Genomic DNA, 57127 nt, shown 5'->3' on the forward strand with positions numbered 1-57127 from the left:
GAATCGGGGGGGAGGGGGAAGGCCGCCCCCCGCTCAGGCCACCTTGACGTTGATACGCCGCGGCTGCGCGTGCGCGGCCTTGGGGATGCGCAGCTTGAGCACGCCCTGGGCCAGCTCGGCCGTCACGTTCTCGGTGTCCAGCTCCTTGCTGAGGCTGAAGACGCGGTGAAAACGCCCCAGGCCCACCTCGGTGTGGCTGGACTGCAGGCCTTCGGGCGCGGCCAGGGCGGAGTCGGCCTCAATGGTCAGGGTGTCGGCCTCGACCTGCAGCTTGAGGTTCTCCTTGGGCACGCCGGGAAGGTCGGCATACAGGGTGATGCCGGTGCTGTCTTCGATCACGTCTACGGGCGGCGTGAGCGTGGCATTGGCATAACGCGCGGGCTGCCGGCCTCGCTGTTGCGACTGCCGCGCGAGCTCGGTGGACGGGTCGTCGTTCTGCAGGGCTGCGTTGCCGTAGCCGTTGCCGGCGGGGTTGGTGGTGTTGGTCGTGCTGGTAGTGCTTTGGGTGGATTTGCTGCCGAACATGGTTGGCCTCCTTTCCTTGTTTGCCAATCTGTGTCTTTAGTGGATGGTGATGCGGCGCGGTTGTGCGGCCGCGCGGCGCCGGATGCTGATGTGGACCAGGCCGTCCTTGAAGCTGGCCTCGACGGCGTCGGGGTCGGCATCTTCGGGCAGGCTGATCACGCGACGGAAGCTGCCGGCAAAACGCTCGTTGATGTGCAGCGTGGACTGCGCGCCGGCCTCGGGCAGCTCGGACTTGCGCTCGCCGGCGATGGTGAGCATGCCGCGCTCCAGGTCAATTTCCAGGGTTTTGGGGTCTACGCCGGGGGCGAAGGCATAGACCTCCACCGTCTGCGGCGTGCCGCCTATATTGAGGGCGGGAAAGCCGCCGCGGCCGAAGCCGCGTATGTTGGGAGACAGATCAAGCGCCTGCTGAATCTCGCGTTGCAGGCGGTCCATCTCCCCGAACATGTCGTAGGGAAACAGGGATCGAAACATGGCGATTACCTCCATTCAGGTTGAACATGGTCATGAATGGCGCCGGACCGGCGGCTCGGCGCCCGGATGGAGGAATTAGGAATTCGCCTGCGAATTTCAAGAGGGGCAAAAGCGCGTTTGCGTTTGCTGGCCTTTGAGGCGGTTTGTTGCGGATGTGCGGCGGATTTTTTAAGACTTTTTTCGCAAATCGGCGGGGCGGGTTGCCGCTTTCCCCCGCCCGGTGAAATGCCCCACGCTGGGTGATGCCAACGAACTCTTAAACCCAGCATGAGCCGCGGGACAGGCTTTGCCAGACCGCAGGCGGGCGGCCCCCTCGGGGGGCAGCGCATTACACGAAGTGAAAAGCGTGGGGGCGTTATTTTCGGCTGATGACTACCGCGCCACCTACGCCTTTGGCGTCGGAGTTATTGCCGCGCAGCAGGTTGCTGCTGCCTATGGTCAGGGTGTAGTTGTCGGCGTTGTAGATGCCTGTGCCCTGCAGGTAGACCGGGTTGCTGCCGTTGACGATCACGGTGTTGCCTTGCACGGTGATGGCTGCGTCCTGCTGCACGCGTTTGGCGATGCCTTCGGTGTTGACAAAAGCCAGCACCAGCACGCCGCGGTAGCTGCCGTTGCCGGTGCTCTGGGTCACGCGCAGGCTGCCGTTGGCGGTGTAGCCGGTCGGCGAGACGTAGTCCACCAGCCATTCGCCCAGCATGGCGAAGCCGCCGGCGGCTGGCCTGGGGTTGTTGTTATTGCTGTTGCTGCTGCCCTGGGGAGTGGGCGCTGCCTCGACCGAGGTCTTGGTGGCATCACAGCCCCAGGAGCGCACCTTGCAGCTGGAGCCGCCTCTTTCGCGGCATTCAGACATGGCGCGAGCCTGGGCGTTGGAACTGTTGGCGGCCGTGCCCCAGCCGTAGGCGTTGGAGCCCTTGGCCTGGTCGGCGGCATAGGCGCCGCATTGGCCGCCGCCAAAGCGCAGCACGACCGCGCAGTCGCTGCCGCATTCGCGCATGGCGCGGGCGTCGGCTTGGTCTACGCTGGGGTGGTTAAAAGAGAAGCCGTATTTTTCGCCCTGCAGCGAATCGATGGCCAGCGAGCCCGCGGCCAGGGCCTGGCCGCCCGCGAACAGAACAAACATGCCCAGCGCCAACCGGGCGACGAGCGCCTTCAATCCCAAAGTCATCATGGTTCTTTCCCTCCAAGGAAATGGTGTTGTCATCGCCGCGCGGGTGGGGCCTGCGCTGGCGTTTGTAGTCCTTTAGTAGACAGGGAAATTATGAGGGGAATTGGGGCTTGGGAGGCGGGGTTTTCCCTTGCGTTTTGGTTTTGCTCCTTCTCCCTCTGGGAGAAGGCGGGGATGAGGGCTGGCGGCGGTTGATGGTCTGCTGGGATTGTTTGAAGGCCGCTGGCCCTCACCCCAACCCTCTCCCAGGGGGAGAGGGAGTAAGACACAAGCTAACCTCCAAACAGCTCCGTCATGAACTGCGTGGACTTCAAGCCCGTGCCGGTCAGCAGCACCACCGTGGTTTCATTCGCCTGGATGGCGCCCGCGCTGTGCAAGACCTCCAGCGCCGCGGCGGCCGAGGAGCTGGTGGGCTCGGCATACAGGCCCATGCCGGCCAGGCGGCGCACGGCGGCGGCGATCTGCTCTTCGGTCAAGGCCACGGTGCCGCCGCCCGATTCGCGAATCGCCTTGAGCAGCTCCGACAGGCGTATCGGCCGCTTGATGGCCGTGCCTTCGGCGATGGTGGGTTTGACGGCGCGCTCCACGGGGCCGTCGCTGCCGGCCTTGAAGCTCGCGTCTATGGGCGAGCAATTGAGTGGCTGGGCCGCGAAGAGTTTGGGCAGCTTGCTGATCTGGCCCGAAGCCAGCAGCTCGCTGAAGCCGATATGGCAGCCCAGCACATTGCTGCCGGCACCGGCCGGGATGATGATGTTGTCGGGCGCCTTGAAGCCCAGGTCTTCCCAGAGTTCATAGGCGATGGACTTGGTGCCCTGCAAAAAGAAGGGATGCCAGTTGTGGCTGGCGTAGAAGATGTTTTCGGACTGGCGTATCGCCTCGTACTCGGACTCTTCGCGCGGGCCTTCGACCAGCTGCACCTCGGCGCCGAAAGCGCGTATCTGCGCGACCTTGGGTAAGGGCGTGTAGCTGGGTGCGAGGATCTTGACTTGGATGCCGGCCGCCGCGCCCGCAGCCGCGATCGCCGCGCCGCCATTGCCCGAGCTGTCTTCGAGGATGTGGTCTATGCCCAGCTGCTTGAGGAAGGACACCATCACGCTGGCGCCGCGGTCCTTGAAGCTGCTGGTGGGGTTGAACCATTCGAGCTTGAACAGGGGCGAGAGCCCGCCCCAGGATTTTTCGACCAGGGGCGTGCAGCCTTCGCCCATGCTGGCGCGGCTGTCTATGGCCAGCGGCAGGGCGGCGCGGTAGCGCCAGAGCGAGCGCTCGCGGGTGTCGATGTCGTCACGGCTGATGCCGGGCAGCGCGCTCAGCATCAGCGGGTTGCCGTCGTCGGAGCGCCAGCGGCGGTCGGTCAGGGGGTAATGTTTGCCGGTGCGGGGGTCGATGTAGTGGGCTTGCATGGGGCTTTCGGGGACTTCAGGTGTTTGTCCATGTTTTAGAAAATATATCCAATATTGGATAAATCGTCAAATATCCTCCCAAAGCAGGGGCGCTGGGATACGATCAAAGCCAGACAATTTGTCTGAATTCTGAAAACCACCGCCATGCCCAAAGCACCCCCCCAGCCCGCCAGCAAGCCCAGCAACAAGCACCTGCTCGCCGAGCTGAAAAACATTGCCGAAGGCCTGGGCAAGACCTTTGCGCCATTTTGCGAGGTGGTGGTGCACGACCTCACGCACCCAAAGAACGCCATCCTGGCGATTGAAAACAATTTAAGCGGCCGGCGCGTGGGCCAGCCCGCGACCGAGCTGGGCCTGGCGCGCATCCAGGACCCGGACTACCCGGCGGTGATCGCCAACTACGCCAACCAGTTCGCCGACGGCCGCAAGGTCAAGAGCACCTCGGTGGGCATACGCAATGAAGAGGGCGACTATGTGGCCGCCATCTGCCTCAATGTGGATCTGACCCTGTTCAACGGCTTCCAGGCCGCGATGGGGCAGTTCACCGCGATTGAAAGCAGCGCGGTGACCGAGACCCTGGACGCGGCGAATGCCGACCGCATCCAGCAATGCATAGACGAATTCGCCGCCGCGCGCGCGACGACCGCGCGCTCGCTGCGGCCGGCGGACCGCAAGCAGCTGGTGCAGGACCTGAAGAAGGCCGGCTACCTGGAGATACGCCGCGGCGCGGAGATCGCGGCCGCGCACATGGGGGTGTCGCGGGCGACGGTGTATAGCGACGCGAAGTAGGGGGTCGGCAGCCGCTGGTTTATCCGCAGATTACGCAGATTTACACAGATTAAAGAGAAGAATTGACTCCCGACTTGTCTATCCCCATAGATGGTCACACGACTTTGCATAGTGACATCCCGATGTCTTCATCTGCGTAAATCTGCGTAATCTGTGGATGAATTTCTTGATCCGCAGATTACGCAGATTTGCGCAGATTGAAAACAAGAGATATCTGTGGACATGGCTGCACCAGGCAGCCCTTGGGGGGGACAGAGGCAAAACCCTTACAAATGAATCCGCCAAAAGCGCGCAGCCAGGCGCGCTTGACCCGATGATGATGGTCGCGGCAGCAGCCGGACAACACCACGGAGGACGAGATGCAAAACACCATCACCACAGGCCTGGGCCTGCTCACGGCGGCCGCCTTGCTGGCCGGCTGCGGCAGCGGCGCGGGCGAACCCAAGAACACCAAGCCGGCCTACCTGGGCCCCATCAGCGTCGGTGTGTACGACGGCGGCAATGACGACCTGCTGACCGCGGGTCTGGGCAAGACCGGGCTGGGCGGCGCGGCGCCGCAACCGGTGGACCCTTTGAAGCCGACGCCGGCCGAGCTGCGGCGCATCGCGATCTACAACAACTACCGCGCGATTCTCGACATCTCGCCGGCCGGCGGCTACGGCACGCTCTACGGCCCGAATGTGGACGCGCGCGGCGTGGCCACCACCGGCGAAGGCAAGATTCCCGGCACCGAATACATCGCTTACTCGGACGACGGCAGCGGCCGCCACAACGTGACCATGATGGTGCAGGTGCCGGCCAGCTTCAACCCGGCCAGCGCCTGCATCGTCACCGGCACCTCCAGCGGCTCGCGCGGCGTTTACGGCGCGATTGGCTCATCCGGCGAATGGGGCTTGAAGAACGGCTGCGCCGTGGCCTATACCGACAAGGGCACCGGCAGCGGCATGCACGACCTGCAGAACAACACGGTGCATCTGCAGAACGGCCTGCGCGCCGATGCGGTGGCGGCCGGCATCACCTCCAACTTCACGGCCGCCATCAGCCCGGCCGAGCGCACGGCCTTCAACGCGGCCACGCCCAACCGCTTTGCCGTCAAGCATGCGCACTCGCAGCAGAACTCCGAAAAAGACTGGGGCCGCTTTACCTTGCAGGCGGTGGAGTTTGCCTACTATGTGCTCAACGAACGTTATGGCGCGCAGGCGCGCGACGGCGTCTCGCGCCTGCGGACGCTGACACCGGCCAACACGATTGTGATTGCCTCCAGCGTGTCCAACGGCGCGGGCGCGGCGCTGGCCGCGGCCGAGCAGGACACGCGCGGGCTGATCAGCGGCGTGGCGGTCGGCGAGCCGCAGGTGCAGCTGGTGCCCGACAACCGCCTCAGCGTGCGGCGCGGCAACGTCACGCTGGCCGGCACCGGCCGGCCGCTGTACGACTACACCACGCTGGCCAATCTGCTGCAGCCCTGTGCCGCGCTGCTCTCGCCGGCGACCAATGTGTTTAACACCATCAACCCGGCGATTGCCGCGAACCGCTGCGCCGCGCTCAAGGCCCAGGGCATCGTCAACGGCAACACCACTGCCGAGCAGGCGGCCGGCGCCATGGCGGTGCTGCAGGCCGCGGGCTGGCAGCCTGAAAGCAACGACCTGCAGGCCTCGCACTATTCATTCGCCACGCTACCGGTGGCGTTGACCTACGCCAATGCCTATGGCCGTTTCGGCGTGCAGGACAACCTCTGCGGCTACAGCTTCGCCGCCACGGCCCCGGCCACCTCGCCCACACCCAATGTGCCGGTACCGGTGTCCCCCGCCGCGCTGGCGACCTCCTTCGGCACCGGCAACGGCGTGCCGCCCACGGCAGGCGTCAGCATCGTCAACAACCTCAGCGTCGGCGGCCCGCTGCTCGATGCCGCCTCGGTATCGGCCGGCAATGTTCAGGACTACAACAGCCAGGGCGCACTGTGCCTGCGCGCCCTGGTGGCCGGCAACAGCCCCGCAAGCTTGCGCGTGCGCGAAGGCATACAGCAAGTGCTGCGCACCGCCAACCTGCAAGGCAAGCCGGCCCTCATCGTGCACGGCCGCTCCGACACCCTGGTGCCGGTGGCACTGACCTCAAGGCCGTATTTCGGCCTCAACAAAATGGTCGAAGGCCAGGCCAGCAAGCTCTCCTACATCGAGGTCACCAACGCCCAGCACTTCGACGCCTTCCTGGGGTTTCCGGGTTATGGCGCGCGCCTGGTGCCGCTGCACCGCTACTTCATCCAGGCCATGGACATGATGTATGCCCACCTCAAGACCGGCGCGCCGCTGCCCGGCAGCCAGGTGGTGCGGACTGTGCCGCGGGGGCAGACCGGCACTGTTGCCAATCCGATTACGTTGGCCAACGTACCGCCTATTCAGTTGGTGCCGGGTGTCGGCGACCGGATCACGTTTGCGAATAATGTTGTGACGGTAGCGGATTGAGGTTTGGCTGTGCCGGCGGGGTTCTTGTTGCTCCGGCGGTGCTGGCTCTTCTTAGTTCAGCTGGCCGGGGGTAGCCCGGCGGCTACTCACTTTTCTTTTGCTTCGCCAAAAGAAAAGTAAGCAAAAGAAAAGGCGACCCTGGTGTCTGCGTCCCTGCGCTTCGCTACGGGCAGCCTGTGGTGCTCGGTCCAGACGGGGTCAAAAACAACTCGCTTCGCTCAGACACGTTTTTGCCCTGATCCGTCTGGACCTGCGCTCCTCGGCGCAGACACAAGGGGCCCGAGATACCAAACAGCCGAAGACAAAATTCGAATACTTGAAACAACAAGGACACGCCACGGCGTGTCCTTGTTTGTATTGGAGTTCGGTATTGGTTTTGGTATTTCGGACTTCCCCGTCCTGGCTGGGCCGAGGAGCGCAGAGACAAGCGGACCAGGGCAAAAACGTGTTTGAGCGAAGCGAGTTGTTTTTGACCCCGCTTGGCTCGAGCACCGCAGGTTGCCCGCAGCGAAGCGGAGGGACCCAGACTGCGGGTCGCCTTTCTTTTGGGTACTTTTCTTTGGCGAAGCAAAGAAAAGTGCCTCGCCCGCCGGGGCGAGACCCGGCCAGCTGAACTAAAAAAAGGAAGGAGGAAGATGAGGAGGCAGAAGCGTGCAAAGCCGGAGCAAGACCCGGCTCTTATTGCGTCGGGGGCAAAACCCCATCAAGACTATCCGCATGCCGCTGACAAAACCTCACCAGCTTCTCCACATCATGCGACTTGTCAAAAATCTCATCAGCGCCTAACTCACGGCAACGAATCATGAGATTCTCCTGGTTGTGGCTGGTCAGCACCACGACCTTCTGGCTGGGTTTGCGGTGCTGGCAGTCCTTGAGCACGCCAAAGCCCGAACCTTCGGTCAGGAAGAGGTCCACGATGGCCAGATCCCAGTCCTGGTGAGAGCCTAACCACTGTCGTGCGCCGGTTTCGGAATCGGCGTGGCCGACAAATCGCAGCGGCGCGATTTCTTCCATGGCTTCCACCAAGGTGTTGCGTATGTCCGGCTTGTCTTCGACAAGAAACGCGTTGATCAGCATGGAGCCCCCGAAGTTAATCCATGAACTTAGCCGCCACTCCGCGCAGGGCCTGTGGTCGGCCACCTTGGGGATGTGTAGGCGAGGACCCACTTTAGGACAACAGCCGCTTTTTAGCCGTAACTACGGGTAACGCGGAGGTAAAAACCGGAAACCAGCCGCCGACCGGTCGCCCGGCGGCGACCAGTGGCGATTTGTAAATTTCAATGGTGGTGGCCGTGCTCGCCGTGGACGTGGCGGTGGGCGATTTCCTCTTCGGAGGCGGCGCGCACGTCGGTCACCTTGAGGGTAAAACGCAGGGCCTTGCCGGCCAGCGGGTGGTTGCCGTCCAGCATGACGGTATCGCCCTTGATCTTGGTGACGTTGAAGACATGGCGGCGGCCGTCTTCGCCGCGGCCCTCGAGCTGACCGCCGACCTTGACCCCGGGCGGGAACTGCGTGCGCGGGATGGTCTGCACCAGGCTCTCGTCGCGCAGGCCAAAGGCGTCCTGCGGCTCCAGCGCCAGCACGGTCTGGAAGCCCGGTTCCTTGCCGTCCAGCGCTTCTTCGATCTTGGGCAGGGTGTTGCCGTAGCCGCCGTGCAGGTAAACCATGGGCGCGTTGCTTTGCTCAACCAGCTTGCCCTGGGCGTCCGCCACCTTGTAGCTAAGTGTGACGGCGGTGTCTTTTGCGATTTTCATGGTGTGTTTCCGGGTCTCCGGGATGCATGTCCCGTACATAAAAGCGCTGATTTTCGCCCAGGAACGCGGGCGCCGGCGCGGCGGCCGGCATTGGGCCTGGGGCGGGCTGGTTAAAGTGGTTGAAAGCCGCCGCAAAAGCCCCAAGTGCTTTTTCCCGCCTCTTCAACCGCCCCGCTCCGCCATGAACCCCCTGGACACCGTCACCATTGAACTATTGCCCGCCGGCGCCACGCCGCGCCAGCTGTTTGTGCTGCTGCACGACGCGGGCGGCTCGGCCGCCGACATGCTGGAGCTTGGCAACCTGCTGGGCGGTGCTTTTGCCGAGGCCGCCGTGCTGATCCCCGAAGGCCTGACGGGCCCGCACGCCGATGCCGCCGGCGCCGCGGCGGCCGGGCTGGATGATGCGGCGGCCCTGGCCGCGCGCGTGGAAGCACTGGCCGCTTATCTGCGTGCGCAGCAGCAGCGCTTTGAAGTGCTGCAGTCGGACACCGCGCTGGCCGGCTTTGGCGCTGGCGCCAGCCTGGCGCTGGCGCTGAGCGACGCGCACGACGGCCTGGCGGGCCGCCTGCTGTCTTTTGGCGGTGGCTACCAGGTCTGGCCGGCCCGCGCGCCCGCGCTGACCACCCTGCATTTGCTGCACGGCCAGAACGACGAGATCGTGCCGCTGGCGCGCACGCGCAGCGATTTTGACCACCTGATGGAGCTGGGCGCCGACGCAACCCTGGACGTGGCCCGCTCGCTGGGCCATGAGCTGCATCCGGCGCTGATGGACCAGGCGGTGACGCGCTTGCAGACCTGTGTGCCGCTAAGGGCGTGGAAGGCTGTCTAAGCGTTTTACTGACAAGCCTGCAATGGCTTGCCTGCCAGCTGCGGCTTGAGCGCTTCCAGCTTGGCCTTGATCGCCGCGTCGGCGGCCGGCAGTTTGAGCAGCTGGCCGCGCGATTCGGGCCGCTCCAGCACCACTTTGGCGGTGCGCACGCCGCGCGTGGCGACCTTGGCCAGCTCGCGTTCGGCCTCGGCCTGCGATGCGTAGTGGCCCAGTGACAGGCCGGGCCCCAGCGCGGGATTGACCAAGGCTTCAAAGGACACGCCCAGGCCGCGCAGCTCGGTGCGCTTTTTGTTGAGGGTGTCCTCGCTGCTGTACTTGCCCATGTAGACAATCCAGCGGCCCGGCTCCACGCTGCTTTCCAGTGTCCAGCTGCCGATGGGGAAGCTGCTTTCAAGGCCGGCGCGCAGCGCGCTGCTTTGTTCGGGGCTGAAGAGGCCAGCCTGCAGGCATTCGGGGGCGGGCTGCACCGCGGCGGGCGCGGGGCTGGGTTCGTTTTCGATCTGCCGCGCCTCGGCGCTTGTGAGCACCCGCATGGCCTCGGGCCGGATCTGCTGGCCCAGGCGCTGCGGCTCGGCCTGGACGGCCGGGGCAAAACCGTAGTCGGCCAGCAGGCCGTGGGTCCAGGCGAAGTAGCCGGCATTGGCCAGCAGCAGGGCCAGCACCAGCAGCCTCAGCATGGGCGCGCGCCTTGCGGGTTGTGTGCCGCCACGGGCCGCACGCTGACTTCGGAACTGGTGATTTCTTTCATGCCAGCCGCAGTATGCACCAGCAGGGCGCCGTTTTCGCCGGCGCCGTGGGCCGTGCCGGTGGTGCCGTCGGACAGCTGCACGGCCCGGCCCGCGAGCACGTCGCGCGCGGCGAAACGCGCCTGGAAGGGCGCGAAACCGAAGCGTTCAAAGGCCTGCACCGCCTGTACCAGCGGCGGGATGATGCGCAGCAGCACGGCCGGCGCGTCGAGTTCGGGCAGCAGCTCCTGCAGGCCGCCGGGCGGGATGGCGGGCAGGGCCGCCGCCGGGGCCGTGGGTGCTGCCGGGTCCAGCGCCACGGCGCGGATGTTGATGCCTATGCCTATGACCACATATCGGATGCCTTCCCAGCTCGCGGTCTCGACCAGGATGCCGGCCAGCTTGCGCTCGCCCTGGGGCGTGGACAGCCAGAGGTCGTTGGGCCATTTAAGGCCTATGCGCGGCTTGCCGCCTTGTGAGGGGGTGAGGGGTTCCAGGCTGTCGGCCACGCTGACACCGGCCACCAGCGACAGGCCCGACCAGTCGGTGGGCGCCAGCGGCAGCCCTAGCGAGAAGGTCAGGCTGTCGCCGCGCCGGCTTTGCCACTGGCGGCCCAGGCGGCCGCGCCCGGCGGTCTGCTGCTCGGCCACCAGCAGCAGCGGCTCGGGCCGGGGCTCCACGCCGGGGCTGCCACGGAAGCGGCGCATCAGTTCGGTGTTGCTGGAGTCGATCTCGGGCAGGACCTCGACCGTAAAGCCCGGCAGCGAGGGCGCCAGGGCCTCCCAGAGGGCCTCGGCGGGCCAGCGTATGGGGGTTGGTGAGGGGATGCTCATGAAAAGCTCAGGGAGGGCCTGGCCGGCGGCGGGGCCGGTCCTGGGGCGGCTGAAAGACCGGCTCAGTCCTTCTTTTTCTTCTTGGGCTTTTTGTCGGCTTTCTTGTCAGCCTTTTTTTCCGACTTCTTCTTGTCGGCTTTGGCCTCGGCTTTTTTTTCGGACTTTTTCTCGGCCTTTTTGGCGGACTTTTTCTTGCCCTTGGCTTTTTTCTTGTCCTCGTCCTTGGGCGCCAGCAGGGTGCCGCGGCAGTTCTTGGCGCCGCACCAGCAGGGGTATTCGGCCAGCAGCTTCTTGGTGTAGGGCGCGTCGATGATCAGGCCGTAGTCGTAAAACAGCTCTTCGCCGGCCTTGATGTTGCGCAGCGCCTTGATGAAGACCCGGCCGTCCACTTCGTCGGCTTCGCAGTTGGGCTTGCAGCTGTGGTTGATCCAGCGCGAAGAATTGCCGCCGTGCTTGGCGTCAATCACATGGTCTTCGTCGATGTGGAAGTAGAAGGTGTGGTTGGGGTCCTTGGGGTCGTGCGGGTGGCGGCGCAGCGCTTCCTTCCAGTTGATGACCTCGCCCACATATTCGATCAGGGTCTCGCCCTCGGCCAGGTCCTGCACGGCGAAAACACCTTTGCCGTGCACGCCGGAGCGCCGTGTCTGGATACGCCGGCCGTCGGCGGCGGGCGCCGGCGCGGGGGGCGTGGAAGAAAGGGGCGCGATGGGCGCGTTGGCCTGGTTTTTTGACACGGGATATTTTTTTGGTATGGTTAATTCATGCATGTGCGCGTGCGCGCGTATGCGTGCGCACCCGCGCGCGTACATGCGCGAGAAGCCGCTATTGTAGTGATGCATCGTGACGCACCCCTGGAGCCCCTCATGTTCAAGCGCCGAAACCTGCTGCAGACGACCGCCGCCCTTATGGCCGGGCTGGGCCTGCCGGCGTGGGCCAAGGACGGGGAAAGCCCCCTGCCCAAGCCCGGCAGCAACCTGGCGTTGCCGCCAGTTGTGCTGCTGGATGGCAGCGCCTGGAAGCCCGCTGATGTGGGCGGAAAGACGCTTGTGGTGTACTGGTGGGCCAGCTGGTGCCCTTTTTGCGCGGTGCAATCGCCCCATATAGAAGCGCTGTGGCGGGCCCAGAAGGCCAAAGGGCTGGAGGTGCTGGCGCTGTCCATCGACAAGCAGCCGGCCGCCGCCGCGGCCTATATGAAGGCCAAGGGCTACAGTTTCCCCGCCGGGATGCTGACGCCGGAAGTCGCCAAACGCCTGCCCAAGCCGGCGGGCCTGCCCGTGGTGGTGGTGCTCAAGGTGTCGGCGGACGGCCGTGAAGGCAAAGTCGTATTCGCGGAAAGCGGGGAAATGTTCCCTGAAGATGTAGAAGGTTTGAAGAAGTACTTATGAAAACCCTGGTGATTGCAGAAAAGCCCTCGGTGGCGCAGGACATCGTCCGCGCCATCACGCCGACGGCGGGCAAGTTCGAAAAACACGATGAATATTTCGAGAGCGACGAATGGCTGGTGACCTCGGCCGTCGGCCACCTGGTCGAGATCCAGGCGCCCGAGGAGTTCGACGTCAAGCGCGGTAAATGGAGTTTTGCCAACCTGCCGGTGATCCCGCCCTACTTCGAGCTCAAGCCCATCGACAAGACCAAGACGCGGCTCAACGCCATCGTCAAGCTGGCCAAGCGCAAGGATGTGGGCGCGCTCGTCAACGCCTGCGACGCGGGCCGCGAGGGCGAGCTGATCTTCCGGCTGATCCAGCAGTACGCGGGCAGCAAGCTGCCGGTCAAGCGCCTGTGGCTGCAGTCCATGACGCCGGCCGCGATACGCGAAGGCTTTGACAGCCTGCGCAGCGAAAAGCAGATGCAGGGCCTGGCCGACGCGGCGCGGTCCCGCTCGGAGGCCGACTGGATGGTCGGCATCAACGGCACGCGCGCCATGACGGCCTTCAACTCGCGCGACGGCGGTTTCTTTTTGACCACCGTGGGCCGCGTGCAGACGCCGACGCTGTCGGTGGTGGTGGAGCGCGAGGAAAAAATCCGCAAGTTCGTGAGCCGCGACTACTGGGAAATCCACGCGACCTTCCTGGCCGAGGCCGGCGAATACCCGGCCAAGTGGTTCGACCCGAAATGGAAAAAAGCCGCGGCCAATGCCGCCAACGGCGAGGGCGCCGAGCCCGACCCCGAACTGAAGGCCGACCGCGTCTGGTCCGAGCGCGAGGCGCTGGCGATCGCCGAGGCCGTACGCGGCAAGGCCGCCACGGTGACGGAAGAAAGCAAGCCCACCACGCAGGCGGCCGGCCTGCTGTTCGACTTGACCTCTTTGCAGCGCGAGGCCAACGGCAAGTTCGGCTTCTCGGCCAAGACCACGCTGGCGATTGCGCAAAGCCTGTATGAACGCCACAAGGCCCTGACCTACCCGCGTACCGATTCGCGCGCGCTGCCGGAAGACTACCTGCCGGTGGTCAAGCAGACTTTTGAGATGCTGGCGGACAGCGGCATGAAACACCTGGCGCCGCATGCGGCGACCGCGCTCAAGGGCGGCTACATCAAGCCCAGCAAGCGTATCTTCGACAACGCCAAGGTCAGCGACCACTTCGCCATCATCCCGACGCTGCAGGCGCCCAGCGGCCTGAGCGAAGCCGAGCAGAAACTCTACGACCTGGTTGTGCGCCGCTTCATGGCGGTGTTCTTCCCGAGCGCCGAATACCTTGTGACCACGCGCATCTCGCAGGCCGTGGGCCACAGCTTCAAGACCGAGGGCAAGGTGCTGGTCAAGCCGGGCTGGCTCGCGATTTACGGCAAGGAAGCGGCCGACGAGGTGGCCGACGCCAAGGACGGCGACAAGGGCCAGAGCCTGGTGCCGGTCAAGCCCGGCGAGATGGTGCGCGCCGAGGTGGTCGAGGCCAAGGGCCTGAAGACCCGGCCGCCCGCGCGCTATTCGGAAGCCACCTTGCTGGGCGCCATGGAAGGCGCCGGCAAGACGATTGACGACGACGAGCTGCGCGAAGCCATGCAGGAAAAAGGCCTGGGCACGCCGGCCACGCGCGCCGCCACGATTGAAGGCCTGATCGCCGAGAAATACATGCTGCGCGAAGGCCGCGAGCTGATCCCCACGGCCAAGGCCTTCCAGCTCATGACCCTGCTGCGCGGCCTGGGCGTGGAGGAACTCTCCAAGGCCGAGCTGACCGGCGAATGGGAGCACAAGCTCGCGCAGATGGAGCACGGCAAGCTGAGCCGCGAAACATTCATGGCCGAGATCGCCGCCATGACGGAAAACCTGGTCAACAAGGCCAAGGGCTACGACAAGGACACGATTCCCGGCGACTACGCCACGCTGTCCGCGCCCTGCCCCAATTGCGGCGGCGTCATGAAGGAAAACTACCGGCGCTACACCTGCACGGGCAAGACCGGCAAAGATGGAGAGACAAGCGGCTGCGGCTTCAGCTTCGGCAAGACGCCGGCCGGCCGCACCTTCGAGGTGGCCGAGGTCGAGCAGTTCCTGCGCGACAAAAAAATCGGCCCGCTGGACGGCTTCCGTTCCAAGGCCGGCTGGCCTTTCACCGCCGAGATGGTGATCAAGTTCGACGAAGAGACGAAGAACTACAAGCTCGAGTTCGACTTCGGCGATGACAAGAATGCCGAAACCGGCGAGATCGTCGACTTCGCCGGCCAGCAGTCGCTGGGCCCCTGCCCGCGCTGCGCCTCGCGCGTGTTCGAGTTCGGCAAGAACTACGTCTGTGAAAAATCGGTGCCCACGCTGGCGCAGCCGACACCCAGCTGCACCTTCAAGACCGGCCAGGTCATCCTGCAGCAGCCCATAGAGCGCGAGCAGATGCACAAGCTGCTGGAAACCGGCAAGACCGACCTGCTCGACAAGTTTGTTTCCATGCGCACGCGCCGCCCCTTCAAGGCCATGCTGGCCTGGGACAAGGAGGCCGACAAGGTGAACTTTGAATTTGCACCCTCCAAGTTCCCGCCACGCAAGCCGGCGGCCGCCAAGACCGGCACGGTGAAAACGCCCTTCGGGAAGACTGTCGCGGCCAAGGCGGCGAAAGCACCAGCCGCGAAAAAAGCCGCGGCCAAAAAGGCGCCCGCAGCCAAAACCGCCAAGCCCAAAACGCCGCGCGTCGCCAAGCCGGGCGCGGGCCTCAAGCCCAGCGACGCGCTGGCCGCGGTGATAGGCGCCGAACCGGTGGCGCGCACCCAGGTCATCAAAAAGCTCTGGGACTACATCAAGGCCGAGGGCCTGCAGGACGCGGCCAACAAGCGCGCCATCAATGCCGACGCCAAGCTGCTGCCGGTGTTCGGCAAGCCGCAGGTCACCATGTTTGAATTGGCCGGGATTGTCGGCAAGCACCTGACGGCCGAGTAAGAGCCACTCAAAAACCCTCCTGGCGTTGTTGCAGCCGCCTTGCCGTGCTGTAGCACTGTCTGCGGCGGCGCGCCTAGCCAGGACCGCTTCGCTGGGTTTTGTGAGCGGCTCTAAAAACCGCAGGCGTTGTTGCCTTTCAGGCCACCGGCTCGGGCAGTTGCCGCAGCGCGTGCAGCTGCGACGCAAAAATCACCGCTGCCTGCATCACAAAGCCGGCCAGCGCCAGCCACAGGCAGGCGGCTTCGCCCATGGACGCGCCCACCACACCGCCCAGCGCCGCACCCAGGGGGCGCGAGCCGGCATTGACGGCCAGGAACACGGCCGAGACCCGGCCCAGCATGGCATGCGGCGTGACGCTCTGGCGCAAGGTGGTGGAAGTGATGGTCCAGACAATAGGCCCGACACCGAACAGGAAAAACGCCGTGCCCGCGAGCAGGCCGCTGGGAACAAACAGCGTGGCCGCCATGGTCGCGGCGGCCAGCACGGACACGGCCGGGCCGAGCTGGATGGCGCGGCCAAAAGGCATGGCCGCCACCACACGCGGCGACAGCAGCGCGCCCACCACCATGCCGGCTCCATAAGCCCCCAGCGTGATGCCCACGCCCTGCGCCGTCAGGCCCAGCACACGCACCGCGTAGGGCACGTAGGCGGCCTGCAGCACAAACCAGGAGATGTTCCAGACTGTGCCGGCAATCACCATGGGCCGCAAATAGGTCTGGTGCCAGACAAACTGCGCGCCGTCGCGGATCTCGAGCAGCGCATGGCGCCTCGCGGTGGGTGCGCGCGCCGGCTCGGCCAGTTGCAGCAGCAGGGCCACGGCCGCGCCGGATAGCAGGGTCGCCAGCACAAAGGCCGAGGACGCGCCGGCCCAGGCGACCAGCGCCCCGGCCAGCGCCGGCCCGGCCGCGAAAGCCATGCTGCGCGCCAGTTCCAGCCGGCCGTTGGCGCGCGCCAGCAGCGTGCGCGGCACGATGGCGGGCACCAGGGCCGGCGCCGCCACGCTGAAGCAGACGGTGCCCACGGCACCGATAAAACCCAGCAGCGCCAGCCCCGCGATCGAGAGCTGGCCCGACAGCACCATGACCAGCAGCGCTACCAGGGACAGCGCGCGCAGGGTCTCGGCCGCCACCATCAGGCGGCAGCGCGAGACACGGTCGGCCAGCAAACCCAGCGGAATCGCCAGCAGCAGAAAAGGCAGGGTCTGCAGCGCCGCCAGCAGGCCGATTTCGCCGGGCCCCGCGCCCAGCATCAGCACCGCAACCAGCGGCACCGCCGCCAGGCTCAGCTGTTCGGCCGATTGGGCCGCGAGGTTGGACCAGGCCAGGCGTTGGAAGGAAAGAGGAAGTGGAGGGTGCATAGGGGCAAGCCGGATGAGGTTGCCATTCTGCCCGCGATGGCCTGGCCCTGCTGGCCGTTAACGGACTTGCGATGGGCCCGGCGCCGCGTTCAATGCAATTGCAATGCCGGCCAGCCGCGCTCGCCGCCTATGGCTGCCAGCGTCGCGTCGGCATTCACCGTGACCGGGTGCTTGACCGCTTCCAGCAGCGGCAGGTCGTTGATGGAGTCGCTATAGGCCGTGCTCTTGCAGTCCTTGAAGCGCAGGCCGCGCGCCGTGAGCCAGGCGTGCAGGCGCTCGACCTTGCCTTCGCGCATATTGAGCACGCCGGTGGTGCTGCCGGTGAACAGGTCGCCGCGCATCTCGGGTTCGGTGGCGATCAGGTGCTCGATGTCGAAGTAGATGGCCGTGAGCTCGGTGATGAAGCGGTTGGTGGCCGTGGTCATGACGACCAGGTCACCCGCCTCCAGGTGTTTGTCGACGAGCGCGACGGCGGCCGGCGTGATGCGCGGCACTATCCATTTGGCCAGGAATTCCTGGCGCAGCGGCTCCCACTGCTGCACGGTGCGGCCGGCCAGCGTGCCCACGTAAAAGTCGGCGAACTCTTTCAGCCCGACGGTGCCGGCCTTGTAGCGCGCCGCCATGTCGGCGTTGCGCGCGGTGAATTCGGTTTTGCCCAGCAAGCCCTTCTCGATCAGGAAATCGCACCACAGCACGTCGCTGTCACCGTTGAGCACGGTGTGGTCCAGGTCGAAAAGGGTGAGCTTCATGGATTCAGGCCTGGCGCAAATGCCAGGCTTTGGGTCGGGTGAAGGTCTGGATGCCATAAGTCGACAAGGTCAGGCCCACGCCCGAATCGCCATAGCCGCTCCAGGGCAGGCGCGGGCTCACGCGGTCGCAGCAGTTCCAGTAGACGCTGCCGGCACTGACCTGGGCCAGCAGGGCTTTGGCGCGCGCCTCGTCGGGCGTGAACATGCCGGCCGTCAGGCCGTAGCGCGTGTCGTTCATGAGCTTGACCGCCTCGGCATCGCCAGAAACCTTCTGTATGCCGATGAGGGGGCCGAAGCTTTCCTCGCGCATCAACTCCATGCTGTGGTTGACGTTGCCGAACACCGTAGGCTCGTACCAGTTGCCCGGGCCTGCCCCGCGCTTGCCGCCGGCCAGCAAGGTGGCGCCCTTGGCCTTGGCGTCCGCCACCTGGGCGTCGAGTACGTCCAGCTGCGGCGCGCGCGTGATCGCGCCTATGTAGGTGTCTTCGCTCATGGGGTCGCCGGTCTTGAAGGTCTTCACCGTTTCCAGGAAGGCGGTGACAAAGGCGTCGTAAATCTTCTCGTGCACATAGATGCGCTCGACCGAGCAGCAGCTCTGGCCGGTGTTGTACATCGCGCCGTCGGCCAGCGATTCGGCCGCGTTCTTCACGTTGGCGTCTTCGCTGACATAGGTCGGGTCCTTGCCGCCGAGTTCGAGCTGCAGTTTTACCAGGCGCGGGCCCAGTGCCTGCGCGATTTTTGCGCCGGTGGCGTGCGAGCCGGTGAAGAACAGGCCGTCAATCTTTTGCTCCATCAGCGCCGCGCCCACCGCGCCACCGCCTATCAGCGGGATGAACACGTCCTGCGGCACGCCGGCCGCATGCAGCAGGCGCGCCATGGCCAGGCCCGACATCGCGGCGTACTCCGAGGGTTTGTAGAGCACCGCGTTGCCCGTGAGCAGCGCCGGGATGAAGACATTGCCGCCCACAAACCAGGGGTAGTTCCAGGCGGAGATATTGGCGACCACGCCCAGCGGCGTGTGCTCGATCTGCTCGGTCATGCCGCCCTCGTTGAACACGGTCTGCGTGCCGGTGGCGCCGCCCACTTCCGCGAGGAAGAAGTCGATGCGCCCCAGCAGGCCGTTGAGCTCGTTGCGCGACATCTTCAGCGGCTTGCCGGTCTCGCGCGTCATGACGGCGGCCAGCGCGTCGAGCTCGGCGACGATGCCGGCGCGAAAGCGCGTGATGCAGGCCTTGCGCTCGGCCATGGGCACGGCCGCCCAGGCGGGCTGCGCGGCGCGGGCGCGCCTGGCCTTGGCGGCGACGGAAGCCGCGTCGTCGGCGGGCAATTCGGCGATCTGCGCGCCGGTGGCGGGGTTGTGGACGGTGAGTGTGTTCATGCTTGTTTTGCCTTGTGTTTGGCGGCGGCCACGGCGGTGAGGAAATCGTCGAGCACGGCGGCGTCGTCAATCGTGTCGGAGCCGGGTTTGTGGAATTCGGGGTGCCACTGGGTGGCGGCGATATAGCTCTTGCTCTTGTCCTTGCGGCGTATGGCTTCGACGATGCCGTCGTCCACGCTGAAGGCTTCGGCCTCGAACTCGGGCGACAGGTCTTTGATGCCCTGGTGGTGGATGCTGTTGACGCGCACGCGTTCCACGCCGGGATACAGCGCCGACAGCCTGGAGCCCTGGACGATGTTGACGCTGTGGAAATTCAGGTCGTAGGTCGCGGCGTCGCGGTGCACAAAAGACTCGGGCACCTGGGTGTTGATGTCCTGGTAGAGCGTGCCGCCGAAGGCGACGTTGAGCAGCTGCAGGCCGCGGCAGACGCCGAAGACCGGCTTGCCGGCTTTCTCGAACGCGGCCACCAGGGCCTTGTCGTATTCGTCGCGGATGCGGTCGCCCGACCATTTTTCGTCCAGCGGCTCCTCGCCGTAGCTGCCCGGCCAGACGTCGGCGCCGCCGTGCAGCACCAGGCCGTCCAGCCACTGCGCATAGTGCTCATAGGTCACGTCGCCGCGCTGCGTGCTGCCCGTGGGGCAAGGCACCATGACCACCATGGCGCCCGAGGACATGACCCAGTGCGCGATCGACTGCTCGACGTATTGCAGCGTCTTGCCGGTGAAATAAGAGCGTGTCGGATCGGCGTGCGAAAAACACGCAGACAAACCGATCTTGAGACGACTGGCGGCGATCACAATGCGGCCTCAAACAGTCGTTGAAAGTCCTCGGCCTTGCAAGGCCGCGGATTGGTCTGGTGGCAGATATCGGCCGTGGCGATTTCGACCAGGCGCGGCAGCTGTTCGCGCTTGACGCCATGGGCCGACAGCGGGCCGGTGATGCCCACGCTTTCCTTGAGCTGTTTAAGCCAGGGCACCAGGGCCTTGCCGCCGCCGGCCACGCCGCAGACATGGGCCAGTTCGTCGAACTTGGCGGGGGCCGACTCGTAGTTCCAGGCCAGCACGGTGTCAATCATCAGCGCATTGGCCAGGCCGTGGTGCAGGTCGCAGACGGCGCCCAGCGCATGCGCGCAGGAGTGCACCGCGCCCAGGTCTTTCTGGAAGGCGATGGCGCCCATCATGGAGGCCATCATCATGTCGCTGCGCGCCTGCAGGTTGGAAGGCTCCTTGACGGCCTTGAGCAGCGCATGCGCCGCGATGCGCGTGCCCTCGAGCGCGATGCCGTCGCACAGCGGGTGGTAGGCCGGCGAGAGATAGCTCTCGATGTTGTGGGTGAGCGCGTCCATGCCGGTGGCGGCCGTCACATGCGGCGGCAGGCCCAGCGTGAGTTCCGGGTCGGCGAACACCACCTTGGCCAGGATCTTGGGGCTGAAGACCACGCGCTTCAAGTGCGTGTCGTTTTCGCTCACGACCGAGGAGCGGCCGACTTCTGAGCCTGTGCCCGAGGTGGTGGGCAGGGCCACGAAGTAGGGCAGCTCGTTGACGATGGGCCGCACCTGGGGGTGGTCCCAGACGTATTCGAGGATGTCGCCCTCGTGCGTGGCGGCGATGCCCACGACCTTGGCCACGTCCAGCGCCGCGCCGCCGCCGAAGCCGATCACGCAGTCGGCCTTGTGGGCTTTATAGGCCGCGGCGCCGTCCATGACCTGGCTGCAGGTCGGGTTGCCGAAGACGCCCGAGAACACGGCCACGTCCAGGCCGGCAAGGTGGGTCTTGAACTCGGCCAGCACCGGCAGCGCGGCCAGCGCCTTGTCGGTCACGATCAGCGGGCGTTTGCAGCCGGCGGCCAGCAGGGCTTCGGCGACCTGCTTGCGCGCGCCGGCGCCGAAACGGATGGCGGTGGGGAAGGAGAAGTTGGTGATGCTCATGGGGTTGTCTTCTTTGGGGTGGCTGTAAGAATCAGTTGGCCGGCGTGGCACTGGGCAGTTGCAGGTACATATGCTGTTTGCCGAACGGTACGCCGTTCACGCGTATGGCGTCGGGTTCTATGCCGAAGGGCGCGAAGCCGGCGCGGGCATAGAGGCCCGCGGCCTGCTTGTTGCCCTCGGTCACGGTCAGCACCAGCAGTTCCACGCCCGCGGCTTTGGCGGCCTGCACCACGGTGTTGACCAGGGCCAGGCCCAGCCCCTGGCCGCTGTACTCGGGCGCGACATACATCGCGACCAGGGTGGCCTTGTGGCGGTTTTTCAGGCGCGTCTCGCGCGTCATGCCGACCACACCGGCCAGCGTGCCGCCCACAAAAGCGCCCCACATGGTGGTGTCCGACGCGGGCGACAGGCGCTTTTCGGTGTCGGCCGGCGGGCGCAGGTTTTCTTCCTCAAAGCTGGAGGTGAAGGCGTCGGGGTGCTCGCGCAGGCCGCGCAGGCGCAGTTCCCGGTACACCGGCGCGTCGGGGACTTCAAGGCGGCGAATCTGCATCGGGGGGTTCGAATGGTTCAATCAGATGATCTCGAAATAGCGTTTCATTTCCCAGTCGGTCACGGCGTCCAGCCATTGCCGCCACTCCCACTCGCGCGTGGCCGCGAAGTGATCCACGAAAGTATCGCCCAGCCAGTCGCGCGCGATGGCCGATTTCTGGAAAATCCGCGTGGTTTCTATCAGAGTGCGCGGCGCGCGCGGGATGTGCTCGGCCCCGGCATTGGTGCCGGTGATAGGCGCGCCCAGCTTCAGACCTTTTTCGACGCCGTGCAGGCCGGCCGCGATCACCGCCGCCATGGCCAGGTAGGGGTTCACGTCGGCGCCCGGGCAGCGGGTCTCCAGTCGGGTGGCTTTGGGGCTGCCGGCGATCACACGAAAGCTCGCGGTGCGGTTGTCCATCCCCCAGGTCGGCTTCACCGGCGCCCAGAAACCGTCGACCAGGCGCTTGTAGCTGTTGATGGTGGGCCAGATCATGGGGCCGAACTCCATCATGCAGGCGACTTGGCCGGCGATATAGCTTTCGAACAGCTTGCTCATCTTGCGCGGGTTCTTTGCGTCGTAGAACAGGTTGTTCTTGCCGTCGGACAGGCTTTGGTGGATATGGCCGCTGCAGCCGGGCAGCTGCTGGTGGGGTTTGGCCATGAAGCTGGGCATGATGCCGAAGCGCGAGCCGATCTCCTTGGTGCCGGTCTTGAACAGGATGGCGCGGTCGGCCTGCTCCAGCGCTTCGCTGAAAGCGATGGCGACTTCGTAGACGCCGGGGCCGGTTTCGGTGTGCAGGCCCTCGATGGGGATGCCGAAGGCCAGCATCTCGTCCATGATGGCGTTAAAAAAGCCCTGGTTCTGGTTCATGCGCAGCAGCGAATAACCGAACATGCCGGGCGTGAGTTTTTCGGCGCCCACGCCGTTTTTGGCGGCCCAGCTGTGCGGCGTCTCGAGAAAGTTGAACCACTCGAACTCCATGCCCGTCATGGGCATGAAGCCCATTTTCTCGGCGCGTTTGAGGACCCGCTTGAGCGTCTGGCGCGGGCAGACGGCATGTGGCGTGCCGTCGGCGTTGACGAACTCGCCGAGCACAAAGGGCACTTTGTTGTCCCAGGGCACGTGGCGCAGGGTGGCAAGGTCCAGCCGCGCCAGCGCGTCGGGAAAGCCGTGTTGCCAGCCGGTCACCGTGGTGTTGTCGTAGCAGTTGTCCATCATGTCCCAGCCCAGCACCACGTCGCAAAAGCCGAAGCCGCCGGCCGGGTAGGGTTCGGCCGCGCCCAGGAATTTGTCCCTGTGCAGGTATTTGCCGCGCAGCACGCCGTCGATGTCGCTGACGGCGACCTTCATCTTGTTGGCACCCGATTTGCGCAGGGAGTCCAGCACGCTGCGGGATGCGGCAGGGGTGGGAGTTTTTTTGGCCATGGTGTGTACGCCTTATGGTTTAGGTAGGGGCGGCAGCCCGGCTTTTTTCAGCCAGGCTGATCGCAAATTCTTCTTCGGGCGAGAGGATCAGGCGGTGCCGGCCGGCCACGGCGAAGTAGCTGACGCCGATGGCGAACCACAGCGCGACCCAGAGCACGCCGACGCGGTAGACCGGGTCGCTGAGCTGGAAGTAAATGGTGACCAGCGCGATCAGCAAGGTCAGCACGGCGCCCGCCACGCCCAGCGGGCTGCGGTAGGGGCGTTCCATGTTGGGCAGCTTGCTGCGCAGCCGGATGAAGGACAGCGCCTGCATCACGTAGGAAAACATGGCGCCGAACACCGCCATGTTGAGCAAGGTGCCGCCTATCACGGCCGAGCCCTTGTCCACGCCCAGCGAAAACCACAGCACAAACATCACGACCAGCGCGACCACGGAACCCACGATCATGGCGATGTGCGGCGTCTTGCGGCTGCCGTGGGTGACCGACAGCGCCGAGGGGAAGTAGCCGGCCCGGCTCAGCGAATAGATTTGCCGGCCCTTGGCGAAGATGATGGTGTGGAAACTCGCCACCAGGCCCAGCACCGCGACCAGCGCCAGTACCTTGGCAATGCCGCCGCCGTAAATCGCCTTGAAGCCGTCCAGCAGCGGCTCGGCCGAGGTGCTCAGCGCGTGAGAGCCTATGCCCGCGACCGAGGGGTTGAGCCACAGGATCATGAAGGCCGAGAGAATCAGGGTGAAGATGCCGGCGATGATGCCGCGCGGCATGTCGCGGCGCGGGTCCACCGATTCCTCGGCCGCCAGCGGAAGCTGCTCGATGGCCAGGAACAGCCACACGGCAAAAGGCAGCGCGGCGAGCACGCCGCCGAATCCCATCGGCAGGAAGGGGCCGCGGCCCTCGGGCAGCACGGCGCCGCCGGCGCCCACGTTCATGGCCCAGCGCGCGAAGTCTATGCGCGGGAAAGCGCTGACCCAGAAGGCCACCAGGCAGGCCAGCGCCAGCAGCGTGACGGCCAGCGTGATCTTGAAGGACAGCTCGACGCCGACGATGTTCAGGCCTATGAAGACGACGTAAAAGCCTATCCACCACAGCGGCTGCCAGCTCGGCGGCGTGCCGAAGATGCTGCCCATGTAGCTGCCGATGAAAAACACGATGACGGCCGGCGTCAGCACGTATTCCACGTTCTCGGCCAGCCCGGTCAGGAAGCCGCCCCAGGGCCCCATGGCGGTGCGCGCGAAGGAATAGGCGCCGCCGGTGTGCGGCAGCGCGGGCGACATTTCGGCCAGCGAAAAAGTCAGCCCCAGGTACATCACCGAAATGATGATGGTGGCCAGCAGCATGCTGCCCCAGCCGCTGGCCAGGCCCAGGTTCCAGCCCGCGAAGTGGCCGGAGATCACGGCACCCACCCCCAGGGCCCAGAGCGACCAGACGCCGGCATAGCGGCGCAGCCCCCTCTTTTCAAAGTAGCTGCCGTCGACTTTCGCGTACTGGACGCCGGAACGTTCTGACATGGTGGCTCCCTAGGCTAAAGATTGTTGGATGGACGGCCCGGTGGGGCCGACTTGCATCCTAGGGTGCGGGCCGGCGCGCTGAAATCCCATTTCGGCAAATGATGCGCAAGAGATGCCAGCGAAGTGAGCGCAAGTAAGTCGAACTGTTTCAAAGCGTAGCTTGCGTGCGGCACGAATCCTGCAAGAATGCGGCGATGGCACATCCTTCCGATACCGCCGAGCCGGCCCCACCGGCCCTGCTGTCCCGCGCGTCGTTTGCCGATGCGGACGAGCAGGCTGCAGCGCTCACGGGCTGGAATCAGAGCTACCTCCAGCTCTCGCGCGGCGCCTTTGGCGGCGAGGTGCGGCAGCTGGAATTCGCGGGCCTGCGTCTCTTTGTGGAAAGCCTGCGGGAGTCGGTGTACCAGACAGGCCAGATCCGTGACGGTGCACTGGCCTTGGGCGTGCCGCTGCAGGTCCAAGGGCCCAGTGTGTTTTGCGGTGCGCCCAGTGATGCAGATGCACTGCATGTGTTTTCGGGTGCGTCGGGTTTTGAGTTCCGCTCGTCCCGGCGCCATGTGATGCTGGGGCTGGAGCTTGATGAAGCCGCCTGGCGACGTTGCGGCGAACATGACCCGGCGCTGCAGGCCCGGCTGGGCGCGCAGGCCGGCTTGCGCCGGCTGGACGGCGCGGCGCAGGCGGGGCTCAGGCAGTGCCTTGTTGGGGTGCTGGATACGGTGGAGGCGGCCCCGGCGCTGCTGCAGTCGCCCGCCGTGCAGGCCGCCATGCTCGACACCGTGATGGAGCAGCTCGGCCGCGTTCTGGCGCCGACGGGCGGCGTCGATTCTGTGGGCATCCACGGGCATTGGACGCTGACGCGCCGCGCCCGCGAACTGGTGCATGCGCAGCTCGACCAGCCGCCCACCGTCCTGGCGCTGTGCGAGCAGCTCGGCGTCAGCAGGAGAACCCTGCAGAACGGCTTTCAGACGGCGCTGGGCATCAGCCCGCTGGCTTATCTGCGCGCCGTGCGCCTGAATGCCGCCAGGCAGGCGCTGAAAACCGCTACGTCTGTGACGGCGGCTGCAACGCACTTGGGGTTTTGGCATTTTGGTCATTTCGCGCACGACTATCAGCAAATGTTTGGCGAGCTTCCTTCTGAAGCATTTCGCCGATTCCATTAGGCCCCCACGGTCGCTCACTTCGTGTAGCTCCCTGCCCCCCGAGGGGGCCGCCCGCCTGTGGCCCGGCAAAGCCGGTTCCACGGCTCATGCTGGGTTTAAGAGTTCAGGGGGTTTAACCAGCGGGGGCCGCGGAGCGTATGCCCATGTCCTGCAGCGCGCCTGCCACGGCCTGTACCGCCTGCGTCATTTCGTTGGCGCCTATGGCGCCTATGCAGCCGACGCGGAAAGTTTCCACCTGGGTCAGCTTGCCGGGGTATAGGACAAAGCCGCGATTTCGCGCGGCGGCATAAAAGGCCTTGAAGTCGTAGCGGTTGTCGGCCGGCGCGTGGAAGGTCACGATGATGGGCGCCTGGATGGCCGGGTCCAGGAAGGGCTTGAAGCCGAGTTTCGCCATGCCCGTGACCAGCGTGCGGTAGTTGCTCTCGTAGCGCGCCAGGCGCGCGGGCTGGCCGCCTTCCTCCTCAAACTGCGCGATGGCCTCGGCCAGCGCCACCACCACATGGGTGGGCGGCGTGAAGCGCCACTGCGTGGTTTTTTCCATATAGGCGTACTGGTCGTGCAAGTCCATGGCCAGCGACTGGCTGCGGCCGGCGCAGCCCTCCAGCACCGCCTTGCGGATAAACACAAACCCCATGCCGGGCACGCCCTCCAGGCATTTGCCGCTGGCGGCCACCAGCGCGTCGAAGTGCACCTTGCGCGCGTCGATTTCGATCGCGGCGAAAGAGCTCATGGCGTCGACCAGCAGGCCCTTGCCGTGGCTCTTGCAGACGTCAGCCACTTCCTGGAGCGGATTGAGCACACCGGCGCCTGTCTCGCAGTGGATCAGCATCACGTGGGTGATGCTGGTGTCGGCTTCCAGCATGGCATCCAGCGCGGCCGGCGAAACCTGGGCGGCCTCGTCAAAAGGCATGACGGTGCAGCGCCGGCCCATCAGCGTGGTCAACTTGGCCGCGCGCTTGCAATAAGCGCCGTTGTCCATCACCAGCACATGGCCGTCGCGCGGCACCACGGTGGCTACCGCCGCCTCCACGCTGAAGGTGCCGCTACCCTGCAGCGGCACCACGACATGCGAATCCTGCCCATGGATGACAGCCAGCAGGCTTTTGCGCACGCTGGCGGTGACGGCGTTGAAATCGCTGTCCCAGGAACCCCAGTCTTTCAGCATCGCGAGCTTGGTGCGTAGCGTTGTTGTGAGTGGTCCGGGGGTTAGCAGGATCTTGTCTCTGTCCATGGATTTGTCTCTTTTCTTTTATGAAGTCGCGGAAAAGGGTGAGCGTCAGCGCGAACTGGTGCGCCATGCCTGGGTGCGGCGGTTGACCCACCAGGCCAGGGCCATGAACAGCAAGGTGGCAATCGTCGAGGCTACGCCTATCAGCACGGCCATGGCTGCCGCGGCACCGATCTCGCCGGCCTCGTCGAGGTTCAGGATGGCAATGGAGGCGACCTTGGTTTCGGGCGAGTAGAGGAAGACTACGGCGGAAATCGTTGTCATCGCGTTGATGAAGAAGTAGCGCGCGATGTCGACCAGGGCCGGCGTGCAGATCGGCAGCGTGACGCGCCAGAAGGTCTTGAAGAAGGGCACCTTGAGCGAGGCGCTGACGGCCTCGAACTCGCCGTCCAGCGCCTTGAGGGCCGTCACCGCCGTCAGGTGGCCGGTGGTGTAGAAGTGCACGATGGTGCACAGCGTGAGCAGGGTCAGTGTGTGGTACAGGCCGTTCAGCGGATTGCCGGGCGCATTGAAAAAGAAGATGTAGCCCAGGCCCAGCACCAGGCCGGGCACGGCCATGGGCAGCATGGCCAGCATGCGCACAAAACCGCGCAGGCCGTCCATGCCCTTGGTTTTTTCGAGCAGGTAGGCGCTGCAGAACACCAGCGCCGTGCCGAAGAAAGCCGTGCCTGCCGCCATCTTCAGGCTGTTGACGAAACCGACGCCGACTTCGGCATCGACCAGGCCCATGGTGTAGTGGCGCAGGCTGGGTGTCAGGTTGTAGGGCCAGAAACTCGCGAAGGAGGCGAACACCGCCATGCCCAGCATGGCCAGCACCAGGAAGGCGATGGCGCAGCAGTACAGCGTCATGACTCCGTCGTAGGCGCGCGAGGGCGTGGGCCGGTAGGGCACGGCGCGCGCCGTCAGCATCGCGGTCTGGCGCTTGCTCACGTAATGGTCCACCGCAAAGGTCAGCACGGCCGGCGCCAGCAGCAGGATGGCGACGACAGCGCCCTTGGCGAAATCCTGCTGGCCTATGACCAGCTTGAAGACGTCGGTGGCCAGCACATTGAAGTTGCCGCCTATCACCTTCGGAATGCCGAAGTCGGTCATGACCAGCGTGAAGGTGACCAGCGCCGCGGAGATCAGGCCGTATTTGGCGCCGGGCAATGTGATGGTGAAGAACTTGCGCCTGGCGCTGGTGCCCATGGCATCGGCGGCTTCATACAGGCGCGCATCCGACAGCGTGAGCGCCGTGACCAGAATCATCAGCGCATGCGGAAACACCGCAAAGCATTCGGCCACCACGATGCCGGGTGCGCCGTAAATCTGCTCTATGCCCAGGCCCTGCATCCAGCCCTTGAGCACGCCCTGGTTGCCGAACCAGTAGATCAGCGAAATCGCCGAGAGCAGCGAAGGTGCCAGCAGAGGTATCAGGGTGATGCCGCGGAACAGCGCCTTGTATGGCATGCAGGAGCGTGCCAGCGCATAGGCAAAACCGAAAGCCAGCGGCACGGCGACCAGCGTGACCACGCTGGACACCCAGAGGCTGTTCCACAGGCTTTCGAGCAGCGCCGGGGTCTTGGCGTATTCGATGAAGTTGTCGAACCAGATGAAGTCGCCGGATTTGTCCAGCAGCGCCTGCTGCAGGATGGCCAGCAGTGGCGCCGCGAGAAACACGACCAGGATCAGGGCAGCCAGCGCCAGGGCCGCATAGGCGAGGTGGTCTATCCAGTGCGCGCGCTGCCTGACCATGGCCGGCGCGGGGGGCGTGAAGACCGGCATCAAAACACCTTGATGCGTTCGGGCAGCAGCTTCAGGGGCAGCGAAGAGCCCACCTGCAGCGACTGCTCCGACAGGAAATTGAGCGAGAGATACACCGTGAGCTTGTGGCCGCCCAGCGCGGGCGAGGCCACATGCACATGGCAGAAGGAGCCCAGGAACTCGATCTTTTCGATGGTGGCGTCAAACACATGGGGGTCGCCGGCGGCGATGGGCCGGGCCAGCACGTCCTCGGGCCTCAGGTAGATCTTGGCCTCGCGGTCGGCGCCATCGCAGGGCAGGCACAGCGCGCCGAACTTCATCTCACCGCCGCTCACGCGCACCGGCATCACATTGACCTTGCCGACAAAGTCGGCCACAAAGGGCGAGGCCGGTTCGCGGTAAATCTCCATGGGCGTGCCGACCTGCTCGATCAGGCCGTGGTTCATCACCACAATGCGGTCGGCCACGCTCAGCGCTTCTTCCTGGTCGTGCGTGACCATGATGGTGGTCACGCCCAGCTTTTGCTGCAGCGCGCGGATTTCCTGGCGCAGGCGCACACGCTCCAGCGCGTCGAGGGCCGACAGGGGCTCATCGAGCAGCAGCAAACCCGGCGAAGTGGCCAGCGCCCGCGCCAGCGCAATGCGCTGCTGCTGGCCGCCCGAAAGCTGGCTGGGGTATTTGCTTTCGCTGCCCGGCAGGCCCACCAGCTTGACCAGTTCACTCACACGTTTGGCGGCCTCGGCCTTGGGCGTCTTGCGGTTGACCAGGCCGTAGGCCACGTTGTCCGCCACGCTGAGGTTGGGAAACAGCGCATAACTCTGGAACACGATGCCGTAGTCCCGCAGCGCCGGCGGCAAGCGCGAGATGTCGCGCCCACCCTGGTGTACCTCGCCCGAAGTCTGCACCTCCAGCCCCGCGATGATGCGCAGCAAGGTCGTCTTGCCGCAGCCCGAAGGCCCGAGGAAACACACAAACTCGCCCTTGCGTATGTCCAGGTTGATGTCTTGCAGCGCGGTAAAGCCGCCGAACTCCTTGCGGATATGGCGCAGGTTCAGAAAGGTGTCGTGGTTCATGCCTGGGGTGATGCCTTGGCTACGGCCGGTTTACCTGGACGCGGTATTGATGGAGAGTCCCCTGCAAGCAAACGCCGCGGAACCGGCTTTGCCGGGCCGCAGGCGTTGCCCCCTTGAGGGGGGATCCGGCTACACGAAGTGAGCCGAGACGGGGGTGTCACTTTTTTTCTGTTTTGGAGTTATAGCGCTTGGTCCACTCGTTCAGGATGCGCTCGCGGTTGTCAGCGGCCCAGTTGAAGTCCATCTTGACGAGGCGGGCCTCATAGTCCTTGGGCACATTGGCCAGAGGCGGCGCCAGGCCGGGCTGCGCGGTGATCGCGAAGTTCTTGCCGTAGAGCATCATGGCGTCCTTGCTCGAGGCCCAGTCGGCCAGCTTCTTGGCGGCGTCCAGTTTTTTCGTGCCCTTGTGGATGGCAAAGGCTTCCAGGTCCCAGCCCAGGCCTTCCTTGGGGAACACCAGGTCTATGGGCGCGCCCTTGGCCTTGTTGGTGTTGCCGCGGTACTCAAACGAGATGCCCGCCAGGAACTCGCCGGCGGCCGCCATGTTGCAGGGCTTGGAGCCCGAGTGGGTGTACTGCGCGATGTTTTCGTGCAGCGCGTCCATGTACTTCCAGCCGCCGCCCTTGCCGTCCTTGTCGCCGAACAGCGTGAGCCAGGCGGTCACGTCGAAGTAGCCCGTGCCGCTGGAGGCGGGGTTGGGCATGACGATCTGGCCTTTGTAGATGGGCTTGGTGAGGTCCTGCCAGGTTTCGGGTGTGGGGATGTTCTTTTTCTTGGCCTCGACGGTGTTGAAGCACACGGTGGCGCCCCACACGTCCATGCCGAACCAGGCCGGGACTTTTTTCTTGTCACGGTACTGACTCATGATCCCGTCAAGATTGATCGGTGCGTAAGGCTCGAGCATGCCCTGCTTGTCGAGCAGCGCCAGGCTGGAGGCGGCCACGCCCATGATGGTGTCGGCCTGGGGGTTGGATTTTTCCGCCAGCAGCTTGGCGGTGATCACGCCGGTCGAGTCGCGCACCCATTTGATTTCGATGTCGGGATACACCTTGTTGAAGCCTTCCTGGTAGGCCTTGATCTGGTCGGTTTCCAGCGCGGTGTAAACCAGCAACTGGGTTTTCTGGGCGAAGGCGCCGGTGGAGGCGGCCAGCAGGCCAAGAAGCGCGATCGCCTTTGACAGGGATTTGAGAGGGGAAGCCAGTTGCATAAAAAGTCCTTTGTGGCAAAGCCTGCAATGTTGTTGACTCGTTCGTGTCGGCGCTGACACTGCGATGACCAACCTGAGTGCAGGCCCGTCAACCCAGCTCGTTTTTTATTTAACGCCGACCCTTCTATCTTGTCAATTGTTTATTGCAGATTGTTGACAATCTACATTTCTGTGCTTCAATTCAGGGCATGAACGCTGCTTTGCATCCCACCATCGCGCAACTCCAGAACAGCTCCCTCACCACAGTGGTGCAACAGGAAATCGAGCGCGCGATTCTTGCCGGCGAATACGAGCCCGGCAGCAAACTGATAGAGGCCACCCTGGCCGAAAAAATGGGCGTCTCGCGCGGCCCGGTGCGCGAGGCCTTTCGCATGCTCGAAGAGGCAGGCCTGGTGCGCACCGAGAAAAACCGCGGCGTCTTTGTGCGCGACATCCCGATCGACGAAGCCGTCGAGATATTCGATCTGCGCGCGGCCATGGATGAGCTCGTGGGCCGCCGGCTCGCGGAAAACATCACGGGGCCCCAGGTCAAGGAGCTCAAGGCCCTGGTCGACGCCATGGAAAAAGCCGTCAAGGCCGAAGACCCGCAGGCCTACCACCTGCTGAATCTCAGCTTTCACGACCGCATGGTCGAGATGGCGGGCAACCGCAAGCTGACCGAAATCTACCGCAAGCTGATCAAGGAGCTGTCGCTGTTCCGGCGACTGAACCTCGCCGACGGCTGGCTCATGCCGATCTCGGCCAATGAGCACCGGCTGATCGTCAAGGCCATCGCCTCGGGCGACGCCGACGCGGCCGGCCGCGCGATGTTCCAGCATGTGATCGAAAGCAAGGAACGCACGATAGAAAACGACTTGCGGCGCCAGGCCGGGCAGGCCGATGCGGCTGACAAGCCGGTCCCCGTCAAACTCGTCTCCAACAGCACAGCCGCGCGCAAGGACAAACACAAGGAAGGATCGTCACGTGGCAAACGCTGAGCCGAATGGCCAACTGACGGTGAACGGCAGGACCTACAAGCTGCCTGCCCAGCCCACGGTGGTGGTCTGCGTGGACGGCTGCGAACCCGACTACCTGGCGCAGGCCGTGGCCACGGGCCAGATGCCCTGGCTCAAGCGCACGCTGGCCTTGGGCTCTGGCCTGACGGGCGATTGTGTGGTGCCCAGCTTCACCAACCCGAACAACCTGTCCATCGTGACCGGCGCGCCGCCCAGTGTGCACGGCATCTGCGGCAACTACCTGTTCGACACGGCCAGCGGCACCGAGGTCATGATGAACGACCCCAAATGGCTGCGCGCGCCCACCTTGCTGGCCGCGCTGTCCGGCGCCGGCAAATCCCTGGCGGTGGTGACGGCCAAGGACAAGCTGCGCAAGCTGCTGGGCCACCAGATGAAGGGCATCTGCTTTTCGTCCGAAAAGGCCGACCAGGTGTCGCTGGAAGAAAACGGCATCGAGGACGTGCTGGGACTGGTGGGGCTGCCGCTGCCCAGCGTCTACAGCGCCGACCTGTCGGAGTTCGTCTTCGCGGCCGGCGTGAAGATCATGCAAAAGCACAAGCCCGACGTGATGTACCTCTCGACCACCGACTATGTGCAGCACAAGCACGCGCCCGGCACCGAGGGGGCGAATGCCTTCTACCGCATGATGGATGGCTACATGCAGCAGCTCGAGGAACTGGGCTGCGTGATCGTGCTCACGGCCGACCACGGGATGAACGCCAAGGTCGCCATGGACGGCACGCCCGACGTGATCTACCTGCAGGACTGGTTTGACAACTGGCTGGGCGCCACCATCGCGCGCGTGATCCTGCCTATCACCGACCCTTATGTGGTGCACCACGGTGCGCTGGGCTCTTTTGCCACGGTCTACCTGCCGGAAGGCACCAACATCGAGGTCGCGCGCAAGCGGCTGGCGGCGCTCAAGGGCATGGAGCTGGTCCTCTCGCGCGAGCAGGCCGCCGAACGCTTCGAACTGCCGGCCGACCGCATAGGCGACATCGTGGCGGTGTCCGAGCGTTTCACGGTGATTGGCACCTCGGTGTCACGCCATGACCTCTCGGCGCTTGAGGTGCCGCTGCGCTCGCACGGCGGCATGAGCGAGCAGCGCGTGCCACTGATCGTGAACCGCGCGCTGCCCGGGCTGGACCGCAACCGGCGCTTCCGCAATTTTGATGCCTTTGACCTGGCGCTCAATTACGCCCAGTAAGCCCAGGCCCCACGTCACGAAAGCCGCAGAGTGATTGACCAATACATCCGCGACCGCCAGCTCAATGCCATGCGCCTGTCGGGCCGCAAGGTAGGCTCGGGCAGAAGCGGCGACCGCGCCATCGAGGTATTCAACCCCTACACCGAAAAGCTGCTGGGCACCGTGCCCAAGGCCACGCTGGAGGAGGTGCGCCAAACCTTTGCCAGGGCCCATGCCTACAAGCCGCAGCTCACGCGCTATGAACGCGCGGCTATCCTGAACCGCGCGGCTGCCATCATCCAGTCGCGCCTCTCCGAGGTCGCCAACCTGATCACCGCCGAAGCGGGCCTGTGCCTGAAGGACGCCCTTTATGAAGCTGGCCGCGTCAGCGACGTGCTGCTGTTCGGCGCGACCGAGGTGCTCAAGGACGACGGCCAGATCTTCAGCTGCGACCTCACGCCCCACGGCAAAAAGCGCCGCGTCTACACGCACCGCTCGCCGCTGCTGGGCGTGATCACCGCGATCACGCCCTTCAATCACCCGATGAACCAGGTGGCGCACAAGGTGGTGCCCAGCATCGCGACCAACAACCGCATGGTGCTCAAGCCGTCCGAGAAGGTGCCCTTCTCGGCCCTGCTGTTTGCCGACATCCTGTACCAGGCGGGACTGCCGCCCGAGATGCTCAGCGTGGTGACGGGCGACCCGCGCGAGATCGCCGACGAGCTGATCACCAACCCGCTGGTCGACCTGGTGACCTTTACCGGTGGCGTGGCCATAGGCAAGTACATCGCTGCAAAAGCCGGCTACCGCCGCGTGGTGCTGGAGCTGGGCGGCAACGACCCCATCATCGTGATGGAGGACGCCGACATTGACGAAGCTTCCACACTGGCCGTGCAGGGCTCCTACAAAAACTCGGGCCAGCGCTGCACCGCCATCAAGCGGTTGTTGGTGCATGAAGCGGTGGCGGGTGAGTTCGTGGAGCAGGTGCGGGCCAAGACCCTGGCCTGGAAGTACGGCGACCCCACCGACAAGGCCAACGACATGGGCACGGTGATCGACGAACAGGCCGCCATGCTGTTCGAGTCGCGCGTCAACGATGCGGTGGCGCAGGGCGCAAAGCTGCTGGCCGGCAACCAGCGCCGCGGCGCGCTCTATTCACCCACGCTGCTGGACCATGTGTTGCCGCAGATGACGGTGGCGCGCGAGGAAACCTTCGGGCCGGTTTCACCGGTCATACGGTTTAAAAACATCGACGAAGCCATTGAGATTTCCAACGGCACGGCCTACGGCCTGTCGAGCGCGGTGTGCACCAACCGCCTGGACTACATCAACCGTTTTGTGAGTGAGCTGCACGTCGGCACGGTCAATGTGCGTGAGGTGCCGGGCTATCGCCTGGAGCTCACGCCTTTCGGCGGCATCAAGGATTCGGGCCTGGGGTATAAGGAAGGCGTGCAGGAGGCGATCAAGAGCTTCACCAATTTGAAAACCTACTCGCTCCCCTGGAATGCCTGACTTCTGAGGAACTCATATGCTGAGCTTTGACGACATCGAACGACTCTTCGAAGAGCGCGGCGGCGAACAATATAGCGGCGAGCCCGTGACGCAGCTGCAGCACGCGCTGCAGACGGCCGCATTGGCTGAGGCCGAAGGCGCTGGCGATGCGCTGGTCACCGCTGCCTTGCTGCACGACTTGGGCCATTTGCTGCACGACCTGGGCGAGACGCCTTCGCTGCGTGGTGTGGACGATGTACACCAGTACCGTGCATTGCCGTTTTTGCGCGGGCTTTTCCCGGATGCGGTGCTGGATGCGATCAAGCTGCATGTGGATGCCAAGCGCTACCTGTGCGCGGCCCGGCGTGGCTACCATTCCAGCCTCTCGGCGGATTCCAAGCGCAGCCTGTTGCTGCAGGGCGGCATTTTTACGGCCGAGGAAGCTGCGCGTTTCATGGCCCAGCCCGGTGCGCAAGACGCGGTAAAACTGCGTCTCTGGGACGACCTCGCGAAGGACGCCAACAAGGCCACGCCGCCGCTGGCGCATTACCTGGCGCGGGCCCGGCGTTGCGCCCTTCCCGCCGCAGAGCCTTCGCTTGCCGCCTGAAGTCCTGGCCCTGACCTGGCCGGTGCTGTGCGCCGTGCTGTTCGGCGCGCTGCTGCACGCGGGCTGGAACGCGCTGGTCAAGTCCAGCGTCGACAAGTCCATGGACATGGCGGTGATCCACCTGATCGGTTCGGTGCTGGCCTTGCCGCTGGTGCTGATGGCCGGCCTGCCGCGCATGGAGGCTTGGCCTTTCATCGGCGCTTCGGTGCTGATCCACATCGGCTACTACATCGCCACCACGCAGGCCTACAAGCATGGCGACCTCGGGCTCACTTATCCGCTGATGCGCGGCGTGGCGCCGTTGCTGGTGGCGCTGTCGGCCACCTTCACGCTGGGCGAAACTTTGACGCCGCTGGCCTGGGCCGGGATCATCGGCATCTGCGGCGGCGTGCTGGTGCTGGGCCTGAGCCGCCACGCGCTGCAAGCGCGCAAGGCCGTTGGCTTCGCGCTGGCCAATGCGGTCATCATCGCGATCTATACGGTGGTCGACGGGCTGGGTGTTCGGGCTTCGGGCAACGCGCTGCAATATGTCGCCGCGCTGTTCCTGCTCGACGGCTGGCCCTTCGGCCTCCTGATGATGGCGCGCCGCGGCCGTGCCATGGCCGACTACGCGCGCCATCGCTGGCCCGTGGCCACCGGTGGCGCGCTGGCTTCGCTGGGCTCTTACGGCATCGCGCTGTGGGCCATGACGCGGGCGCCCGTGGCCACGGTGGCGGCGCTGCGCGAAACCTCCGTGCTGTTCGCGGTGCTGCTCGGCTGCTGGCTGCTCAAGGAGACCTTCACGCTGCGCCGCTTTGCCGGCAGCTGTGCGATTGTGGGCGGCGTGATGGCGATACGTCTGGCCTAGTCCCCGATCCCGCCCCTGTTCGCCCGCGCTAGCCAGTTTTGATGTGAGGCCCGCACCATGACCATCCCGACACTTCCCGGCCATGCAGAAATCATCATTGTGGGCGGCGGCATCGCCGGCTGCTCGGTGGCCTACCACCTGGCCAAAATGGGCAAGACAGATGTGCTGCTGCTCGAGCAGGGCAAGCTCACCAGCGGCACCACCTGGCACGCGGCCGGCCTGGTCGGCCAGATGCGGCCCAACCGCAACATGACGCAGATGAGCAAGTACGGCATAGAGCTGTATGCCTCGCTGGAGGCGGAGACGGGCCTGGCCACCGGCTGGAAACAATGCGGCAGCGTCAATGTGGCGCGCACGCCCGAGCGCATGAAGGTGCTCAGGAAGCAGGTGGCCATGGCCAACAGCTTTGGCGTTGAATGCCACGAAATATCACCCCAGGAAGCCGGCGACAAATATCCCATCATGCGCACCGACGACTTGCAGGGCGCGATCTGGCTGCCGGGCGATGGCAAGGCCAACCCGGCCGACCTGTGCATGTCGCTGGCCAAGGGCGCGCGCAATCGCGGCGTGAAGATGCTGGAAGGCATCGAAGTGACGGGCGTCATCATCGAAAACGGCAGGGCCGTGGGCGTGCGCACCGCGCAGGGCGAGGTGCGCTGCGAGGTCCTCGTCAACTGTGCCGGCCAATGGGCGCGGCAGTTCGGCAGGCTCGCGGGCGTGAACGTGCCGCTGTATTCGGCCGAGCATTTCTACATCGTCACCGGCAAGATTCCCGGGGTACACCCCATGCTGCCGGTGATGCGTGACCCCGACGGCTACATCTACTACAAGGAAGAAGTCGGCGGCCTGGTGATGGGCGGCTTCGAGCCGCAAGCCAAACCCTGGAGGATGGACCCGATTCCTTCGACCTTCCAGTTCGAATTGCTGGATGAAGACTGGGACCAGTTCGAGCCCCTGATGACCGCCGCGCTGCACCGCACGCCCTGCCTGGAAACGGCCGAGGTCAAGATGCTGCTCAACGGCCCCGAAAGCTTCACGCCCGACGGCAACTTCATCCTGGGCGAAGCGCCCGAGCTGCGCAATTATTTTGTCTGCGCGGGTTTTAACTCGGCCGGCATTGCCAACAGCGGCGGCGCGGGCCGGCTCATGGCCGAATGGATAGTCGGCGGCGAGCCCGGCACCGACTTGTGGGACGTGGACATACGCCGCTTCGGCAGCTTCACCGGCAACCGCAAGGCCCTGGCCGAGCGCACCGGCGAAACCCTGGGCCTGCATTACGCCATGCGCTGGCCGCGCCAGGAGCTGGAAACGGCAAGGCCGCTGCGCACCTCGCCGCTGTACGACATGCTGGCCGCCAGGGGGGCGGAGTTCGGCAGCAAGAATGGCTGGGAGCGGGCGAGCTATTTCAGGCCGGAAGGCGTGCCCAGGCCCGAACACACCCTGGGCAAACCCGGCTGGCTGCCCTGGATGATTGAAGAGCAGAAGGCCACACGCGAAACCGTGGCCCTCTACGACCAGACTTCGTTTTCCAAATACCTGCTGCAGGGCCGCGATGCGCTGGCCGTGCTGCAGCGCCTGTGCGCCAACGAGATGGATGTGCCCGTCGGCAAGATGGTTTACACCGCCATGCTCAACGAGCGCGGCGGTTTTGAAAGCGACCTCACGGTGATGCGGCAAGCCGTGGACCGCTTTATGGTCATCACCGGTTCGGCGCAAACCGTGCGCGACTTCGACTGGATCACGCGGCACATAGCCGACACCGAACACGCGGTGCTGACCGATGTGTCGGCGATGTATGCGGTGCTGTCGCTCATGGGCCCGAAAGCGCGCGAGCTGCTGGCGCTGGTCAGCCCCGACGACCTGTCGCCCGAGGCCTTGAAGTTTTCGTGGACAAAAGAAATAGACCTGGGCTTTGCGCGCGTGCGCGCGGCGCGCATGAGTTATGTGGGCGGGCCGGGCTTTGAGCTGTATGTGCCGGTTGAGATGGCGCGCCATGTCTACCTCGCGCTCATGGACGCCGGTCGGGCGCTGGGCATTCGCGACGCGGGCTATTACGCGCTGGATGCCTTGCGCATAGAACAAGGCCGGCGTGCCTGGGGAGCGGAGCTTGGCCCGGACGAAACGCCGTGGGAGGCCGGGCTGGCCTTCAGCGTCAAACTGGACAAGCCGGCAGACTTCATCGGCAAGGCCGCGCTGCTCAATTCACAGGGCTTGGCGTTGCGCAAGAAGCTGGTGACGCTGGTGTTCGATATGCCGGACGCCTTTGCCTGGGGCGGCGAGGCCATTGTGCTGGGAGGCCAGTCAGTGGGCGAGATCTCCTCGGTCGGCTGGAGCCCGCTGGCCGGGGCTTGCGTGGCCCTGGGCTATGTGCGCGGCGGTAGCGCGAACCATGCGCATGACGGAACGCCGGCGCAGATCGAGCTGTGGGGCGAGCGTGTGGGCGTGAAGCTGTACGACCGCTGGCCGCCTGCAAAATCCGGTTGAGTTCTTTTATGCGCCCTCGGGCAAATCCATGCCGACAAAACGCACGGTGACACGTGTGCCCGGCGTTTGCGTATGGCCCGGCAAGGCGGCATCCTCGATCGAAATCGTCGCGCCATGCTGCTTGGCGATCTCCAGCACGATCGCGAGACCCAGGCCCGAGCCGTCCACATTGGTGCCCAGCGCGCGGTAAAAAGGCTGGAACACCAGCTCGCGTTCCGACTCCAGGATGCCCGGCCCCGAGTCTTCCACCAGCAGCACCAGCACGCCGCTGAAACGGTCGGTCATCAGCCGCAGCGTGACCTGGCCTTTTTCGGGCGTGTAGTTGATGGCGTTATCCAGCAGGTTGCGCACCAGCTCCTTGAGCAGGGTCGCGTTGCCTTCGAGCTGCGTGGCCTGTTCGCCGGCATCGGGCCCGTCGTAGCCGAGGTCTATCTGCTTTTCGAGCGCGCGCGGCACCGAGTCGGCCATCACTTCCGAGACGATGTGCACCAGGTCGATATGCTGCTTGGCCAGGCTGCGGCCGGTGGTTTCCGCGCGCGCCAGGGCCAACAGCTGGTTGACGGTGTGGGTGGCGCGTATGCTGGCGCGGCCTATGTGCTTGAGCGACTTCTTGAGTTCGTCGGCATCGGTTTCGCGCTGCGCCAGGTCGGCCTGCATGCGCAGGCCCGCCAGCGGCGTCTTGAGCTGGTGGGCCGCGTCGGCCAGGAAGCGTTTTTGCGTGGTCAGCGAGACCTTGAGCCGGCTCAGCAGGTCGTTGATGGAGGACACCAGCGGCGCGACCTCCTCGGGTACCGCGGTCTCGTCCAGCGGGCTCATGTCGTCGGACTTGCGCGCGCGTATGCGCTTTTCAAGCTGGGCCAGCGGCTTGATGCCGCGCACCAGCGCCAGCCACACCAGCAGCACGGCCAGCGGCAGCGTGACGAACTGCGGCACCATGGTGCCCTTGACGATTTCGGTGGCCAGGGTCTTGCGTTTTTCCAGCGTCTCGGCCACCTGCACCAGCACCATCGCCGGCTGCGAGCCGGCGGGCGCGGCCTTCACGTCCACCTTGAGCCAGGTGTAGGCCACGCGCACGTCCTCGCCCTGGATCACGTCCTCGCGCAGCCGCACTTCGCCGTTGGTGGGCTTGTCTTCGTCAGGCGGCGCGGGCAGGTCGTGCTCGCCGCCCAGGTGCTCGCCCTGCGTGCCCACCACCTGGTAGTAGACGAGGTCGGTGTCGTCGGCGCGCAGGATTTCGCGCGCGGGCGCCGTCAGGGTGAACTGCACCTGGTTGTTCTTGACCACCACCAGCTTGGCCAGCGCCTGTACGTTGTATTCGAGAGCGCGGTCGAAAGGCTTGCCCGCGATGTTCTGCGCCACCAGCCAGGTCAGCGCCAGGCTGATGGGCCACAGCAGCAGCAGCGGCGTGAGCATCCAGTCGAGGATCTCGCCGAAGAGGCTGCGGCGTTCGCGCTGGAAGAGTCTTAGAGCCACAGAACTGTTTGCCCCCACGCTCCCCACTTCGTGTGGTTCGCTGCCCCCCGAGGGGGCGCTGCGCCTGCGGCCCGGCGAGGCCGGTTCCGCGGCCCCTGCTGGAAAATGCAGGGGTCGTTAGTGAGCAAACTTGGGGACATCGCTCATCCAGGAATCTTTTCCAGGCAGTAGCCCAGGCCGCGCACGGTCGCGATCCGCACCGGGCCTTTTTCAATCTTTTTGCGCAGACGATGGATGTAGACCTCGATCGCGTTGTTGCTGACTTCCTCGCCCCATTCGCACAGGCGCTCCACCAGCTGGTCCTTGCTGACCAACCGGCCGGCGCGTTGCAGCAGGACTTCGAGCAGGCCGAGTTCGCGCGCCGACAGCTCCAGCATCTGGCCGTCTATGGTGGCAACGCGGCCGGCCTGGTCGTAGACCAGCGGGCCGTGCTTGATGGTGCTGCTGGCGCCGCCCATGCCGCGGCGTATCAGCGCGCGCACGCGGGCTTCGAGTTCCTGCAGCGAAAACGGTTTGGCCATGTAGTCGTCGGCGCCGTAGTCCAGGCCTTTGACACGCTCTTCCACGCTGTCGGCGGCCGTCAGGATCAGCACCGGCATGGCCGAGCCGCGCGCGCGCAGGCGCTTGAGCACTTCCAGGCCGTGCATGCGCGGCAGTCCCAAATCGAGGATGAGCAAATCGAATTCAGTGTTGGTCAGCAGCGCGGCGTCGGCTTCGGTGCCGCTGGCCACATGGTCGGCCGCCGCGCCGGAGGCGCGCAAAGTGCGCAGCAGGCCATCGGCCAGCACCTGGTCGTCTTCGGCAATCAGAATACGCATGGTTGTCTCCAGATATCAGCCCCTTGTGTCCTGGGGCGATTGTGTGTTCCCGGACAAATTCTAGGCTTTTGTCGCCTCCGCTTTGCTGACACGGCAATGCAATCAAGCGCCTGCATAAGCCTCCAGCCCCAGCGCCACCACGGTGGCCACATCATGCCCCACAGCCTGGCGAAATTCGTCCTCGGCCTGGCGCACCGCCTGGTGGAAGGCTTCCAGCCAGAGCAGGCCCGATTCGGTGAACATCACCCGGCGGGCACGTTTGTCGTGCGGATCGGGCTGGCGCGTGACCAGGCCCCAGGCCTCGCACTGGTCGACCAGGTCGCCCATGGCCTGCTTGCTCATGCCGGCGCTCAGCGCCAGGTCGGTCAGGCGCGAGCCGCCCACGGCCAGGTGGCGCGTGATGTGGATGTGGGCGGCGCCGACCTGGTCGCGTGCCGCGAGGTTGGACAGCGCCAGCGGCACTTCCACGCTACTGGCCATCAGCGAGAGCACGCGTTCATCGAAGCGGCGCAGCGCGTGGCCCATGAGCCGCCCCAGGTGGGTCTGCCGCCAGCCGGCCTCGGTCGCGCCGAAGGGGCTGGGCATCGGGCTTGGAAGTGTCGTTTCCGCCATAAAAGCATGGTAATCCAGTTGATCAGGCAAACTGACTAAAAATAGGGTTTACTTATTTTTATAGCGCCCATAAAGTACTGATCATGCATCCAGCGCTGTGATTAAAAGCAGATGCTGGAATCCAGGCAACAAGTTTTACATCATTGATTTTCAAGGAGTTTTTCATGGAACTGACCAACAAGCTGAACCCCGCCCAGAACCCCGTGCAAAGCGCCGCCCTGAACACCGAAAAGGCCAAGGCCCTGCAGGCCGCGCTGGCCCAGATCGAAAAGCAGTTCGGCAAAGGCACCATCATGAAGCTGGGCGACGGCGAAGTGATTGAAGACATCCAGGTCGTTTCCACCGGTTCCCTGGGCCTGGACATCGCCCTGGGCGTGGGCGGCCTGCCGCGCGGCCGGGTGGTTGAAATCTACGGCCCGGAATCTTCGGGCAAGACCACGCTGACCCTGCAGGTCATCGCTGAAATGCAAAAACTGGGCGGCACCTGCGCTTTTGTGGACGCCGAGCACGCGCTGGACATCCAGTACGCGCAAAAGCTGGGCGTGAACCTGCAGGACCTGCTGATTTCCCAACCCGACACCGGTGAGCAGGCGCTTGAAATCGTCGACTCCCTGACCCGCTCCGGCGCGGTGGACCTGATCATCGTCGACTCGGTGGCGGCGCTCACGCCCAAGGCCGAGCTCGAAGGCGAAATGGGCGACTCGCTGCCCGGCCTGCAGGCCCGTTTGATGAGCCAGGCGCTGCGCAAGCTCACCGCCACCATCAAGAAGGCCAACTGCACGGTCATCTTCATCAACCAGATCCGCATGAAGATCGGCGTGATGTTCGGCTCGCCCGAAACCACCACAGGCGGCAACGCGCTGAAGTTCTACGCCTCGGTGCGCCTGGACATCCGACGCATCGGCTCCATCAAGAAGGGCGAAGAGGTGATCGGCAACGAGACCCGCGTCAAGGTGGTCAAGAACAAGGTGGCCTCGCCCTTCAAGACGGCGGAGTTCGACATTCTTTACGGCGAGGGCATCAGCCGCCTGGGCGAGGTGCTGGACCTGGGCGTGGCTGGCCACATCGTCGAGAAAGCCGGCGCCTGGTACGCCTTCAACGGCGAAAAAATCGGCCAGGGCCGCGACAATTCGCGTGAATTCCTCAAGGAAAACCCCGAACTCGCGATCGAGATCGAAAACAAGGTGCGCGAATCGCTGGGCATTCCGCTGGTGCAGGTTGCCGGCAGTGTCGACGCCCCGGCCGAAAAGCCGGCCAAGGCTGAAAAAGCCGAGAAGGCCGAAAAGCCCGCCAAGGCCGCAGCCTGATAGCTGGCAGCCAGCCTGGGAGCGTGAAGCAGCCGCCAAAAGGCAGTGCTTGCGCGGCCCGGGCCGATTGACCATGGACAAGCCCTCAGATCGCAAACCCCCGAAACCCGCCACTCGAGCGGGTTTCGGCCTTTCGCTCAAGGGCCGTGCCTTGCGTTACCTGGCCGGGCGCGAGCATTCACGCGCTGAGCTGGAACGCAAACTCGCGCCCCATGAGGAAACGCCGGGCCAGCTGGCCCAGGTGCTGGACGACTTGCAGGCCAAGGACTTCATCAGCGAGGCGCGTGTGGTCGAATCGGTGATCAACCGGCGCGCCGGCCGTTTTGGCGCGGCGCGCATCAAGCATGAATTGCTGGGCAAGGGCCTCAGCGCGGAGCGCGTGGCCGGCGCCATGGACAGCCTCAGGGGCAGCGAATTGGAGCGCGCCCGCGAGATCTGGCGCAAAAAATTCGAGGGGCCGGCGCCTGACGCGGCCGGCCGCGCCAAACAGATGCGTTTTCTGGCGGCGCGGGGCTTCGGCGGTGAAGTCATCCGCCGCGTCGTATCGCAGGCGGACGAGGACTGAGCTTAGAGGCTCAACATCAGTTTCAGGTTTTGCACGGCGGCACCCGAAGCACCCTTGCCCAGGTTGTCCAGCCGCGCCACCAGCACGGCCTGGCGGTGCTCTTCATTGGCGAACACGCGCAGTTCCATCTTGTTGGTGTCGTTGAGCGCCAGCGCATCGAGTTTGTTCGATTCGGGCGCGGCTTCCACGGTCACCCATTCGCTGCCGGCGTAATGTTTGGCGAGCATGTCCTGCAATTGCGCGCCGGTCGGCTTGCCGGGCAGCAGGTCCAGGTGCAGCGGCAGTTGCACCAGCATGCCCTGCTTGAAGTTGCCGACGGAAGGGATGAACACCGGGCGGCGCGACAGGCCGGTGTATTTCATGATCTCGGGCAGGTGCTTGTGCTTCAGGCCCAGGCCGTAGAGCTCAAACGCGGGCGCGGTGCCGGCCTCGTAGTCTTCAATCATTTGTCGTCCGCCGCCGGAGTAACCGCTCACGGCGGGAAGGCTCAGGGGGAAATCGGCCGGTATCGCGCCGGCGTCGACCAGCGGGCGGATCAGCGCGATCGCGCCGGTGGCATAGCAGCCGGGGTTGCCGACACGGTCGGCGGCCGCCACGGCGGCGCGCTGCGTCTGCGTGAGTTCGGGAAAGCCGTAGACCCAGCCGGGCACGGTGCGGTGCGCGGTGGAGGCGTCGATGACCTTGGGTTTCTTGCCGGTCAGGGAGTCGATCATGGCCACCGATTCGCGCGCCGCATCGTCGTGCAGGCACAGGATCACCATGTCCACCTGCGCCATCAGCGCGCGCTTGGCCGCCGCATCCTTGCGCAGATCGGGCGCGATGCTGACCAGCTCGATTTGCGGCATGGCTTGCAGCCGTTCGCGGATCTGCAGGCCCGTGGTGCCGGCTTCTCCGTCAATAAAAACTTTGGGCATGAATGAGGACTTCCAGGGACTGAGAACAGAACGAAATACGCAAATAAGGCAAATACAGGGGCGCGCCAGCAGGCCAAAAACGCCTTAAAAATGCCCAATTCGGGGCTATTTCGGGGTGTAAGCCGGGCACAAGAATTGTGCGTCGCACCATGATACAGTTCTGCGTTGCTGCCTGCAGTGACCGCCGACGTGGTTTTTTGGGCCGGTGTGGCCTGTTTCCGACACCCCACAGCCCTGTCCAAATCCCAGTTGCACCCCCTCTTTTACTGAATTCTGAAGGTCTTTCATGAAAATTCACGAGTACCAGGGCAAGGAAATCTTGCGCAATTTTGGTGTGCCTGTGCCGCGCGGCATTCCGGCGTTCACGGTGCAGGAAGCGGTGGAAGCCGCCCAGAAGCTAGGCGGCCCGGTATGGGTGGTCAAGGCGCAAATCCACGCGGGCGGCCGCGGCAAGGGCGGCGGCGTGAAGGTCGCCAAGACCATTGAGGACGTCAAGCGCATCGCCGGCGAAATCCTGGGCATGCAGCTCAAGACGCACCAGACCGGCCCCGAAGGCCAGAAAGTCCGCCGCCTCTATATTGAAGACGGCGCCGACATCCAGAAGGAATATTACGTCTCGGCCGTGACCGACCGCGAGTCGCAAAAGGTGGCCTTTATCGCCTCCAGCGAAGGCGGCATGGACATCGAAGAGGTGGCCCATTCCCACCCCGAAAAAATCATCAAGGTGTTTGTCGATCCGCTGGTCGGCATGACGGACGCCCAGGCCAAGGAAATCGCAAGCGGCATCGGCATGCCTGCCGACTCCGTGCCGCAGACCGTCGACATCCTGCAAAAGCTCTACAAGTGCTACATGGATACCGACGCTTCGCTGGTTGAAATCAACCCGCTGAACCGCAACAGCAAGGGCGAAGTCATGGCGCTGGACGCGAAGTTCAACTTCGACGCCAACGCGCTGTTCCGCCACCCCGAAATCGTCGCCTACCGCGACCTGGACGAGGAAGACCCGGCTGAAGTCGAAGCCAGCAAGTTCGACCTGGCCTACATCAGCCTGGACGGCAACATCGGCTGCCTGGTCAACGGCGCGGGCCTGGCCATGGCGACCATGGACACCATCAAGCTGTTCGGCGGCGAGCCGGCCAACTTCCTGGACGTGGGCGGCGGCGCGACGGCTGAAAAAGTCACCGAAGCCTTCAAGATCATGCTGAAGAACCCCGATGTCAAAGGCATCCTGGTCAACATCTTCGGCGGCATCATGAAGTGCGACACCATCGCCGACGGCGTCATCACCGCCTGCAAGGCCGTGAACCTCTCCGTGCCGCTGGTCGTGCGCATGAAGGGCACTAACGAAGACCTGGGCAAGAAGATGCTGGCCGACTCCGGTCTGCCCATCATTGCCGCAGACACCATGGCCGAAGCCGCGACCAAAATCGTGGCCGCCGTCAAGTAAGCCCAGGAGAACACAAGCATGTCGATCTACATCAACAAACACACCAAAGTCATCACCCAGGGCATCACCGGCAAGACCGGCCAGTTCCACACCCGCATGTGCCGCGACTACGCGAACGGCAAAGAGGCGTTTGTGGCCGGTGTGAACCCCAAGAAAGCCGGCGAAGACTTCGAAGGCATCCCGATTTTCGCCAATGTGACCGAGGCCGCCAAGGCCACCGGCGCCACGGTGTCCGTCATCTATGTGCCACCCGCGGGCGCCGCCGCCGCGATCTGGGAAGCCGTGGAGGCCAATCTGGACCTGGCGATCTGCATTACCGAAGGCATTCCGGTCAAGGACATGCTGGAAGTGCGCAACCGCATGAAGGCCAAGGAAGCCGCCGGCGGCAAGAAAACCCTGCTGCTGGGCCCCAACTGCCCAGGCCTGATCACGCCCGACGAAATCAAGATTGGCATCATGCCGGGCCATATCCATCGCAAGGGCCGTATCGGCGTGGTCAGCCGCTCCGGTACGCTGACCTATGAAGCCGTGGCGCAGCTCACCGAAATCGGCCTGGGCCAGTCCAGCGCCGTGGGCATCGGCGGCGACCCGATCAACGGTCTCAAGCACATCGACGTGATGAAGGCCTTCAATGACGACCCGGACACCGACGCCGTCATCATGATCGGCGAAATCGGCGGCCCCGATGAAGCCGAAGCCGCCCAATGGTGCAAAGCCAACATGAAAAAACCCATCGTCGGCTTCATCGCCGGCGTGACGGCCCCGGCCGGCAAGCGCATGGGCCATGCGGGCGCGCTGATCTCCGGCGGCGCCGACACGGCCGACGCCAAGCTGGCCATCATGGAAGCCTGCGGCTTCACCGTGACGCGCAATCCTTCCGAAATGGCCAAACTGCTCAAAGCACTGCTGTGAATAAGCAGTAATACGAATTCCGGCGGAAGCAGCCGGGGCGTAAACTGAAAGCCATTTGAAAGAAAGCGCTCATCGGCGCTTTTTTTCATTCATAACAGGAGATAGCCATGTTTTTCGGACTGGACCTCGCGTCCCCGCTTTTCTGGAGTGCTTTTGGCTCCATCATCCTCGCCAACATCGTGCTGTCCGGCGACAACGCCGTGGTGATCGCCATGGCGGCGCGCACGCTCAAGCCCGAGCAGCGCGGCAAGGCCATCTTCTGGGGCAGCGCCGCGGCCATCGTCATGCGTATCGTGCTGACCATTGTGGCGATCCAGCTGCTGACCCTGCCCTACCTGAAACTCGTAGGCGCGATCCTGCTGGTCTACATCGGCGTGGACCTGCTCAAGGGCGAGGATGACGAAGACGGCGAAGGCCATGAAATCAACGGCATGATGGCCGCCATCCGCACCATCCTGATCGCCGACCTGGTCATGAGCCTGGACAACGTGCTGGCTGTGGCCGCCGCCGCCAAGGGCAACCTGCCGCTGCTGATCCTGGGCCTGCTGGTGAGCATCCCGCTGATCATTTTCGGCGCCACTCTGCTGACCAAGGTCATGGAGCGCTTCCCCATCATCATCACCATAGGCGCCGCCCTGCTCGGTTTCCTGGCCGGCGAAATGCTGCTGACCGACCCGGCTGTGGCCGGCTATTTCGGCGCCGTCAGCGAGCAAACGGTGACCTTTGGCGGGATTCTGGGCGCTGTGCTGGTCGTGGCGCTGGGCACCTACCTCACCAAACGGCAGCAGAAAAACGCCCCTTCCGCCTGAAATCCGCCCGCCAATCCCGCAGCAGCGGGACGGAGCGCGTTCCCTTGCCTGAAGCCCGCATGATGCGGGCTTTTGCACATCCGCCGAAATACCACTTATTTGCAACAGTCGGCATGGCTGCCGTGCAAAAGTCCCTTGTCCAGCCGCACCCCGTCTGTTAATGTCCCCTATCAGGAGACTTGTAACCTGCCGAAACAAAGGGCGGCAGGCATCGTCTGGTGCGCCAAAACGACGGCGCTTACCGGGCGGCCGGTAATACAAAGCAATTAAAAATCGTCTAGCTTATGCACAGCGAAACAGGACAAGGGACGGGTAGTGGCCAAATCATCTAGAAAGCTGAGTCAGTTCTGGCGGGCCGACTGGTTTGTCGGTGTCCTGGTGGTGCTGGCCGTCCTTTTTCTGCACGGCCTGACCGATTTCTTCGGCACCCTGGAGCGCCGCTACTACGACTTCGCGAGCACCAGCACCTCGCGCCAGCCTTCCGACCGCATCGCCATCATCGCTATCGACGACCAGAGCATTGCCAACATCGGGCGCTGGCCCTGGCCGCGCGACGTGCATGCGCAGCTGATCGACCAGCTTTCGGCCGCCAAGGCCAAAACCATCGCGCACACGGCCTTTTTCTTCGAACCGCAGACGGACCGCGGGCTGGTGTTCATCCGCAAAATGAAGGAGGCGCTCGGTCCGGCCGCGGATCCGGCCGCCGCGACTCCTGGCGGCTTGCCCGAACAGCTCGGCAAGGTCATCGCCGAGGCCGAAGTCGCCCTGGACACCGACGCCAAGCTCGCGGCCAGTATGAGCAAGGCCGGCAACGTCCTGGTGCCCTCGGTTTTCCAACTGGGCGTACCGCAGGGCCGCCCCGACAATCCGCTGCCAGCTTATGCCCTGAAAAGCACGGTGGACGAAACCAACAATTTCTCGCTGCCGGCCATACGCGGGCAGCAGCCCATCGAGCAGATAGGTGCGGCGGCCGCCGGCATCGCTCACCTCAACCAGCTGCCCGACGTGGACGGCGCCGTGCGCCAGGAACCGCTGTTGATCAATTACTACGGCAAGGCCGTGCCCTCCATGAGCCTGCTGGTGGCGGCCAAGAGCCTGAACCTCGGGCCGGCGGACATCAAGCTTAATGTGGGCGAGTCGGTGCAGATCGGCAAGCTGATGGTCAAGACCGACGAATCGGCCTTGATGCTGCCGCAGTTCTACAAGGGCAGGGACGGCCGGCCCGCTTTCGCGGTGGACTCGTTCTATGACGTGATCTCCGGAAAAATCCCGGCTGCCAAATACGCCGACAAGATCGTGATCATTGGTGCCACCGCTGCAGGCGTGGGCACCCAGTTCCCGACCCCGGCCGGCCCCGGACTTTCGCCGGCGGAAACCATTGCGCACATCACGTCCAGCATCCTGAGCGAGCATTTCATCGTGCAGCCGGGCTGGGGTGTGTGGGCCACTCTGGGGGTGCTGCTGCTGGTGGCCGGCTATCTGATTGCCGGCCTGCCCAGGCTGTCGGCGGGCAAGGCCGCCATCGTCACCCTGGTGCTGTTCGTGGTGCTGCTGGTAGTTGAATACAGCCTGCTGTCGGCGGCGGCGACCTGGCTCAAGTTCGTCTTCCCCGCTGCGCTTCTGGTTATAGGCCACCTGGCGCTGACCACCAAGCGTTTCCTCATGACCGAGGCCGGCAAGCTCAAGTCCGACGAAGAGTCGGCCGAAACCAACCGCATGATGGGCCTGGCGCTGCAAGGCCAGGGCCAGCTCGACATGGCTTTCGACCGCTTCCGCCGCGTGCCCTTCACCGACGCGCTGATGGACAACATGAACAACCTCGCGCTGGACTTCGAGCGCAAGCGGCAGTTCAACAAGGCCCAGGCCGTGTACGAGTACATGGCCACTTACAACAAGAACCACAAGGACCTGCAGTCCAAGCTCAACCGCGCCAAAAACCTGTCGGAGACGGTCATCCTTGGCGGCAGCGGCTCCCACCCCGGCGGCACCATGCTGCTGGACGGCGGCGCCGTCGAAAAACCCATGCTGGGCCGCTACCAGGTGGAAAAAGAGCTGGGCAAGGGCGCCATGGGCGTGGTCTATCTCGGCAAGGACCCCAAGATAGGCCGTGTCGTGGCCATCAAGACCATGGCGCTGAGCCAGGAGTTCGAGGGCGAGGAGCTCGACGACGCGCGCGAGCGTTTCTTCCGCGAGGCCGAGACGGCCGGGCGCCTGCAGCACCAGAACATCGTGACGATTTTTGATGCGGGCGAGGAGCACGACCTGGCCTACATCGCGATGGAATTCCTCAAGGGCAAGGACCTGGCCGACGTCACCAAGGACGGCAGCCTGCTGCCCGTGCCCAAGGTCCTGTCCATCGTGGCGCGGGTGGCCGAAGCCCTGGCCTACGCGCACAAGCAGAACGTGGTGCACCGGGATATCAAGCCGGCCAACATCATGTATGAGATCGACAGCGATACGGTGAAGGTGACCGACTTCGGCATCGCCCGCATCACCGACTCCAGCAAGACCAAGACCGGCCTGGTGCTGGGCACGCCCAGCTTCATGTCGCCCGAGCAGATCGCCGGCAAGAAGGTCGACGGGCGCTCGGACCTGTATTCGCTGGGGGTGATGCTGTTCCAGATGCTGGCCGGCGTGCTGCCTTTCCGGGGCGACTCCATGGCCGAACTGATGTACAAGATCGCCAACGAAGAGGCGCCGGACATCCGCATCATCCGCAAGGAGCTGCCCGCCCGGCTGGCCGAGGTGGTCGCGCTGTCGCTGGCCAAAAAACCCGAGCTTCGCTACCAGGATGGCGATCGTTTCGCCGCCGACCTGCGCGAGGTCATCGCGGCCCTGGAAGGCGGCGCGCCCCTGGCCGCCCCCGCTTCTTCGCCTCGTGCCGCCCCGCCGGCCGCGCCTGCGGCCACATTCGACGCCACCGTGGTGCAATCCGCCCCCGCCGCGCAGGCGGCCGAACCCAGGGCCTATGATGCCACCCAGGCCTTGAATGCCGGCGCAGCCCAGACCTTTGACAAAACCGTTGTCTCCAGGCCGCCCGCCGCCGACAAAGATACCCAGTGACAACACGAACAAGATGATTTACGAGATTTGTACACATACCGACCCAGGGTTGACGCGGGACAACAACGAGGATGCGGTGGCGTTTGACCCGGCGACGCGGCTGTGCATCCTGGCGGACGGCATGGGCGGTTACAACGCCGGTGAGATCGCCAGCGGCATGGCCGTGGCCTTCATCAAGTCGGAAATGGGGCGCTGGCTGTCCCAGGCCGGCCGTCATGCGAATGCCAAGGAAGTGCGCCGGGCGCTGGAAATCTGCGTGGAAAACGCCAATCATTCGATTTTCAACGCGGCCAACTCCAATCCCCAGTACACGGGCATGGGCACTACGCTGGTCGTGGGCGTTTTCCAGGATGGGCGCCTGATGCTGGGCCATATCGGCGATTCGCGCTGCTACCGCCTGCGCGGCCAGGAATTCCAGCAGATTACCAAGGACCATTCGCTGCTCCAGGAGCAGATCGACGCCGGGCTCATCACGCCCGAGCAGGCGCTGACCTCCCTGAACAAGAACCTGGTGACGCGTGCCCTGGGCGTGGAAGACACCGTGCTGGTAGAGGTCAACGAACACCGCGTGGAGCCGGGCGATCTTTACCTGATGTGTTCCGACGGCCTGTCGGACATGGTGGTGGATCCGGGTATTGCCGCCATCCTGACAGGCGTGGGGACGCTGGAGCAGAAGTCAAAGCAGCTGATTGCGGCGGCGAACGAGGCCGGCGGACGCGATAATATTTCCGTCTTGCTGGCTTATGCGAAAGAAGACTCCGCCAAGCGCGGCCTTTTGTCGAGAATGCTGGGAAAATAAGCGGTGACTGAAAATTTAAAAACAGACAGGAGTCGGCCATGCCGAAAATGATCGTCTCTATTGACGGCGTTGTGATCAAGGAAGTCCAGTTGACGAAAGACAGGACGTCCCTGGGCCGCAGGCCCTACAACGATATCGTCATTGACAACCTCGCTGTCAGCGGGGAGCACGCCGTCCTGCAGATGTCTGGCAACGAGGTCTATCTTGAAGACCTCAACAGCACCAACGGCACCTACGTCAACGGCAAGGCCGTGAAGAAACTGTTGCTGCAAAACAGCGACACGGTGGAAATCGGCAAGTACAAGATCAAGTACGTGAACGAGGCCCAGCCTGCCGGTTTCGAAAAAACCATGATCATCAAGGCCGGCTCCGCGGGCCTGGTCGCGCCTCCCGCCGGTGCGCCGGCGGCGGCGCCCGCCGCCGACGTGGGCGGCAACATCAGCGCGGCCATCAAGGTTATGTCGGGTGCCGCCGCCGGCCGCGAAGTGGCGCTGGTCAAGGTGGTGACCACCATCGGAAAACCGGGTGTCGCGGTGGCCGCGATCACCAAACGGCCCCAGGGCTTTGTCGTGGCCCACGTGGAAGGGGCCGGGAAGCCGACCCTCAACGGCGCGCCTATAGGGGCCGAGCCTGTCATCCTGAAAAACGGCGACATGCTTGAGCTGGCCGGAACGCAGATGCAGTTCGTCCAACATTGACCCGGGTGCCCGCCCGGGCTTCGCCATAACGCGAACCGTCAGCACCCAACACCCGAGGTCTCATGAGACTCCTCTCCCGGCACTGGCCTCGCATCGCTGTCACGCTGATCCCGCTTGTGTTTGCCCTGCTGCATGCCAGCGGTGTCATGCGCCTGGGGGTGTTGCAGCGGCTGGATGACATCATCTACGACGCGCGGCTGCGGGCAACGATGCCGCGCACGCTCGATGAACGCATCGTCATCGTCGACATCGACGAAAAAAGCCTGGCCGAGGTCGGCCGCTGGCCCTGGGGGCGCAACAAGCTCGCGGAGCTGGTGGAGGAGCTGCAAGACCGCCAGAAGACCGCCTTGCTGGGCTTTGACGTGGTGTTCGCCGAGGCCGACGATAGTTCGGGTCTGAAACGGCTCAAGCAGCTGGCGCAGGCCGAGCTCAAGGACCAGCCCGGCTTCTCGGAAAAACTCAGTCAGCTGCAGGCCGGCCTGGACTACGACGCGGTGTTCGCCAAGGCGATCGAAAAGCGGCCCGTTGTGATGGGCTATTACTTCACCAGCGACCGCGATGGGCGCATCAACGGCGTCCTGCCGGCGCCCGTCATGGGCCGCGATGCGCTGGCCGGCCGTCCCATCAAGTTCACCAGCTGGAACGGCTACGGCGCCAACATCGAGCAGCTGGCCAAGGCCGCGCCGTTGGGCGGTTTTTTCAATTCCATCACCGAGGGCGACGGCGTGGTGCGTTCCATCCCTCTGCTGGCGGAATACAAGGGGCAGTACTACGAATCGCTGGCACTGGCCATGTTCCGCATGCTGATGGGCTTGCCGCGGGTCGAGCCCGGTTTTCCGCCGGAAAAATTCCTCACGCGCAACTACCAGGGGCTGGAAAGCATTCTGCTCAAGCAGGGCAGCAAGAGCCTGGCGATTCCGGTCGACGACCGGGTCGCCACACTGGTGCCGTTCCGGGGCCATGGCGGCGCCAACGGCGGCTCCTTCCGTTACATCTCGGCGGCCGACGTGCTGGGCAAGCGCCTGGCGCCCGGCGCGCTCAAGGACAAAATCGTCCTGATCGGCACTACGGCCCCCGGCCTGCTCGATTTGCGGGTGACGCCGGTCGGGGAGACCTACCCCGGCGTGGAAACCCATGCCAACGTGATCTCGGGTTTCCTGGACGGCAAGGTGTTCGTCAAGCCCGATTACGCCGTCGGTTTTGAAATCGTCATCCTGCTGCTGTCGGGTCTGACGCTGGCTTTCGCGCTGCCCATGCTCTCGGCTTCCCGCGCGGTCCTGGTCAGCCTGGCCGTGATCGCCGCCATCGCCGGGCTGAATTTCTGGCTGTATGCGGGTTACGGCCTGGTGCTGCCGCTGGCCAGTGCGCTGGTCATGGCGCTGACGGCCTTCGCGCTCAACATGAGCTACGGCTATTTTGTGGAAAGCCGTTCCAAGCGCGAGCTGGCCAATTTGTTCGGCACCTATGTGCCGCCCGAGCTGGTCGACGAAATGGTGAAAGATCCCGACAGCTACAGCATGAAGGCGACCACCAAGGAGCTGACCGTCATGTTCTGCGATATGCGCGGTTTCACCAAGATGTCGGAGACCATGGAGCCGACTCAGTTGCAGGCGTTGCTCAACAGCGTCTTTAGCCGCCTGACGGACCTGATACGCGGTAACCGCGGCACCATCGACAAATACATGGGCGACTGCGTGATGGCGTTCTGGGGCGCTCCCGTCGACACCCCCGACCACGCCGCGCTGGCCGTGAAAACAGCGCTCGAGATGTCAAACGCCGTGCGCAGGATCAACGAAGAACACAGGACCAAGGGTTTACCCGAGATCGGCATCGGCATAGGCCTGAACACCGGCACCATGTGCGTGGGCGATATGGGATCGGACATCCGCCGCAGCTATACCGTGATCGGCGATGCCGTGAACCTGGGCTCGCGCCTGGAAGGCTTGTCCAAAACCTATGGTGTCGATATCGTGGTCAGCGAGTCCACCCGCAAGCTGGCAGGGGACTTTGCATGGCAGGAACTGGACAAAGTCCGCGTGAAGGGCAAAGATCAGGCTGTGGCTATTTTTTGGCCATTGGCGCCGGCGGACCGGATCGACAAGGACAATGCCGACGAATTGAAGACCTGGGGCCAGGCCCTGAAAGCCTACCGGGCCCAGGATTGGGACCAATGTGACGTGCAGTTACTAAATTTGCAGCGGGCAAATGGCAAAAAGTTCCTTTACCGGCTGTATGCGGAGCGTGTAGCCTCGATGAGGCTGTTGCCGTTTGACCCTGAGTGGGATGGCGCAACCAATTTTGAGACCAAATAACACAAAGACCAACTCAGGGCCAACCGGAAAACCACATGAAAGTACGTGTACTAGGCTGCTCGGGAGCCATCGCCAAGGACTGCCGGACCACGTCTTTTCTGCTGGACCATGATTTGCTGGTCGATGCGGGTACGGGGGTGGGCGACCTCACGCTCGACGAAATGGCCGGCATAGACCATGTGCTGCTGACGCACTCGCACCTGGACCATGTGGCCGCGCTGCCGCTGATGGTGGACGCCATCGCGGCGCGGCGCACCACGCCGATACAGATACACGCCCTGCAGGGCACGATCGACGCGTTGAAGGCGCATATCTTCAACAACACCATCTGGCCGGATTTTTCCAGGATCCCCACGCCGCAGGCGCCGTTCATCAGCTTTCACCCCCTGGATGTGGGGCAGACCCTGCTGCTGGCGGGAAAACACGTGGAAGTGCTGCCTGCGGTGCACACCGTGCCCGCCGTGGGCTATGCCGTGGCCACCGGCAAGGGCTGCTGGGTGTTTACCGGCGATACCGAGCAGAACCCGGCGCTGTGGGCCCGCATCAACCAGATGAACGTGGCCATGCTGGTCATCGAAACCGCCTTCAGCAACCGCGAGCGCGACCTTGCCAAGCGCAGCCTGCACCTGTCGCCCCATGCGCTGGCCAATGAGCTCGACTGCATAGAGCGCGGCAGAAATTACCCGATTTACATCACCCACACCAAGCCGGCCGAGACCGACCTCATCATGGCCGAGATACAACGTTTCGACCAGACACGACCGTTTGGCCCCAATGTGACGCACGACATCCGGTGGTTGCGGGCGGGCCAGGAGTTTGAACTATGAGCGCCGTATTGCAACGAGATCCCCAGGACGAGTTTTTCGACTCGCAGATGCTGCCGCCGCAGGAGCGCGGCGTCACTTTTGAGGCGCTGTACTTCCGGCAACTGCAACTGGTCACCAACCGCATCCATGAGACCGAAAACATCGACCAGATCATGCTGGAGGCGAGTCAGGACATCTGCAAGCTCTTCAACGCCGACCGGCTGACCTTGTACGCGGTCAATGAGGACCGCAGCTCCATCGTGTCCAAGGTCAAGACGGGGCTCAACACCAGCCGCGACCTGAAGCTCCCTGTCAGCGCGCAAAGCATTGCAGGCTATGTGGCCATGTCCCGGCAGATGGTCAATATTGCCGATGTCTACGACGACGAAGCCCTCAAGAAAATCCACCCGGCCCTGAGCTTCCTGCAGGAGGTCGACAAGCGCTCGGGCTACAGGACCAAGCAGATGCTGGTGGCGCCCGTCATGGACGGCGACACGCTGTACGGTGTGCTTCAGGTCATCAACAACCGCAGCGACCAGCCCTTCGGCAAGCTCGAGGAGGACGGCGCGCGCCAGCTCTGCAAAACGCTGGGCATCGCGATACGCCAGCGCATGCAGAGGGCGGAGGACGGCCAGCGCCGCAAGGCGACCAAATACGACGGGCTGGTTACCGAAGGCGTGCTGTCGCAGGACGAGCTGCAGCAATGCATCCAGCAGGCGCGCGAAGAAGGCAAGTCGGTCGAGCACATGCTGATGGCCAACTACCATCTGCGTCCCGCCCAGATAGGCCAGTCCCTGGCGAAATTTTTCGGTGTGGGCTACGAGCCCTACAACCCCGGCCGCATACGCTCCGAAATGCTGCACGGCCCGCTCAAGCGCGATTTCATCGGGCAGCAAGGCTGGATACCGCTGGAGGAAACCACCGAAGGCCTGGTGATCATGTGCATGGACCCGGAAGCCGTGCGCGGGGCGCGCGTTGTGCCGCAGGTGTTTCCACGCATCACCAAGTTCGCCTACCGCGTCACCACCCAGACCGAGTTTGACGAGACGCTGAACCAGCTGTTCGGCGCCGGCGCCGACAGCAGTTCCATCGACCAGCTGCTGGCGGACATGGACTCGCCGCTGGAAGGCGAAGCCGCGGACGATTCCTCGCTGGAATCCGCGGCGGCCGACAACGAGCTGGTCAAGTTCGTCAACAAAGTCATCATCGACGCCTACAACCAGAAGGTGTCGGACATCCACATCGAGCCCATGCCCGGCAAGGCCAAGACCGGCATCCGTTTCCGTGTGGATGGCACCCTGCAGCCCTATATCGAAGTGCCGGCGCAGTTCCGCCAGGCCATGGTCACCCGGCTCAAGATCATGTGCGACCTGGATATCTCCGAAAAGCGCAAGCCGCAGGACGGCAAGATCAAGTTCAAGAAGTACGGCCCGCTGGACATCGAGCTGCGGGTGGCCACGATTCCCTCTGCCGGCGGCGTGGAAGACGTGGTCATGCGTATCCTGGCCGCAGGCGAGCCGATTCCGCTGGAAAAACTCGGGCTGACGGCGCACAACAAGGAGCGGCTGGAGAAAACCGTCTCCAAGCCCTACGGCCTCTTTTATGTCTGCGGCCCCACGGGCTCGGGCAAGACCACCACGCTGCATTCCATCCTGAAATTCCTCAACACGCCTGACACCAAGATCTGGACGGCCGAGGACCCGGTTGAAATCACCCAGAAGGGCCTGCGCCAGGTGCAGATCAACCGCAAAGCCGGCATCGACTTCGCGCTGGTCATGCGCGCCTTCCTGCGGGCCGATCCGGACATCATCATGGTCGGCGAGTCGCGCGACAAGGAAACGGTGGCCATGGGCGTCGAGGCTTCGCTGACGGGCCACATGGTGTTCTCGACCCTGCACACCAACTCGGCGCCGGAATCCATCACGCGCCTGCTGGACATGGGCATGGACCCGTTTAATTTCGCCGATGCGCTGCTGGGTATCCTGGCGCAGCGCCTGGCCAAAAAATTATGCGACTGCAAGGAGGCCTACCATCCGAGCTCGCAGGAGATCAAGGACTTCATCAAGGAGTACGCCGAAGAGCTGCGCCATACCGAAGCCTGGAAGGCCGACGAGGGCGGCGAGTCGCAAAAGCTCTTTGAAGACTGGATGGAGCGCTACGGCAAGGACGGCAAGCTCACCTTGTACCGCGCCGTGGGCTGCGACAAATGCGGCAAGACCGGCTACAAGGGCCGCGTCGGCCTGCACGAGCTCATGATCGCCGACGACGCCGCAAAAAGGCTGATCCAGGAGCGCGCCCGTGTTGCCGAATTGTTCGCCAGCGCGGTCAGCAGCGGCATGCGCACGCTGAAGATGGACGGCATGGAAAAAGTGCTGATGGGCCT

General features: G+C 64.4%; 48 protein-coding genes (1 of these 48 cut by a window edge). 23 read left to right on the forward strand and 25 right to left on the reverse strand.

The window, feature by feature from the left end:
* Positions 1 to 33 precede the first annotated feature (33 nt).
* From ACEN8I_RS03645 to ACEN8I_RS03660, 4 genes are all read right to left on the reverse strand, one after another.
* A complete protein-coding gene (locus ACEN8I_RS03645) occupies positions 34 to 441 on the reverse strand; it encodes an Hsp20/alpha crystallin family protein (RefSeq protein WP_413327042.1) in 408 nt (135 codons plus the stop codon).
* A gap of 120 nt (positions 442 to 561) precedes the next feature.
* Complete coding sequence (locus tag ACEN8I_RS03650; protein WP_413326407.1) at positions 562 to 999, reverse strand: Hsp20/alpha crystallin family protein; 438 nt, start codon at positions 997 to 999, stop codon at positions 562 to 564.
* Between the two features lie 355 nt (positions 1000 to 1354).
* On the reverse strand, positions 1355 to 2167 hold the full coding sequence (locus ACEN8I_RS03655; RefSeq protein ID WP_413326409.1) for a DUF4189 domain-containing protein: 813 nt from the start codon (positions 2165 to 2167) through the stop codon (positions 1355 to 1357).
* Between the two features lie 269 nt (positions 2168 to 2436).
* Positions 2437 to 3564 (reverse strand): threonine synthase, encoded by a 1128-nt coding sequence (locus ACEN8I_RS03660; protein ID WP_413326411.1) that lies wholly within the window; start codon positions 3562 to 3564, stop codon positions 2437 to 2439.
* Positions 3565 to 3708: 144 nt separating this feature from the next.
* On the opposite strand from ACEN8I_RS03660, the gene ACEN8I_RS03665 reads away from it, so the two are divergent.
* On the forward strand, positions 3709 to 4353 hold the full coding sequence (locus ACEN8I_RS03665) for a transcriptional regulator (protein ID WP_413326413.1): 645 nt from the start codon (positions 3709 to 3711) through the stop codon (positions 4351 to 4353).
* A 359-nt stretch (positions 4354 to 4712) separates the two neighbouring features.
* Positions 4713 to 6812: a D-(-)-3-hydroxybutyrate oligomer hydrolase gene (locus tag ACEN8I_RS03670; protein ID WP_413326415.1), complete on the forward strand. Its 2100-nt coding sequence runs from the start codon at positions 4713 to 4715 to the stop codon at positions 6810 to 6812.
* A gap of 678 nt (positions 6813 to 7490) precedes the next feature.
* Here the strand turns inward: ACEN8I_RS03670 and ACEN8I_RS03675 are convergent.
* Both ACEN8I_RS03675 and ACEN8I_RS03680 read right to left on the reverse strand, forming a co-directional pair.
* Complete coding sequence (locus ACEN8I_RS03675; RefSeq protein WP_413326417.1) at positions 7491 to 7889, reverse strand: response regulator; 399 nt, start codon at positions 7887 to 7889, stop codon at positions 7491 to 7493.
* Between the two features lie 200 nt (positions 7890 to 8089).
* Positions 8090 to 8566 carry an FKBP-type peptidyl-prolyl cis-trans isomerase gene (locus ACEN8I_RS03680; protein WP_413326419.1) on the reverse strand — a complete coding sequence of 159 codons (477 nt, stop codon included), beginning with the start codon at positions 8564 to 8566 and terminating at the stop codon, positions 8090 to 8092.
* A gap of 181 nt (positions 8567 to 8747) precedes the next feature.
* Between ACEN8I_RS03680 and ypfH the strand changes: the two genes are divergently transcribed.
* Positions 8748 to 9395 (forward strand): esterase, encoded by a 648-nt coding sequence (gene ypfH / locus ACEN8I_RS03685; RefSeq protein WP_413326422.1) that lies wholly within the window; start codon positions 8748 to 8750, stop codon positions 9393 to 9395.
* Between the two features lie 5 nt (positions 9396 to 9400).
* On the opposite strand, the gene ACEN8I_RS03690 is transcribed toward ypfH, so the two are convergent.
* The 3 genes from ACEN8I_RS03690 to ACEN8I_RS03700 form a co-directional block, all read right to left on the reverse strand.
* On the reverse strand, positions 9401 to 10072 hold the full coding sequence (locus ACEN8I_RS03690; RefSeq protein ID WP_413326424.1) for an SPOR domain-containing protein: 672 nt from the start codon (positions 10070 to 10072) through the stop codon (positions 9401 to 9403).
* Positions 10066 to 10953, reverse strand: coding sequence for a biotin--[acetyl-CoA-carboxylase] ligase (locus ACEN8I_RS03695; RefSeq protein WP_413326426.1), 888 nt, complete (start codon positions 10951 to 10953; stop codon positions 10066 to 10068). The genes ACEN8I_RS03690 and ACEN8I_RS03695 overlap by 7 nt, the downstream gene beginning before the upstream one ends.
* 62 nt (positions 10954 to 11015) lie before the next feature.
* Complete coding sequence (locus ACEN8I_RS03700; RefSeq protein WP_413327044.1) at positions 11016 to 11720, reverse strand: SET domain-containing protein; 705 nt, start codon at positions 11718 to 11720, stop codon at positions 11016 to 11018.
* Between the two features lie 96 nt (positions 11721 to 11816).
* Between ACEN8I_RS03700 and ACEN8I_RS03705 the strand changes: the two genes are divergently transcribed.
* Both ACEN8I_RS03705 and ACEN8I_RS03710 read left to right on the forward strand, forming a co-directional pair.
* Positions 11817 to 12338: a TlpA family protein disulfide reductase gene (locus ACEN8I_RS03705; RefSeq protein ID WP_413326428.1), complete on the forward strand. Its 522-nt coding sequence runs from the start codon at positions 11817 to 11819 to the stop codon at positions 12336 to 12338.
* A complete protein-coding gene (locus ACEN8I_RS03710) occupies positions 12335 to 15310 on the forward strand; it encodes a DNA topoisomerase III (protein ID WP_413326430.1) in 2976 nt (991 codons plus the stop codon). The genes ACEN8I_RS03705 and ACEN8I_RS03710 overlap by 4 nt, the downstream gene beginning before the upstream one ends.
* 136 nt (positions 15311 to 15446) lie before the next feature.
* Here the strand turns inward: ACEN8I_RS03710 and ACEN8I_RS03715 are convergent, their stop codons facing one another.
* From ACEN8I_RS03715 to ACEN8I_RS03750, 8 genes are all read right to left on the reverse strand, one after another.
* Positions 15447 to 16667 carry an MFS transporter gene (locus tag ACEN8I_RS03715; RefSeq protein WP_413326432.1) on the reverse strand — a complete coding sequence of 407 codons (1221 nt, stop codon included), beginning with the start codon at positions 16665 to 16667 and terminating at the stop codon, positions 15447 to 15449.
* A gap of 89 nt (positions 16668 to 16756) precedes the next feature.
* A complete protein-coding gene (locus tag ACEN8I_RS03720; RefSeq protein WP_413326434.1) occupies positions 16757 to 17416 on the reverse strand; it encodes an HAD family hydrolase in 660 nt (219 codons plus the stop codon).
* 4 nt (positions 17417 to 17420) lie between these two features.
* Positions 17421 to 18794 (reverse strand): aldehyde dehydrogenase family protein, encoded by a 1374-nt coding sequence (locus ACEN8I_RS03725; RefSeq protein ID WP_413326436.1) that lies wholly within the window; start codon positions 18792 to 18794, stop codon positions 17421 to 17423.
* Positions 18791 to 19591, reverse strand: a complete 801-nt coding sequence (locus ACEN8I_RS03730) for a gamma-glutamyl-gamma-aminobutyrate hydrolase family protein (RefSeq protein ID WP_413326438.1) — start codon at positions 19589 to 19591, stop codon at positions 18791 to 18793. The genes ACEN8I_RS03725 and ACEN8I_RS03730 overlap by 4 nt, the downstream gene beginning before the upstream one ends.
* Positions 19588 to 20721 carry an iron-containing alcohol dehydrogenase gene (locus ACEN8I_RS03735; RefSeq protein ID WP_413326440.1) on the reverse strand — a complete coding sequence of 378 codons (1134 nt, stop codon included), beginning with the start codon at positions 20719 to 20721 and terminating at the stop codon, positions 19588 to 19590. Before ACEN8I_RS03735 ends, ACEN8I_RS03730 begins: the two co-directional genes overlap by 4 nt.
* A gap of 31 nt (positions 20722 to 20752) precedes the next feature.
* A complete protein-coding gene (locus ACEN8I_RS03740; protein ID WP_413326443.1) occupies positions 20753 to 21271 on the reverse strand; it encodes an N-acetyltransferase family protein in 519 nt (172 codons plus the stop codon).
* Positions 21272 to 21292: 21 nt separating this feature from the next.
* Positions 21293 to 22678 (reverse strand): glutamine synthetase family protein, encoded by a 1386-nt coding sequence (locus tag ACEN8I_RS03745; protein WP_413326445.1) that lies wholly within the window; start codon positions 22676 to 22678, stop codon positions 21293 to 21295.
* A 19-nt stretch (positions 22679 to 22697) separates the two neighbouring features.
* Positions 22698 to 24188: an amino acid permease gene (locus tag ACEN8I_RS03750; RefSeq protein ID WP_413326447.1), complete on the reverse strand. Its 1491-nt coding sequence runs from the start codon at positions 24186 to 24188 to the stop codon at positions 22698 to 22700.
* Between the two features lie 194 nt (positions 24189 to 24382).
* Here ACEN8I_RS03750 and ACEN8I_RS03755 point away from each other — a divergent pair, with 194 nt between their 5' ends.
* On the forward strand, positions 24383 to 25348 hold the full coding sequence (locus tag ACEN8I_RS03755; RefSeq protein WP_413326449.1) for a helix-turn-helix domain-containing protein: 966 nt from the start codon (positions 24383 to 24385) through the stop codon (positions 25346 to 25348).
* A 112-nt stretch (positions 25349 to 25460) separates the two neighbouring features.
* Here the strand turns inward: ACEN8I_RS03755 and ACEN8I_RS03760 are convergent, their stop codons facing one another.
* The 4 genes from ACEN8I_RS03760 to ACEN8I_RS03775 all read right to left on the reverse strand — a co-directional run bounded on the left by ACEN8I_RS03760 (position 25461) and on the right by ACEN8I_RS03775 (position 30599).
* A complete protein-coding gene (locus tag ACEN8I_RS03760) occupies positions 25461 to 26579 on the reverse strand; it encodes a 2-aminoethylphosphonate--pyruvate transaminase (RefSeq protein WP_413326451.1) in 1119 nt (372 codons plus the stop codon).
* Positions 26580 to 26624: 45 nt separating this feature from the next.
* Positions 26625 to 28340, reverse strand: a complete 1716-nt coding sequence (locus ACEN8I_RS03765; protein WP_413326454.1) for a putative 2-aminoethylphosphonate ABC transporter permease subunit — start codon at positions 28338 to 28340, stop codon at positions 26625 to 26627.
* Positions 28340 to 29392: a putative 2-aminoethylphosphonate ABC transporter ATP-binding protein gene (locus ACEN8I_RS03770; RefSeq protein ID WP_413326456.1), complete on the reverse strand. Its 1053-nt coding sequence runs from the start codon at positions 29390 to 29392 to the stop codon at positions 28340 to 28342. Before ACEN8I_RS03770 ends, ACEN8I_RS03765 begins: the two co-directional genes overlap by 1 nt.
* Before the next feature lie 157 nt (positions 29393 to 29549).
* Positions 29550 to 30599, reverse strand: coding sequence for a putative 2-aminoethylphosphonate ABC transporter substrate-binding protein (locus ACEN8I_RS03775; protein ID WP_413326458.1), 1050 nt, complete (start codon positions 30597 to 30599; stop codon positions 29550 to 29552).
* Between the two features lie 188 nt (positions 30600 to 30787).
* Here ACEN8I_RS03775 and ACEN8I_RS03780 point away from each other — a divergent pair, with 188 nt between their 5' ends.
* From ACEN8I_RS03780 to ACEN8I_RS03805, 6 genes are all read left to right on the forward strand, one after another.
* Positions 30788 to 31576, forward strand: coding sequence for a phosphonate utilization associated transcriptional regulator (locus ACEN8I_RS03780; RefSeq protein WP_413326460.1), 789 nt, complete (start codon positions 30788 to 30790; stop codon positions 31574 to 31576).
* Entirely contained in the window at positions 31563 to 32801 is a 1239-nt protein-coding gene (gene phnA / locus ACEN8I_RS03785) for a phosphonoacetate hydrolase (RefSeq protein ID WP_413326462.1), read from the forward strand. The genes ACEN8I_RS03780 and phnA overlap by 14 nt, the downstream gene beginning before the upstream one ends.
* A 69-nt stretch (positions 32802 to 32870) precedes the next feature.
* The gene (gene phnY, locus ACEN8I_RS03790) at positions 32871 to 34292 is read left to right on the forward strand and encodes a phosphonoacetaldehyde dehydrogenase (RefSeq protein WP_413327046.1); all 1422 of its coding nucleotides are present in this window, start codon (positions 32871 to 32873) and stop codon (positions 34290 to 34292) included.
* A gap of 16 nt (positions 34293 to 34308) precedes the next feature.
* Positions 34309 to 34878, forward strand: coding sequence for a phosphonate degradation HD-domain oxygenase (locus ACEN8I_RS03795; RefSeq protein WP_413326464.1), 570 nt, complete (start codon positions 34309 to 34311; stop codon positions 34876 to 34878).
* Positions 34868 to 35725 (forward strand): EamA family transporter, encoded by an 858-nt coding sequence (locus ACEN8I_RS03800; RefSeq protein ID WP_413326466.1) that lies wholly within the window; start codon positions 34868 to 34870, stop codon positions 35723 to 35725. The genes ACEN8I_RS03795 and ACEN8I_RS03800 overlap by 11 nt, the downstream gene beginning before the upstream one ends.
* A 57-nt stretch (positions 35726 to 35782) precedes the next feature.
* Entirely contained in the window at positions 35783 to 38209 is a 2427-nt protein-coding gene (locus tag ACEN8I_RS03805) for a GcvT family protein (protein WP_413326468.1), read from the forward strand.
* 6 nt (positions 38210 to 38215) lie between these two features.
* Here ACEN8I_RS03805 and ACEN8I_RS03810 read toward each other — a convergent pair whose 3' ends face one another.
* The 3 genes from ACEN8I_RS03810 to ACEN8I_RS03820 all read right to left on the reverse strand — a co-directional run bounded on the left by ACEN8I_RS03810 (position 38216) and on the right by ACEN8I_RS03820 (position 41085).
* A complete protein-coding gene (locus ACEN8I_RS03810; protein WP_413327048.1) occupies positions 38216 to 39622 on the reverse strand; it encodes a sensor histidine kinase in 1407 nt (468 codons plus the stop codon).
* Positions 39623 to 39825: 203 nt separating this feature from the next.
* Positions 39826 to 40500 carry a response regulator transcription factor gene (locus ACEN8I_RS03815; RefSeq protein ID WP_007870259.1) on the reverse strand — a complete coding sequence of 225 codons (675 nt, stop codon included), beginning with the start codon at positions 40498 to 40500 and terminating at the stop codon, positions 39826 to 39828.
* A gap of 102 nt (positions 40501 to 40602) precedes the next feature.
* Positions 40603 to 41085, reverse strand: coding sequence for a MarR family winged helix-turn-helix transcriptional regulator (locus ACEN8I_RS03820; RefSeq protein ID WP_413326472.1), 483 nt, complete (start codon positions 41083 to 41085; stop codon positions 40603 to 40605).
* Positions 41086 to 41276: 191 nt separating this feature from the next.
* Here ACEN8I_RS03820 and recA point away from each other — a divergent pair, with 191 nt between their 5' ends.
* Positions 41277 to 42419, forward strand: a complete 1143-nt coding sequence (recA, locus tag ACEN8I_RS03825; protein ID WP_413326474.1) for a recombinase RecA — start codon at positions 41277 to 41279, stop codon at positions 42417 to 42419.
* 73 nt (positions 42420 to 42492) lie between these two features.
* Positions 42493 to 42984 (forward strand): recombination regulator RecX, encoded by a 492-nt coding sequence (gene recX, locus ACEN8I_RS03830; RefSeq protein WP_413326476.1) that lies wholly within the window; start codon positions 42493 to 42495, stop codon positions 42982 to 42984.
* 2 nt (positions 42985 to 42986) lie between these two features.
* Here recX and argC read toward each other — a convergent pair whose 3' ends face one another.
* Entirely contained in the window at positions 42987 to 43898 is a 912-nt protein-coding gene (gene argC / locus ACEN8I_RS03835) for an N-acetyl-gamma-glutamyl-phosphate reductase (protein WP_413326478.1), read from the reverse strand.
* A gap of 286 nt (positions 43899 to 44184) precedes the next feature.
* On the opposite strand from argC, the gene sucC reads away from it, so the two are divergent.
* The 9 genes from sucC to ACEN8I_RS03880 form a co-directional block, all read left to right on the forward strand.
* A complete protein-coding gene (gene sucC / locus ACEN8I_RS03840; protein ID WP_007870246.1) occupies positions 44185 to 45345 on the forward strand; it encodes an ADP-forming succinate--CoA ligase subunit beta in 1161 nt (386 codons plus the stop codon).
* An 18-nt stretch (positions 45346 to 45363) separates the two neighbouring features.
* Positions 45364 to 46257: a succinate--CoA ligase subunit alpha gene (gene sucD, locus ACEN8I_RS03845; RefSeq protein ID WP_413326480.1), complete on the forward strand. Its 894-nt coding sequence runs from the start codon at positions 45364 to 45366 to the stop codon at positions 46255 to 46257.
* Between the two features lie 107 nt (positions 46258 to 46364).
* On the forward strand, positions 46365 to 47066 hold the full coding sequence (locus tag ACEN8I_RS03850) for a TerC family protein (protein WP_413326482.1): 702 nt from the start codon (positions 46365 to 46367) through the stop codon (positions 47064 to 47066).
* Positions 47067 to 47381: 315 nt separating this feature from the next.
* A complete protein-coding gene (locus ACEN8I_RS03855) occupies positions 47382 to 50129 on the forward strand; it encodes a CHASE2 domain-containing serine/threonine-protein kinase (RefSeq protein ID WP_413326484.1) in 2748 nt (915 codons plus the stop codon).
* 13 nt (positions 50130 to 50142) lie between these two features.
* A complete protein-coding gene (locus ACEN8I_RS03860; protein ID WP_413326486.1) occupies positions 50143 to 50928 on the forward strand; it encodes a Stp1/IreP family PP2C-type Ser/Thr phosphatase in 786 nt (261 codons plus the stop codon).
* Between the two features lie 38 nt (positions 50929 to 50966).
* Positions 50967 to 51626, forward strand: coding sequence for an FHA domain-containing protein (locus tag ACEN8I_RS03865; RefSeq protein WP_007870233.1), 660 nt, complete (start codon positions 50967 to 50969; stop codon positions 51624 to 51626).
* A gap of 62 nt (positions 51627 to 51688) precedes the next feature.
* Positions 51689 to 53938: a CHASE2 domain-containing protein gene (locus ACEN8I_RS03870; RefSeq protein WP_413326489.1), complete on the forward strand. Its 2250-nt coding sequence runs from the start codon at positions 51689 to 51691 to the stop codon at positions 53936 to 53938.
* 35 nt (positions 53939 to 53973) lie between these two features.
* The gene (locus ACEN8I_RS03875; RefSeq protein ID WP_413326491.1) at positions 53974 to 54765 is read left to right on the forward strand and encodes a 3',5'-cyclic-nucleotide phosphodiesterase; all 792 of its coding nucleotides are present in this window, start codon (positions 53974 to 53976) and stop codon (positions 54763 to 54765) included.
* Positions 54762 to 57127 carry the 5' portion of a GspE/PulE family protein gene (locus tag ACEN8I_RS03880; RefSeq protein ID WP_413326493.1) on the forward strand. 40 nt of this gene lie beyond the right edge of the window, so only the first 2366 of its 2406 coding nucleotides appear in the window; it begins with the start codon at positions 54762 to 54764; its stop codon lies beyond the right edge, outside the window. The genes ACEN8I_RS03875 and ACEN8I_RS03880 overlap by 4 nt, the downstream gene beginning before the upstream one ends.

This window comes from Polaromonas sp. CT11-55 (genome assembly GCF_047303325.1).
GTDB lineage: Bacteria > Pseudomonadota > Gammaproteobacteria > Burkholderiales > Burkholderiaceae_C > Polaromonas.

What these genes read in the sequence shown, in the direction of transcription:
- phnY (WP_413327046.1), top strand. Translation starts at nt 32,871, where the DNA reads ATGCGCCTGTCGGGCCGCAAGGTAGGCTCGGGCAGAAGCGGCGACCGC.
- ACEN8I_RS03710 (WP_413326430.1), top strand. Translation starts at nt 12,335, where the DNA reads ATGAAAACCCTGGTGATTGCAGAAAAGCCCTCGGTGGCGCAGGACATC.
- ACEN8I_RS03665 (WP_413326413.1), top strand. Translation starts at nt 3,709, where the DNA reads ATGCCCAAAGCACCCCCCCAGCCCGCCAGCAAGCCCAGCAACAAGCAC.
- ACEN8I_RS03775 (WP_413326458.1), bottom strand. Translation starts at nt 30,599, where the DNA reads ATGCAACTGGCTTCCCCTCTCAAATCCCTGTCAAAGGCGATCGCGCTT.
- ACEN8I_RS03740 (WP_413326443.1), bottom strand. Translation starts at nt 21,271, where the DNA reads ATGCAGATTCGCCGCCTTGAAGTCCCCGACGCGCCGGTGTACCGGGAA.
- ACEN8I_RS03720 (WP_413326434.1), bottom strand. Translation starts at nt 17,416, where the DNA reads ATGAAGCTCACCCTTTTCGACCTGGACCACACCGTGCTCAACGGTGAC.
- ACEN8I_RS03715 (WP_413326432.1), bottom strand. Translation starts at nt 16,667, where the DNA reads ATGCACCCTCCACTTCCTCTTTCCTTCCAACGCCTGGCCTGGTCCAAC.
- ACEN8I_RS03805 (WP_413326468.1), top strand. Translation starts at nt 35,783, where the DNA reads ATGACCATCCCGACACTTCCCGGCCATGCAGAAATCATCATTGTGGGC.
- ACEN8I_RS03770 (WP_413326456.1), bottom strand. Translation starts at nt 29,392, where the DNA reads ATGAACCACGACACCTTTCTGAACCTGCGCCATATCCGCAAGGAGTTC.
- ACEN8I_RS03690 (WP_413326424.1), bottom strand. Translation starts at nt 10,072, where the DNA reads ATGCTGAGGCTGCTGGTGCTGGCCCTGCTGCTGGCCAATGCCGGCTAC.
- ACEN8I_RS03655 (WP_413326409.1), bottom strand. Translation starts at nt 2,167, where the DNA reads ATGATGACTTTGGGATTGAAGGCGCTCGTCGCCCGGTTGGCGCTGGGC.
- sucC (WP_007870246.1), top strand. Translation starts at nt 44,185, where the DNA reads ATGAAAATTCACGAGTACCAGGGCAAGGAAATCTTGCGCAATTTTGGT.
- ACEN8I_RS03650 (WP_413326407.1), bottom strand. Translation starts at nt 999, where the DNA reads ATGTTTCGATCCCTGTTTCCCTACGACATGTTCGGGGAGATGGACCGC.
- sucD (WP_413326480.1), top strand. Translation starts at nt 45,364, where the DNA reads ATGTCGATCTACATCAACAAACACACCAAAGTCATCACCCAGGGCATC.
- ACEN8I_RS03660 (WP_413326411.1), bottom strand. Translation starts at nt 3,564, where the DNA reads ATGCAAGCCCACTACATCGACCCCCGCACCGGCAAACATTACCCCCTG.
- ACEN8I_RS03675 (WP_413326417.1), bottom strand. Translation starts at nt 7,889, where the DNA reads ATGCTGATCAACGCGTTTCTTGTCGAAGACAAGCCGGACATACGCAAC.
- ACEN8I_RS03765 (WP_413326454.1), bottom strand. Translation starts at nt 28,340, where the DNA reads ATGCCGGTCTTCACGCCCCCCGCGCCGGCCATGGTCAGGCAGCGCGCG.
- ACEN8I_RS03870 (WP_413326489.1), top strand. Translation starts at nt 51,689, where the DNA reads ATGAGACTCCTCTCCCGGCACTGGCCTCGCATCGCTGTCACGCTGATC.
- ACEN8I_RS03810 (WP_413327048.1), bottom strand. Translation starts at nt 39,622, where the DNA reads ATGCTCACGCCGCTGCTGCTGCTGTGGCCCATCAGCCTGGCGCTGACC.
- recA (WP_413326474.1), top strand. Translation starts at nt 41,277, where the DNA reads ATGGAACTGACCAACAAGCTGAACCCCGCCCAGAACCCCGTGCAAAGC.
- ACEN8I_RS03695 (WP_413326426.1), bottom strand. Translation starts at nt 10,953, where the DNA reads ATGAGCATCCCCTCACCAACCCCCATACGCTGGCCCGCCGAGGCCCTC.
- ACEN8I_RS03760 (WP_413326451.1), bottom strand. Translation starts at nt 26,579, where the DNA reads ATGGACAGAGACAAGATCCTGCTAACCCCCGGACCACTCACAACAACG.
- ACEN8I_RS03745 (WP_413326445.1), bottom strand. Translation starts at nt 22,678, where the DNA reads ATGGCCAAAAAAACTCCCACCCCTGCCGCATCCCGCAGCGTGCTGGAC.
- ACEN8I_RS03750 (WP_413326447.1), bottom strand. Translation starts at nt 24,188, where the DNA reads ATGTCAGAACGTTCCGGCGTCCAGTACGCGAAAGTCGACGGCAGCTAC.
- recX (WP_413326476.1), top strand. Translation starts at nt 42,493, where the DNA reads ATGGACAAGCCCTCAGATCGCAAACCCCCGAAACCCGCCACTCGAGCG.
- ACEN8I_RS03725 (WP_413326436.1), bottom strand. Translation starts at nt 18,794, where the DNA reads ATGAACACACTCACCGTCCACAACCCCGCCACCGGCGCGCAGATCGCC.
- argC (WP_413326478.1), bottom strand. Translation starts at nt 43,898, where the DNA reads ATGCCCAAAGTTTTTATTGACGGAGAAGCCGGCACCACGGGCCTGCAG.
- ACEN8I_RS03670 (WP_413326415.1), top strand. Translation starts at nt 4,713, where the DNA reads ATGCAAAACACCATCACCACAGGCCTGGGCCTGCTCACGGCGGCCGCC.
- ACEN8I_RS03860 (WP_413326486.1), top strand. Translation starts at nt 50,143, where the DNA reads ATGATTTACGAGATTTGTACACATACCGACCCAGGGTTGACGCGGGAC.
- ACEN8I_RS03875 (WP_413326491.1), top strand. Translation starts at nt 53,974, where the DNA reads ATGAAAGTACGTGTACTAGGCTGCTCGGGAGCCATCGCCAAGGACTGC.
- ACEN8I_RS03780 (WP_413326460.1), top strand. Translation starts at nt 30,788, where the DNA reads ATGAACGCTGCTTTGCATCCCACCATCGCGCAACTCCAGAACAGCTCC.
- ACEN8I_RS03700 (WP_413327044.1), bottom strand. Translation starts at nt 11,720, where the DNA reads ATGCATGAATTAACCATACCAAAAAAATATCCCGTGTCAAAAAACCAG.
- ACEN8I_RS03680 (WP_413326419.1), bottom strand. Translation starts at nt 8,566, where the DNA reads ATGAAAATCGCAAAAGACACCGCCGTCACACTTAGCTACAAGGTGGCG.
- ACEN8I_RS03705 (WP_413326428.1), top strand. Translation starts at nt 11,817, where the DNA reads ATGTTCAAGCGCCGAAACCTGCTGCAGACGACCGCCGCCCTTATGGCC.
- ACEN8I_RS03820 (WP_413326472.1), bottom strand. Translation starts at nt 41,085, where the DNA reads ATGCCCAGCCCCTTCGGCGCGACCGAGGCCGGCTGGCGGCAGACCCAC.
- ACEN8I_RS03735 (WP_413326440.1), bottom strand. Translation starts at nt 20,721, where the DNA reads ATGAGCATCACCAACTTCTCCTTCCCCACCGCCATCCGTTTCGGCGCC.
- ACEN8I_RS03795 (WP_413326464.1), top strand. Translation starts at nt 34,309, where the DNA reads ATGCTGAGCTTTGACGACATCGAACGACTCTTCGAAGAGCGCGGCGGC.
- ypfH (WP_413326422.1), top strand. Translation starts at nt 8,748, where the DNA reads ATGAACCCCCTGGACACCGTCACCATTGAACTATTGCCCGCCGGCGCC.
- ACEN8I_RS03755 (WP_413326449.1), top strand. Translation starts at nt 24,383, where the DNA reads ATGGCACATCCTTCCGATACCGCCGAGCCGGCCCCACCGGCCCTGCTG.
- ACEN8I_RS03850 (WP_413326482.1), top strand. Translation starts at nt 46,365, where the DNA reads ATGTTTTTCGGACTGGACCTCGCGTCCCCGCTTTTCTGGAGTGCTTTT.
- ACEN8I_RS03815 (WP_007870259.1), bottom strand. Translation starts at nt 40,500, where the DNA reads ATGCGTATTCTGATTGCCGAAGACGACCAGGTGCTGGCCGATGGCCTG.
- ACEN8I_RS03865 (WP_007870233.1), top strand. Translation starts at nt 50,967, where the DNA reads ATGCCGAAAATGATCGTCTCTATTGACGGCGTTGTGATCAAGGAAGTC.